42 protein-coding genes (1 of these 42 running past the window's edge) are annotated in these 57,671 nt (G+C 71.2%); 17 read left to right on the forward strand and 25 right to left on the reverse strand.

What is annotated here, in order from left to right:
• Positions 1-22: 22 nt before the first annotated feature.
• Positions 23-874, reverse strand: coding sequence for an SAM-dependent methyltransferase (locus PPSIR1_RS43565; RefSeq protein WP_086001621.1), 852 nt, complete (start codon positions 872-874; stop codon positions 23-25).
• 250 nt (positions 875-1,124) lie between these two features.
• Between PPSIR1_RS43565 and PPSIR1_RS23010 the strand changes: the two genes are divergently transcribed.
• The 5 genes from PPSIR1_RS23010 to PPSIR1_RS43575 are packed head-to-tail and all read left to right on the forward strand — an operon-like array spanning position 1,125 to position 8,361.
• The gene (locus tag PPSIR1_RS23010; protein ID WP_006973561.1) at positions 1,125-2,030 is read left to right on the forward strand and encodes an acetoacetate decarboxylase family protein; all 906 of its coding nucleotides are present in this window, start codon (positions 1,125-1,127) and stop codon (positions 2,028-2,030) included.
• 7 nt (positions 2,031-2,037) lie between these two features.
• Positions 2,038-4,143, forward strand: a complete 2,106-nt coding sequence (locus PPSIR1_RS49525; RefSeq protein ID WP_006973562.1) for an FAD-dependent oxidoreductase — start codon at positions 2,038-2,040, stop codon at positions 4,141-4,143.
• Positions 4,143-6,197, forward strand: coding sequence for an NAD(P)-binding protein (locus PPSIR1_RS23020; RefSeq protein WP_045116583.1), 2,055 nt, complete (start codon positions 4,143-4,145; stop codon positions 6,195-6,197). The genes PPSIR1_RS49525 and PPSIR1_RS23020 overlap by 1 nt, the downstream gene beginning before the upstream one ends.
• The gene (locus PPSIR1_RS43570) at positions 6,194-7,276 is read left to right on the forward strand and encodes a Rieske 2Fe-2S domain-containing protein (protein ID WP_006973564.1); all 1,083 of its coding nucleotides are present in this window, start codon (positions 6,194-6,196) and stop codon (positions 7,274-7,276) included. The genes PPSIR1_RS23020 and PPSIR1_RS43570 overlap by 4 nt, the downstream gene beginning before the upstream one ends.
• Positions 7,273-8,361, forward strand: a complete 1,089-nt coding sequence (locus PPSIR1_RS43575) for a Rieske 2Fe-2S domain-containing protein (RefSeq protein WP_086001622.1) — start codon at positions 7,273-7,275, stop codon at positions 8,359-8,361. Before PPSIR1_RS43570 ends, PPSIR1_RS43575 begins: the two co-directional genes overlap by 4 nt.
• 43 nt (positions 8,362-8,404) lie before the next feature.
• Here PPSIR1_RS43575 and PPSIR1_RS23035 read toward each other — a convergent pair whose 3' ends face one another.
• The 5 genes from PPSIR1_RS23035 to PPSIR1_RS23055 all read right to left on the reverse strand — a co-directional run bounded on the left by PPSIR1_RS23035 (position 8,405) and on the right by PPSIR1_RS23055 (position 16,050).
• Complete coding sequence (locus PPSIR1_RS23035; RefSeq protein ID WP_006973566.1) at positions 8,405-10,129, reverse strand: FG-GAP repeat domain-containing protein; 1,725 nt, start codon at positions 10,127-10,129, stop codon at positions 8,405-8,407.
• Between the two features lie 58 nt (positions 10,130-10,187).
• A complete protein-coding gene (locus tag PPSIR1_RS23040; protein WP_006973567.1) occupies positions 10,188-11,531 on the reverse strand; it encodes an SIR2 family NAD-dependent protein deacylase in 1,344 nt (447 codons plus the stop codon).
• On the reverse strand, positions 11,532-13,751 hold the full coding sequence (locus tag PPSIR1_RS23045) for an MYXO-CTERM sorting domain-containing protein (protein ID WP_006973568.1): 2,220 nt from the start codon (positions 13,749-13,751) through the stop codon (positions 11,532-11,534).
• A 296-nt stretch (positions 13,752-14,047) separates the two neighbouring features.
• Positions 14,048-15,286 (reverse strand): pectin acetylesterase-family hydrolase, encoded by a 1,239-nt coding sequence (locus tag PPSIR1_RS23050; protein WP_006973569.1) that lies wholly within the window; start codon positions 15,284-15,286, stop codon positions 14,048-14,050.
• Positions 15,287-15,516: 230 nt separating this feature from the next.
• Complete coding sequence (locus PPSIR1_RS23055) at positions 15,517-16,050, reverse strand: hypothetical protein (RefSeq protein ID WP_045116585.1); 534 nt, start codon at positions 16,048-16,050, stop codon at positions 15,517-15,519.
• Between the two features lie 248 nt (positions 16,051-16,298).
• Between PPSIR1_RS23055 and PPSIR1_RS23060 the strand changes: the two genes are divergently transcribed.
• On the forward strand, positions 16,299-17,234 hold the full coding sequence (locus PPSIR1_RS23060; protein ID WP_157595872.1) for a hypothetical protein: 936 nt from the start codon (positions 16,299-16,301) through the stop codon (positions 17,232-17,234).
• 18 nt (positions 17,235-17,252) lie between these two features.
• On the opposite strand, the gene PPSIR1_RS23065 is transcribed toward PPSIR1_RS23060, so the two are convergent.
• The 6 genes from PPSIR1_RS23065 to PPSIR1_RS23090 all read right to left on the reverse strand — a co-directional run bounded on the left by PPSIR1_RS23065 (position 17,253) and on the right by PPSIR1_RS23090 (position 22,959).
• On the reverse strand, positions 17,253-18,308 hold the full coding sequence (locus tag PPSIR1_RS23065) for a WD40 repeat domain-containing protein (protein WP_006973572.1): 1,056 nt from the start codon (positions 18,306-18,308) through the stop codon (positions 17,253-17,255).
• 196 nt (positions 18,309-18,504) lie between these two features.
• Entirely contained in the window at positions 18,505-19,311 is an 807-nt protein-coding gene (locus PPSIR1_RS23070; protein ID WP_006973573.1) for a hypothetical protein, read from the reverse strand.
• Between the two features lie 66 nt (positions 19,312-19,377).
• Positions 19,378-19,794, reverse strand: a complete 417-nt coding sequence (locus tag PPSIR1_RS23075; protein WP_045116586.1) for a hypothetical protein — start codon at positions 19,792-19,794, stop codon at positions 19,378-19,380.
• Positions 19,795-19,796: 2 nt separating this feature from the next.
• Positions 19,797-20,558, reverse strand: coding sequence for a hypothetical protein (locus PPSIR1_RS23080; protein WP_006973574.1), 762 nt, complete (start codon positions 20,556-20,558; stop codon positions 19,797-19,799).
• Between the two features lie 89 nt (positions 20,559-20,647).
• Positions 20,648-21,802: a hypothetical protein gene (locus PPSIR1_RS23085; protein WP_006973575.1), complete on the reverse strand. Its 1,155-nt coding sequence runs from the start codon at positions 21,800-21,802 to the stop codon at positions 20,648-20,650.
• Between the two features lie 59 nt (positions 21,803-21,861).
• Positions 21,862-22,959 carry a formylglycine-generating enzyme family protein gene (locus PPSIR1_RS23090; protein ID WP_198154592.1) on the reverse strand — a complete coding sequence of 366 codons (1,098 nt, stop codon included), beginning with the start codon at positions 22,957-22,959 and terminating at the stop codon, positions 21,862-21,864.
• A gap of 106 nt (positions 22,960-23,065) precedes the next feature.
• On the opposite strand from PPSIR1_RS23090, the gene PPSIR1_RS23095 reads away from it, so the two are divergent.
• Both PPSIR1_RS23095 and PPSIR1_RS23100 read left to right on the forward strand, forming a co-directional pair.
• Complete coding sequence (locus tag PPSIR1_RS23095; RefSeq protein WP_006973577.1) at positions 23,066-24,970, forward strand: UbiD family decarboxylase; 1,905 nt, start codon at positions 23,066-23,068, stop codon at positions 24,968-24,970.
• A 210-nt stretch (positions 24,971-25,180) separates the two neighbouring features.
• Positions 25,181-26,191, forward strand: a complete 1,011-nt coding sequence (locus tag PPSIR1_RS23100; RefSeq protein ID WP_006973578.1) for an ADYC domain-containing protein — start codon at positions 25,181-25,183, stop codon at positions 26,189-26,191.
• Positions 26,192-26,275: 84 nt separating this feature from the next.
• Here PPSIR1_RS23100 and PPSIR1_RS23105 read toward each other — a convergent pair whose 3' ends face one another.
• Entirely contained in the window at positions 26,276-29,179 is a 2,904-nt protein-coding gene (locus PPSIR1_RS23105) for a serine/threonine-protein kinase (RefSeq protein ID WP_198154593.1), read from the reverse strand.
• A gap of 115 nt (positions 29,180-29,294) precedes the next feature.
• Here PPSIR1_RS23105 and PPSIR1_RS23110 point away from each other — a divergent pair, with 115 nt between their 5' ends.
• Entirely contained in the window at positions 29,295-30,209 is a 915-nt protein-coding gene (locus PPSIR1_RS23110) for an FHA domain-containing protein (RefSeq protein ID WP_045116587.1), read from the forward strand.
• A 12-nt stretch (positions 30,210-30,221) separates the two neighbouring features.
• Here PPSIR1_RS23110 and PPSIR1_RS23115 read toward each other — a convergent pair whose 3' ends face one another.
• Positions 30,222-30,995, reverse strand: coding sequence for a hypothetical protein (locus tag PPSIR1_RS23115; RefSeq protein WP_006973581.1), 774 nt, complete (start codon positions 30,993-30,995; stop codon positions 30,222-30,224).
• 53 nt (positions 30,996-31,048) lie between these two features.
• On the opposite strand from PPSIR1_RS23115, the gene PPSIR1_RS23120 reads away from it, so the two are divergent.
• Positions 31,049-32,161: a zinc-binding dehydrogenase gene (locus tag PPSIR1_RS23120; RefSeq protein ID WP_045116596.1), complete on the forward strand. Its 1,113-nt coding sequence runs from the start codon at positions 31,049-31,051 to the stop codon at positions 32,159-32,161.
• A 43-nt stretch (positions 32,162-32,204) separates the two neighbouring features.
• On the opposite strand, the gene PPSIR1_RS23125 is transcribed toward PPSIR1_RS23120, so the two are convergent.
• A complete protein-coding gene (locus tag PPSIR1_RS23125) occupies positions 32,205-33,161 on the reverse strand; it encodes a serine/threonine-protein kinase (protein WP_006973583.1) in 957 nt (318 codons plus the stop codon).
• 211 nt (positions 33,162-33,372) lie between these two features.
• Between PPSIR1_RS23125 and PPSIR1_RS23130 the strand changes: the two genes are divergently transcribed.
• Positions 33,373-39,462 carry an alpha-2-macroglobulin family protein gene (locus PPSIR1_RS23130; RefSeq protein ID WP_006973584.1) on the forward strand — a complete coding sequence of 2,030 codons (6,090 nt, stop codon included), beginning with the start codon at positions 33,373-33,375 and terminating at the stop codon, positions 39,460-39,462.
• Between the two features lie 4 nt (positions 39,463-39,466).
• On the opposite strand, the gene PPSIR1_RS23135 is transcribed toward PPSIR1_RS23130, so the two are convergent.
• Positions 39,467-40,480, reverse strand: a complete 1,014-nt coding sequence (locus PPSIR1_RS23135) for a formylglycine-generating enzyme family protein (protein ID WP_006973585.1) — start codon at positions 40,478-40,480, stop codon at positions 39,467-39,469.
• 128 nt (positions 40,481-40,608) lie between these two features.
• Here PPSIR1_RS23135 and PPSIR1_RS43580 point away from each other — a divergent pair, with 128 nt between their 5' ends.
• Both PPSIR1_RS43580 and PPSIR1_RS23145 read left to right on the forward strand, forming a co-directional pair.
• The gene (locus PPSIR1_RS43580) at positions 40,609-42,300 is read left to right on the forward strand and encodes a serine/threonine-protein kinase (protein WP_157595873.1); all 1,692 of its coding nucleotides are present in this window, start codon (positions 40,609-40,611) and stop codon (positions 42,298-42,300) included.
• Positions 42,297-43,214, forward strand: a complete 918-nt coding sequence (locus PPSIR1_RS23145; RefSeq protein ID WP_006973587.1) for a hypothetical protein — start codon at positions 42,297-42,299, stop codon at positions 43,212-43,214. The genes PPSIR1_RS43580 and PPSIR1_RS23145 overlap by 4 nt, the downstream gene beginning before the upstream one ends.
• On the opposite strand, the gene PPSIR1_RS43585 is transcribed toward PPSIR1_RS23145, so the two are convergent.
• Positions 43,211-44,755, reverse strand: a complete 1,545-nt coding sequence (locus PPSIR1_RS43585) for a CapA family protein (RefSeq protein WP_006973588.1) — start codon at positions 44,753-44,755, stop codon at positions 43,211-43,213. The genes PPSIR1_RS23145 and PPSIR1_RS43585 overlap by 4 nt on opposite strands.
• Before the next feature lie 160 nt (positions 44,756-44,915).
• Between PPSIR1_RS43585 and PPSIR1_RS43590 the strand changes: the two genes are divergently transcribed.
• Complete coding sequence (locus tag PPSIR1_RS43590) at positions 44,916-46,928, forward strand: protein kinase domain-containing protein (RefSeq protein WP_269744727.1); 2,013 nt, start codon at positions 44,916-44,918, stop codon at positions 46,926-46,928.
• Positions 46,929-47,316: 388 nt separating this feature from the next.
• Positions 47,317-48,114 (forward strand): hypothetical protein, encoded by a 798-nt coding sequence (locus tag PPSIR1_RS43595; RefSeq protein ID WP_006973590.1) that lies wholly within the window; start codon positions 47,317-47,319, stop codon positions 48,112-48,114.
• 130 nt (positions 48,115-48,244) lie between these two features.
• Here the strand turns inward: PPSIR1_RS43595 and PPSIR1_RS23165 are convergent, their stop codons facing one another.
• Entirely contained in the window at positions 48,245-49,156 is a 912-nt protein-coding gene (locus PPSIR1_RS23165; RefSeq protein ID WP_006973591.1) for a LysR family transcriptional regulator, read from the reverse strand.
• A 99-nt stretch (positions 49,157-49,255) separates the two neighbouring features.
• Between PPSIR1_RS23165 and PPSIR1_RS23170 the strand changes: the two genes are divergently transcribed.
• Entirely contained in the window at positions 49,256-50,623 is a 1,368-nt protein-coding gene (locus tag PPSIR1_RS23170) for an alpha/beta hydrolase family protein (protein WP_006973592.1), read from the forward strand.
• Between the two features lie 51 nt (positions 50,624-50,674).
• Here the strand turns inward: PPSIR1_RS23170 and PPSIR1_RS23175 are convergent, their stop codons facing one another.
• Entirely contained in the window at positions 50,675-51,337 is a 663-nt protein-coding gene (locus PPSIR1_RS23175) for a ferredoxin (RefSeq protein WP_006973593.1), read from the reverse strand.
• Positions 51,338-51,429: 92 nt separating this feature from the next.
• Entirely contained in the window at positions 51,430-52,428 is a 999-nt protein-coding gene (locus PPSIR1_RS23180; protein WP_006973594.1) for an NAD-dependent epimerase/dehydratase family protein, read from the reverse strand.
• A gap of 118 nt (positions 52,429-52,546) precedes the next feature.
• Between PPSIR1_RS23180 and PPSIR1_RS43600 the strand changes: the two genes are divergently transcribed.
• Positions 52,547-54,391: a protein kinase domain-containing protein gene (locus tag PPSIR1_RS43600; RefSeq protein WP_053335413.1), complete on the forward strand. Its 1,845-nt coding sequence runs from the start codon at positions 52,547-52,549 to the stop codon at positions 54,389-54,391.
• A 166-nt stretch (positions 54,392-54,557) separates the two neighbouring features.
• Here PPSIR1_RS43600 and PPSIR1_RS23190 read toward each other — a convergent pair whose 3' ends face one another.
• The 5 genes from PPSIR1_RS23190 to PPSIR1_RS23210 form a co-directional block, all read right to left on the reverse strand.
• Complete coding sequence (locus tag PPSIR1_RS23190; RefSeq protein ID WP_045116602.1) at positions 54,558-54,836, reverse strand: DUF2277 domain-containing protein; 279 nt, start codon at positions 54,834-54,836, stop codon at positions 54,558-54,560.
• Positions 54,837-54,909: 73 nt separating this feature from the next.
• Positions 54,910-55,710 carry a helix-turn-helix domain-containing protein gene (locus PPSIR1_RS23195; protein ID WP_006973597.1) on the reverse strand — a complete coding sequence of 267 codons (801 nt, stop codon included), beginning with the start codon at positions 55,708-55,710 and terminating at the stop codon, positions 54,910-54,912.
• Positions 55,698-56,192, reverse strand: coding sequence for an SRPBCC family protein (locus tag PPSIR1_RS23200; protein ID WP_006973598.1), 495 nt, complete (start codon positions 56,190-56,192; stop codon positions 55,698-55,700). The genes PPSIR1_RS23195 and PPSIR1_RS23200 overlap by 13 nt, the downstream gene beginning before the upstream one ends.
• Positions 56,193-56,266: 74 nt before the next feature.
• Positions 56,267-57,010 (reverse strand): hypothetical protein, encoded by a 744-nt coding sequence (locus PPSIR1_RS23205; RefSeq protein WP_006973599.1) that lies wholly within the window; start codon positions 57,008-57,010, stop codon positions 56,267-56,269.
• Positions 57,011-57,083: 73 nt separating this feature from the next.
• Positions 57,084-57,671, reverse strand: the 3' portion of a protein-coding gene (locus PPSIR1_RS23210; protein ID WP_006973600.1) for a DUF2914 domain-containing protein. It continues 192 nt past the right edge of the window; only the last 588 of its 780 coding nucleotides appear in the window; the start codon falls outside the window, past its right edge; the stop codon is at positions 57,084-57,086.

Below are 57,671 nucleotides of genomic sequence, written 5' to 3' on the forward strand. Positions count from 1 at the left end.
CCCCCGCAGGACGTAGGCGAGGTCAGCCCGGCTTGACCGCGGTCAAGCGCGCGTAGCCAAATTGGCCCGCGATCAGGCCCTGGCTGAAGGCCTCGCCAGCGCCCACGTGGGCCATCTTGATCTGCAGCTCCGCGGGGTCCGTGGGCAAGGCCCCGGGCGGGACCTCGCCCCGGCGCAGGGCCGCCGCCATCTCCACGAACAAGTGCGCCGTGGGCATGATGCTCTGGGAGACGTCGTCGGTCTCGCGCCACTCGAGCCCGGCGTCCGTCGCCGCCTGCTCGATGTCCGGGATGGTCATCAGCGGGGCCATGCGCCAGCCGACCTGGCAGGCCTGGTGCCGGGCGAGGGCGACCTCGCCGTCGTCGCTGCCCCGGTGCACGCCCTCGAGCACGCGCCAGCTACCCCCAGGGGCCAGCGCGGGCACGATCTTGCGAAAGTAGGCCGGGGCGTCGGCGACGTAGCAAAAGGACTCGTGGTGGAACACGTGCTGGTAGGACTCGGGCTCGAGCGCCATGGTCGTGAAGTCGGCGTGGTGGAACTCGAGCAGCTCCGAGAGGCCGCGCTCGGCGGCCAGGCCCCGGGCGATCTCGCAGTGCTTGGCGTTCAAGGTCACGCCGTCGACGCGGACGCCGTGGCGCTCGGCGAGCAGCAGCCCCAGCCCCCCGACCCCGCAGCCCAGATCGAGCACGCGCATGCCCGGGGCGAGCTTCAGCTCCTCGACGAGGTAGGTCGTCGCGCGCTCGATGGCCTTCTCCATCGAGTCCGTGGACTCGTCCCACAGGCCGTAGTGCCAACCTCTAGCGGGGCCCCCATACTCGAGGTAGGAGCTGGTCATGACGTCGTAATAATCTGAGATTTGTTCGCGGGAAAACATGATTGGTTCGCTCTCTCGTTGTCGTGCTTGGTCTGTCTAGCTATCCACCGCTGACCAGCTCAAGCCAGTCAGCGCGACGATGGAGATGTCGATACGCGAGCGCGCGTGGACGTGTCAACACCCAAGCGGACACTTCGACACTGTTGAAAGTGTGCGCTTTTTGGGTCGCTGAAGTTTTTCATTTTTTTTCGGATCACCCGCGCGTCGAGCCGCACCTCGGCAATGCCAGCGTTGCAGGCGGCCCCCGATCATGACGACCAGACGCGCCAAGCTCCCCCCCTACATCGAACGGGGCGGTGAACAGGTCCCCCCCCACCCCTTCCGTCTCGACGACGTGACCCTGACCAGCTTCGCGTTCCGGGTCGACCGAGGCCGGGTGGCGGCGCTGTGCGAGCGCCAGCTCAACGCGGCGACCTCCAACCAGTTTCGCTACCGGCCTGCGCTGCCCATCGCGGTCGCCTACTTCGCCTCGACGCCGGCGACGGAGCCGGCCGATCGCCGGGGCAGCACCCCCGAGTCCGAGCTGGCGCTGTGGCTCCCCTTGCTCGCCGACAACCCTCGCCGGGTGGTGTGGTTCGCCCCCTACCTGTTCGTCGACAGCTGCTACCCCCTGCTCGCGGGCCGAGACGTCTACGGCTTCCCCAAGGCCCTCGCGCGCTTTGAGCTGCCGAGCATGAGCGAACAGCCGGCGCGCTTCTCCGCGACGGTCACGACCTGGTCGCCGGCGGGCTCGCGGGCCCCCGCGCGGGAGCTGGAGCTGCTCAGCGTCGAGGCCCAGGGCCCGGCGCGGCGGCGCTGGAGCGTACGAGGGCTGCGGCCCCGGGGCCTGGGTCGGGCCGCCGCGAGCACCCTCGCCGAGCTCGGCTCCCGGGCCAGGGCGGTGTCCTTCAAGCAGATCCGCGACGCCCAGTTCCCCGATCGAGCGTGCTACCAGGCCATCGTCGAGTCGGGCTTCGAGGTCCCCAAGGTCCACGACGGCGGCCACCTCCAGGGCGACTACCTCATGCGCGTGTCCCCCTCGACGGCCTACCCCATCATCGAAGACCTGGGGCTCCCCGAGGACGGCCTCGTCGACGTGCTCGCCGCTTCATGGCTGCGCTTCGACGTCCGCTCCCTCGAGGGCGAGGTCTACGGCGAGCAGCGCCCGAGCAACTGAGAAGGCAATGAGCACCAACAAGACCAAAGTAGCGATCCTCGGCGGCGGGATGGCCAGCCTGGCCTGCGCGTGGAGATTGAGCGACCCCTCCCAAGCCGGGGCCTACGACGTCACCGTCTATCAGATGGGCTGGCGGCTCGGGGGCAAGGGCGCCAGCGGGCGCAACCCCAAGGCGGCCCAGCGCGTCGAGGAGCACGGCCTGCACGTGTGGATGGGCTTTTACCACCAGGCCTTCGCGCTGATGCGCGAGGCCTACGCCGAGCTCCGGTCTAGAGGCCTGCGCTCTCCGATGGCGCCCCTGGGCCGGTTCGAGGCGGCCTTCGAGGCCCATGATCTCATCGTCGTCGCCGAGCAGCTGCGCGCGCGCTGGGGCTTTTGGCGCTTCCCCTTCCCGCGCAACGACGAGCGACCGGGGACGCCACACTCGACCCCCTGGCCGAGCCCGAGCAGCTACGCCAAGATGGCCACCGAGATGCTCGGCCGGGGCCTCCGGGCGCTGCAGCGTCGACGCGACGACGCCAGGGCGAACCCCGAGCAGCCCTCGCAAGCGCGCGAGCGCGTGGCGAGCTTCCTGCGCGCCGCCCTCCAGCCCGAGCGCCGCGCGGAGCTGCTGGCCGAGCTCTTTGACCAGGACGACGAGCTGCGCCGGTGGGCGGTGTTCCTCGAGTTCGTGGTCGTCAACCTGCGCGGCCTGGCCATCGACCTGGGCCTGGGCGGCCTGAGCCTCGACGACCTCGACGACCTCGACTACCGCGAGTGGCTGGCCGAGCACGGGGCCTCGCCCCTGCTGCTCGAGTCCGCGGGCCTGCGCGGGATGTACGACATGAGCTTCGCCTACCTCGACGGCGATCTCGACCAGCCCGACTTCGCCGCGGGGGTGTTCCTGCGCTTCTTCTCCCGCATGTTCCTGGGCTACAAGGGCGCGGTCTTTTGGAAGATGCAAGGCGGCATGGGCGACGTCGTGTTCGCGCCCATGTACCAGGTGCTGCGCGATCGAGGGGTGCGCTTCGAGTTCTTCCACCGCGTCGACGCCCTGGGCCTGAGCGAGGACCCCCGCGCCCCCCTGGCCGTCGAGCGCGTCGAGCTGACCCGCCAGGCCGCGCCCTTGGGCGAGCGCTACGAGCCCCTCGTGGACGTCGACGGGCTGCCCTGCTGGCCGAGCGAGCCCCGCTGGGAGCAGCTGCGCGATCCCGCGGCGCGCTCGGCCGACGGCAACCTGGAGTCGGCGCGCACCGACGGCCTGGGCGAGCGCCGGGTGCTGACCCGGGGCGAAGACTTCGACGAGGTCGTGCTCGGCATCAGCGTCGCCGCCCTGCCCCGAATCTGCGCCGAGCTCATCGAGCGCAACCCGGCCTTCGCGGCGATGTGCCGGGAGACCAAGACCACCGCGACCCAGGCCGCCCAGCTGTGGCTGCGGTCGAGCGCCGAGGAGCTCGGCTGGGCGGGGCCCCCCGCGATCCTCGACGCCTACGGCGGGGCCATGAACACCTGGGCGGACATGACCCACGTCGCCGAGATCGAGGACTGGCCCGAGTTCGTCGGCCACCTCGCCTACTTTTGCGGCCCCTACTCCCCGCGCCCCTACGCCGAGGCCGGGGCGCCCAGCCCCGCCGAGCTCCAGCGCGACTTCGAGGACGCGTTCGCGGGCGTCCTCGAGCTGGCCAGCTCGGGGCTGGGGGGGCTTTGGCCCCGCGCGACCCTGCCCCCCCAGCGACCCGGCGCGCCCCTGCGCTGGAGCGAGCTGGTCGCCCCCGAGGGGGTCGAGGGGAGCGCTCGCCTCGAGCACCAGTACGTCCGGGTCAACACCGAGCCCACCGAGCGCTACGTGCTCTCGGCCAAGGGCGCGACCCGCTACCGCCTGCGCCCCCACGAGACCGGCTGCATGAACCTGACCTTCGCGGGGGACTGGACCCGGACCTCGCTGAACTACGGCTGCATCGAGGGCGCCGTGCAGTCCGGGGAGGCCGCCGCCCGAGCCGTGGACCAGCGCGCCCGCGCCCGTCGAGACCGCGAGCCGGGACGAGCCCGCGCCTCGGCGCTCGAGTGGCTGCAGCGGCCTGGCCAGGGCGCTCCTGCGCCGGGCCAGCGCTCGCCCGAGCGGGAGGCGAGCTGATGGCTCCGCGCAAGATCGCGATCCTCGGGGGCGGGCTGGGGGCCGTGTCCACGGCCTACGCCCTGACGAGCATCCCGGGCTGGGCCGAGCGCTTCGAGATCGACCTCTACACGGCCGGCTGGCGCCTGGGCGGCAAGGGGGCGAGCGGACGCAACGCGGCCCACGCCGAGCGCATCGAAGAGCACGGCCTGCACGTGTGGCTGGGCTTTTACCAAAACGCCTTCGCCCTCATTCAGCACTGCTACGCCGAGCTCGGGTCCGTCGCCGCCCGCCGGGGCGAGGGCCCCGTGCTCCAGTTCGAGGACGCCTTTCGCCGCCACTCGGAGCTCGCGGTCATGGACCGCGGGGCCAGCGGGTGGCGGCGGATGAGGCTGCGCTTTCCCGAGACCAAGGCCGTGCCCGGGGGGCCCAACCCCCGGCTCCTGCCCAGCCTCAGCCACTACCTCGAGCTCGCCAAGCAGCTGGCGCGCACGGGCCTCGAGTCCGCCAGCGAGGACGCCCCAGGGGCGAGGGCGCAGCTGCGCCGGCTCGGGCGCTCGCTCCAGCGCAGCGTGCTGGGGCGGGGCGCGTGGGCGAAGGCCCGCGCCGCAACCGACCCGTGGACCGAAGCCCTGGACGAGGACCCCGCCCTGCGCGAGACCTTTCAGCTCGTCGATCTCTTCGTGACCCTGGGTCTTGGCCTGGTGGCCGAGCTCGGCCTCGAGGGCCGTCACCTCGACGATCTCGACGACGACGAGTTCCTCGACTGGCTGCGGCGCTGGGGGGCCGATCCGGCGACCCTCGACTCGCCGCTGATCCGAGGCATCTACGACATGGGCCTGGCCTTCGAGGAGGGCGACCCCGAGCGCCCCAGCTTCGCCGCCGGCGCGTTCATCCGCGCGACGCTGCGGATCTTGTTCACCTACGAGGGCGCGGTGTTCTGGAAGATGCAAGGCGGCATGGGCGACATCGTGTTCGCCCCGCTGTACCGGGTGCTCCTCGACCGGGGCGTGCGCGTGCACTTCTTTCACCGCGTCGACCGCCTCGAGCCCTCGGCCGACGGCCGCGAGGTCGCGGCGGTGCACATGAGCGTGCAGGCGCAGATCCGGCCGCCGAGCGACGAACAGGCGCGGCCGTGGGCGGACGCCGAGGGCTACGATCCGCTGCGCGTGGTCCACGGGGAGCCGTGCTGGCCGAGCGAGCCCGACTGGGGGCAGCTCGCGGACGGCGAGGCCCTGCGCGAGCACCTGCGCTGGCTCGAGGATCCGCGCTTGCCCGGGCCCGCCCCCCTGCGCCAGCTCAGCTTGACCCGCGGCCGGGACTTCGACGCGCTCGTGCTCGGGATCCCCGTCGCCGCCTTGCGGACCATCGCCGCCGAGCTCGGCCAGGTCAACCAACGCTTCGGCCGCATGCTCGCCGGGATCCAGACCGTCCAGACCCAGGCGGCTCAGCTGTGGCTCGAGCCCTCCCTCGACGAGCTCGGCTACCACGACCCGCCCACGGTCCTGGCCAGCTACGTCGACCCTCTCAACACCTGGGCCGACATGAGCCACCTGATCCCCCTCGAGCGGTGGTCGCCCGGCGAGGTCGGGAGCGTCGCCTACTACTGCGGTCCCCGGCGCGGGCCCGAGGCCAGCGAGGCCGCGTCCGCGGCCGAGGAGCAGGCCAGCGTCGAGGCCGAGCTCGACGCCCTGCTCGACGCCAAGGCCCGAGATCTGTGGCCGGGCGCCCAGGCCGAAGACGGCCGCTTCGACAGCCAGCGCCTGCTCCCGGACAGCGAGCGCGCGCGGCGGAGCTACGTCCGGGTCAACGACGCCCCCAGCGAGCGCTACGTGTTGACCTCCCCGGGGACGACGCGCCTTCGCCTCGCGCCCGACGACTCGGGCTTCGCAAACCTCTACCTGTGCGGGGACTGGACCCGCAACGACTTCAACACCGGCTGCGTCGAGGCCACGGTCATGTCGGGCCTCGAGGCCGCCCGTGCCCTGGCCGCCTACCCCTTCCACGTCGTCGGCTCCCGGCCCGGGCGGTGGTCCTCCCGCCGCTCGCTGTGGGAGCGAGGAGCCCGCTCATGAACGCAGTCCGAAACGCCTGGTACGTCGCCGCCTGGAGCAGTGAGCTCGGGCGCAAGCCCTTCGCGCGCACCCTCTTGGGTCGCCACGTCATGCTCATCCGCACCCGCGAGGGGGTCGTCGGGCTCGGGGCCCAGTGCCCCCACCGCCACGCCGATCTGTCGACGGGGGAGTTCGGCAAGGGCCGGATCCGCTGCCCCTACCACGGCTGGTCCTTCGACATGCAGGGGCGCTGCGTGGAGGTCCCCGGCACCTCCCGCGTCCCCAAGGCCGCCTGCCTGCCCCGCTACCCCGCGCGCGAGCGCCAGGGGATGATCTGGGTGTGGTTCGGCGAGGGGGAGCCCACGCCCAGCGAGCCGCCCAGCTTCGAGTTCTCCCCCAGCCAACGGATGCGTCGCCAGCGGACGCCCCCGCGGCTGTGGGAGGTCAGCTACGTCGACCTGGTCGAGAACACCCTCGACCCCACGCACATCACCGCGACCCACGCCCGCACCCTCGGCTCGCGCTGGGCCGAGCACGTCGGGCTGATGACGGAGATCGAGCAAAGGTCCGACGGCGGCGGCTTCGTCGGCCGCGCGGGCAAGGGCGGCGAGCACACGGGCTTCTCCAGCCTGGGCCGCAACCTCGGCCTGGCCCAGCTGATCACCCCGCCCATCCCGCGGTCGGCCGAGTACCGGTTCGAGTTCGGGGGGGCCGTGTACGCCCGCTACCACTACGGCGGCTCGGACTACGACTACGCCTTCGCCGCGATCACCCCCAAGCGCGAGGGCGAGACCTGGCTGTTCGCCGAGGTCGGCCGCTGCCACCGGCTCAGCGCGCTCGGGGACCTCATGCAGTACGCGGCCATGCGCGTGCTCCAGCGCGAGGACTACGGGGTCGTCAAGGGCCTGATCCACGACGACGTCCGCGGCCCCGGCGAGTACGTGGGCACGGCCAACGACCGCATGATGAACACCTTCCGCACCCTCCACGCCCGACGCGTGCGCGCCGAGGCGGCCGCGCCCGCCGAGGGCTCCCCCCCCGAGCCTCCGCGCCCTCCGACCACCCCCGACCGCAAACGCGCCCTCCCGATCTTGCCATGACCACTCCCCACGCACTGCCCATGCTCCACGACTCCTGGTACGCCGTCGCCTGGTCCCACGAGATCAAGCGCGCGCCCCTGGCCCGGACCATCCTCGGCCGCGAGCTGCTCTTTCGCCGCTCGCCCACGGGCCAGCTCCACGTGACCACCAACGTCTGCCCCCACCGCCAGGCCCGGCTGTCGGCGGGCAAGCAGCTCGCCGACGGGCGGATCCAGTGCCCCTACCACGCGTGGGAGTTCGACCTCGACGGTCGCTGCGTCAACGTCCCGACCCTGCCCGAGGACGCCCGCGTCCCGCCCCAGGCCTGCCTCACGAGCTACCCCGCCGTCGAAGAGCAGTCCCTGGTGTGGGTGTGGATGGGCCGCCCCGGGGGCGAGTCGACCCACCCCGTGCCCGGCTTCGACTACGACAGCCTCGGCGCGCAGGTCCGCCACCAACGCCTGCCCTCGACGCGCTGGCAGGCCAACTACATCGATCTCATCGAGAACGCCCTCGACCCCTCGCACATCCAGACCGTGCACCCCAACACCCTCGGGCCCAACTGGGCCGCGACCGTCGGCAACGTCAGCATCGAGGCCTTCGAGAACGGCCGGGGCTTCACGGCCGTGTCCGGGGAGCCCCTGCGCGCCGTCGCGGACCGCAACCTCGTCGACTTCCGCAAGCTCCTGCGCCTTCCCGTGGTCAAGACCGCCCACTACCGCTTCGACTTCGGCGGCGTCACCCAGGTCCGCTACGAGTACGCCGACGGCTGCTCCGACATGGCCTACGCCGCGATCACGCCCAGCGACGAGCAGCACACCTGGGTGTTCTTCGGCATCCTCCGCTCGCACATGCGCAACTTCATCGGCGACGCCCTCCAGCAAACAGCGATGTTCTTCCTCCAGCGCGAGGACCTGGCCGCCATCGCCAACCTCTCGCAGGAGCGACCCGCGGACCTGCGCCGACGCGTGAGCGTCGGCTCCGACCGCATGGGCAACCTCTACCTCAAGCAGCTCATCCGCCTGCTCGAGGCCGAGGGGCGCGGGCCGGATGCTGCGGGCCGGCGCCCCTCGCTCCCGGTTCTCGACGAAGACGCGGCGCAGTGATCCTGCCCGCGCGCTCCCCCCCGACCCCAACGTCCGCGACGCGTCAGTCGCCGATGTCGAAGGGCTGGCAGATCCGCTTGGGGATCTGGAAGGCCTGGCCAAAGGTCGAGTCCGGGAACACGCGCACGACCTCGGCCGGGGCGAAGGTCCCGTCGCCGTTGCCCGAGAGGTAGACGGTCTGGCTCGGCGCGGCCCAGGGGGTCTGGGTGTTGTAGCCGACCATGACGTCCATGTTGCCGTCGAAGTCGAAGTCGAAGGTCTTCGCCGAGGCGGTCACGCCCGTGCCCTCGCCGCCGTTGTTGGCCTCGTTGCTGGGGTTGAGGTCGAAGGACTCGAAGGCGCCGCCCACGTTCCACGAGTAGTTCCCGCCGTTGACGATGCCCGGGTAGAACCACATGCTGCCCGCGTCGCCGTCGTCGTCGAGGCCCAGCTGCAGGTCGCCGATGCCGTCGTTGTCGAAGTCGGCGAAGACCATGGAGTTGGCCGGCGACTGCCCGCTTTGGTTGTGGGTGAACAGCGCCGCGCCGGGGGCCTGCAAGGTCCCGTCGCCGTTGCCGCTGAGCAAGGTCACGGGGATCGACGAGTTGCCGCCGCTCGAGTGGCGGATGAGCACGATGTCGCGGAAGTCGTCGCCGTTGACGTCGACGGCGTCGGCCGAGTGGCGCACGATCCACTGCCCGTTGGCCCAGGCCGTGATGTCCACGGCCAGCTGGCGCACGAACAGGCAATCCTCCGGGTTGGCGGGGTCGTCCGAGTAGGCGCAGTTGGTGGTCTCGACGTTGCCCTGGTTGGTGTAGCTGTAGAGCCAGGCCTCGCTGATGTAGTTGGGCTTGTTTTGTTGCAGCGCGACCAGGTCGACCAGGTCGTCGTTGTCCATGTCCGCCGTGGTCCCGAAGATCCCGCGGTCGAGCTCCGGGTCGATCAGCCGCTGGGACACGGTGTCCGGGTTGTTGACCCGGTCGAACCACCACAGGTCGCGGAGGTTGTCGGGGTCGGCCGGGTCGGCGTCGCCGATGGCCAGGAAGTCCACGCGGCCGTCGTTGTTCCAGTCGGAGATCGCAAAGCCCAGGTAGCGGTAGGCCGGGTTGTCGGCGTTGCCGCCGAAGGGATCGCCGATCTCGATGGGGTCTTGGAAGGTCCCGTCGCCGTTGCTGAGCACCATGTCGATGGTGCCCAGGTCGTTGCGGAACAGGATGAACACCGGGAAGGGGTCGAGGGGGTACAGATCCTCCGGGTCGGGGATGCCGTCGTTGTCGCTGTCGGCCTTGTTGGGGTTGGACACGGCGCAGTCCTCCCCGTAGATCATCTCCTCGCCGTTGAGGATGCCGTCCCCGTCGGCGTCGTCGTCCCCGTCGCACAGCCCGTCGTCGTTGGTGTCGGCCCAGCCCTCGGGGTCCTCGGGGCACTCGTCGAGGACCTCGTCGCAGACCCCGTCCTCGTCGGCGTCGGTCCACTGCTCGGGGTCCTCGGGGCAGGCGTCGTCGCAGTCGTTGACCCCGTCCATGTCGGTGTCGACCTCGCACTCGCCCGTGCCCGTCGACTCCTCCTCGCTCGTCTCCTCCGTCGACTCCTCCGTGCTCTCCTCGCTGCTCGAGTCGCTCGAGCCCGTCTCCGTGTCCGCGTCCTCGCTGCTCTCGTCGTCGGTGTCCCCGATCTCGTCGCCGGCCGTGGCCACCGGCGGCTCATCGTCAGCCGCGCTGGGGCAGGCCGCGAGGGCGAGGGCGACACAGGTCAGGGCGAGGGGGGTCGAAGGTCCAAGCAAGCGCATGCCGCCATGCTACTGCGCCCATGCCGCAGAGCTCTACCCTTTCTTTGCCCGTGGCCGGTCAGACCAAGACGCGCTCGAGCTCGGCGAAGAAGGTCTCGAAGCGCGAGCAGTAGGCCATCGCGCCCAGGCCCCTGACCGTGCGGCGGCGCTGGGTCTCGTCGCGGCTGCTCGAGAACACGAGCACCGGCGCGCGCAGGTCCTCGCTCCGCATGCGCGCCAACAGCCGCGGGCCGTTGGCCAGGCGCTCCCCCTGCCAGTCCTCGGCCTCGTCCTCGCCCCAGTGGCTGATGACGAGGTCGTGGGGCTGGCCCGCGTCCCGAGCTGCGCGCAGGCGCGCGATGGCGTCCTCGACCGCGGTGACCTCCTCGAGCGCCACGGCCCCCGCCTGCAGCGGCCGCTCCTCGCTGATCGACGCGAAGAAAGCCCGGATGGTCTCGTTGTTCTCCGGGTGAGGATCGAGCCACAGCACGCGCTTGCCCGCGAGCAGGTGAGCGAAGCGGCGCCGCGGGCTCGCGGCGGCGTAGATGGCCTCGAGCCAGCGGTCGAAGCCCGAATGATCGTAGGCCCCGCTGGGGCCCCTCGCGGTCGAGTAGTCGAGCATCTGCACGCCCTCGTGCTGCAGGTAGTAGTCGCGCACGCTCGGCGGCGAGTTCGCGACCACCGCGTAGGCGACCGGGCGCGAGCCGTGGCGAAAGTCGAGCAGGTCCAGGACCTCGCTGCGCAGCTCGTTGAGGTAGGCGTCGGTGAACGAAAAGCCCAGGTAGAGCACGGTCCGCGTCGACAACAGCGAGCGCAGGAAGGTCGCGTAGCCCGGATCCTGGTACAGCCGCCGCCGGTAGTCGCGGCGCGTGAGCACCAGGGCTCGCTCGCCCTCGGGCGTGCCCAGCTGCCCGTGGAGCGCGAGCACCCGCGGGCCCGGGTGGTCCAGCCAAAAGCGGCGCTCGAACCATCGGTGCCCGTCGGGGCGCAGCGCGTGCACGTAGCTCGTGCGCGTGGCCAGCTCGCCGCCGAGCAGGGAGTCGTAGTTCGTGGTCAGGATCGCCCGGAAGGGGACGCGGCGCAGCACGTCCACCCGCCGGCGCATGGTCGGGGGCAGCTGATCGGGCTCGACGTGCAGCTGCCCGCGCAGACCGGCCATGAGCCGCTCGCGCCCGAGGCTGTCCTCGAGCAGCTGGGCCGCGAGGTGGAAGTCCTCGGCGGAGGGATCGGAGCCAAGGATGGCGTCGACCCGAACGCTCAGCTCGGGGCCGGCCTCCTGGGCGAGCCCGCTGAGCAAGCCCCGCCAGTCCGGGAGCTTGGCCGCGCCCGAGAAGCCGGCGCCGATGAAGGCCACGCAGTTGCCCGCCACGATCTCGCTGGCGAGCTCAGGCGGGCAAGTGAAGAGGCGTTGGGTGTGCGCCATCTACTCGCTGCGGCGGCGGCGAATCAGGCCCAAGAGGCCGAGCCCGAGCAGGCCCCACAGGGTGCTCGGCGGCCCCTCGTCCTCCACCGCGCAGTCGCAGCCGCGGATCAGCCCGGCGTCGTTGCCAAAGCCAAAGCCGGCCTCGTCGCCGCCGTCGCCCGTCCCGTCGCCGTCGCTGTCCCAGCCGCTGCCGTTCTCGTCCTGGCCCCAGTCCGTGGTCGCGTCGCCGTCGGTGTCCCAGCCGTCGTTCTCGCCGCCGTCGCCGTCCCAGCTGTCCCCGGAGTTCGTATCCCCCGAGTTCGTGTCGCCAGAGTTCGTGTCCCCCGAGTTCGTGTCGCCGGAGTTCGTATCCCCCGAGTTCGTATCCCCCGAGTTCGTGTCGCCAGAATTCGTATCCCCCGAGTTCGTGTCGTTCGTATCCCCCGAGTTCGTATCCCCCGAGTTCGTGTCGCCGCTGGTGAAGGTCGCGGCCCCCGGGTCGGGCTCCTCGGTGGTCGGCTCCGGGTTCTCGGAGCAGTCGTTGAAGGCGCAGCAGGGGTCGAACTCGATGTCCTCGATGATCGCCCCGAGGGCGAGCTCGAGCTCGGCCTGGGAGTCGGCGTCGAAGGGCATCTCCGTGCCCCCCGAGCCCCAGGTCGCCATGTTCATCAGCTGCAGCTGGGCCTCGGTGGTGTTGAGGCCGTCGCCGAAGCCGATCACGTAGGTCTTCGAGCCCGCGTCGAGCAGGGCCTCGAGGGCGTTTTGGACCTGAGCGTCGGTCGAGTAGGTGCTGTACTGCCCGTCGGTGATCAGGATGTTGACGTACTGCGTGTCCTCGTCGGCCGGGTAGAGCGCCGGCGGGTTGGCCTGGTAGTCGAGCAGGTTGTCGAACACCAGCTCGAGGCCGCGGTGCGTGAAGGTGCCCGAGCCCTGGCACATGCCAAAGCCCGAGGGCAGGCAGGCCGGCATGTGGCTGAGGGTCGACTGGTCGAAGAAGGGCGCGACCTGGCTGCCGTCCTTGAAGGTCCAGGCGATGGGCGGGCCGCCCCAGGGGTCCGTGCAGCCCGGCGCGTCGCAGGAGGTCTGCGGGTTGAGGGCCCAGGCGAAGTTGTCCTGCATGCACGGGCCGTACTGAACCAGGACCTTCTCCTCGGCCGGGTCCTCGCCGCCGAACACGGTCAGGCCCAGGTGGATGAGGTCCTCCACCGGGCGCCCCACGCTCTCGACCTCGACGTCGAAGAGCGAGCTGTTGCCCGAGGCCAGCGCCGAGCGAGCGCGGTCCCAGCCGGTGGTCCCGGGCGCGCCGGGCAGCATGTTGACGTTGAGCATCGACGAGGATCCGTCGAGCAGCACCATCATGCGGGGCAAGCCCGCGGTGCACTCGGGCACCACGACCTGGTCGGCGATGTCCTGGACCACGGCGCCGATCGCCTGGGTCAGCTCCGCCGGGTTCTCGGCCGCGATCGACTCGTCGGTCCCGCCGGCCTCGGCGAGCTCGTCGGCGAAGGGTAGGTTGACCGCGTCGGCCACCGCGACCACGTAGGTCGGGATGTCCTGCTGGTCGAAGAGCTGGGCGGCGGTGATGGCCGGGTTCTCGCTCGGCGGGCTCAGGGTCGGGAAGCCCTGGGCGGGCGTCCACGCGCCGTCGGTGACCACCATGATCCCGTAAAAGCGCTCGTCGCCCGGGACGGTGTCCTCGGGGTGGTCGGCCTTGCTCTGGGAGATTAGGTCCGCGCCAAGGTCCATGGCGCCCTTGGTCCAAGTCCCGATGCCCGAGCAGTTCCCCGGGCCGCCCGGGCACAGCGGCGGCGGCGTGGCGTTGATCGACTGGATGATCTCGGCCCCGTTGCAGTCGAAGTAGGTCTTGTCCGCCGCGTCCGGGTCGTACCAGCCGACGTCCAGGGACTGGCCGTCAATCAGGCCCGAAAGATCGCCGGGGATGGGCGTGCCCGGGTTGTCCGGCTCGGGGTCGTGGCCGTAGCGCATCAGCGCCACGTGCATGTTCTTTTGGAAGAAGCCGCCGTTGGTGGTCATCAGCGTGGTGACCGCGTCCACGGCGACCTCCCAGCGCGTCTGGCCCATGCCAAAGGGCTCGCTCATCGACGAGGAGTAGTCGAGGATGATCAAGAAGTTGGGCTTCTTGAAGGTGCACTCGTTCTCCGTCGGGCAGTCGTCGCCGCCAGCGGTGGCGATGGGCACGGGCGCCTCGCGGACGGCGAAGGCCAGGCCGACGCCAGCCAAGAGAGCGAATTGGAGGCCGAGCCTCCGCTGAGTTTTCGACAATTGCAGGCGCTGCATGCCTCCCCTTCCGCCCAACCATGGTCGCACGCGCGCGTGACTCGATCACGGGGCGCCTACACCGCGGCGTCTAAACGCATTGATCGAGCCGAGAACGCGAGTCGAACACACTCGAACATACAAAGAGGCGCGGCCTCCCGAAGGAAACGGCCGCGCCCATTTGCGTCCATGCTGGTGGTCTGAGCAGCGCCGGAGACAATCCGGAATTCTCGAGCGCTACGGTGTCAGCGAGGTCCAGCTCAGGGAGCCACGTCGCTGGGCACGCCGTCCATGAGATCCGTGACCCAGTCGGACATCACCACGCCGTTGACCTCGGTGCTGTAAAAGCCGTTGCCCGACAGCGAGGTGTGACCGGTGCCGTTCATGAAGTAGGTCCCGGAGTTGTCGTAGGTCAGCACGTTGTCGCGCATGTCCGCGAGGGCCTCGGGGAAGTTGTTGAAGCTCGGGAAGAAGGCGTTGCAGTCGTTCGCGCCGTAGCCGAAGAAGAGCTTGATGACGCCGTCCTCGAGGGAGGACATGATGCCCATGGGCGCGTTGGGGTACTTCTCCTGGATGTAGACCAGGTAGTTGGACAGCCCGCCGCCGTCGCCGTTGAAGCAGCCCTCGCAGTCTTGGGGCAAGGCCGCGTCGATCGCCCAGGTGTCGCGGAACTGCTGCTGCAGGCAGGGCGCGAGGTACTCGTCGCGGAACAGCGGGCCCGAGTCGTCGAGCAGGACGACGTCGACGTCGGGGAAGTAGCTGGCCACGGTGTCGTAGTTGGCCCCGGCACCGAAGCCGCCCGCGCTGACCCCCGTGTCGACCACCTCTTGCGCGTTCGGCCAGGTGTCGACGATGCGGTCGAGCATGATCTCGAGGTTGTTGTGCCCGACGAACATCTGGTCCTGGGGACCGCCCTGGGCGTCGCCGCTCTCCGTGGTCCCCATGAACACGTCGCCCGTGCAAAAGGGGATGAACACGAAGTTGTAGTCCATCATCGGGTTGTCGGGATTTTGGTCGTCGAACACGCCGCCGAAGGGGCCGGGGTCGTAGCTGCCCGGGTTGATCGACGAGGGGTTCGCGGCGCAGGTCAGGCCGTTGAAGCAGGCCCCGCCGCCCTCCATGAAGATGGCGAGCTTGGAGTCGTTGTCCGCGTAGCGGACCACCAGGCCCGCGGGCGAGCCGTCGCGGCAGTAGGTCCCGGGGATCTCGTGGTAGACCCACTCGCCGACGTTGGACTCGGGCAGCGGATCGAGGGGCTCGGGGTCGCCGGTCGTCTCCTCCTCGGAGCTCTCCTCTTCGTCAGTTGTGCCTTCTTCGGTAGTTCCGGCGTCCGTGCTCCCGTCGGTGTCCGTGGGCCCCGCGTCCGTGGTCCCGCTGTCGTCGGTCCCCGCCTCCGTACCGGTGGTCGTGTCCTCGCCCTCGTCCCCGTCCGTGTCCCCCGTGTCACCGACCTCGTCGTCGCCCGTGGGCTCGTCCCCACCGCAACCGACTAGTGCCAAAGACGCCGTTAGACCAAAGTAGAACGTGAATCGGGAGACCTTCTCAACCAGCATGCGGCGATGCTACGAGTGTGATCCCGTTCACGACAACACAAAAGGCACGGTGAGCCGTGTTCACCGCGCATTTTCTCTGGTCCAGCCGTTCCAGCCTGGCGGCCGGGTGGCGCGCACTGCCTCCAACGACTCTACTCATTGAAAATCACGTATCTTGCATCGCTCGTGATTGTGCATCAAAAGCGATAGCCAAAAGTGAGTGCAAAGCGCGGAACAAAGGCCTCGCGGACGACGATGCACTGATCGTCGAGGGTACAAATCTGGGTCGCGTCGCGGACCACCACCGTGTTGCGGATGCCCATGGAGAAGGCGAGGCCGAGGTGCTCGGTCAGGTCCCAAGCCCAGCCCGCGTCGACCCCACCGCCGAGCGCCACGGCGCTGAGGCTCGGCACCGAAAACATGAAGGCATGGCCGACGCTGAAGCTCCCCGAGAAGAAGGGGCCGATCCACGGGCGCTTGACCCAGCCGGTCAGCTCGACGGAGTGGTTGAAGCCCTGGAGCTGGCCGTAGCCTACATCGGGGTAGGTGTACTCCAGCCGGACGCCCAGGGACAGGTGACCCACGAAGCCCCGCCGGTAGACCAACCCGAAACCCGCGTAGTCCGAGAGCGTAATGGATTCGATGCCAAACTGATTGTCTGGGCGAGGGTCCAAGCTCGAGAAGCGGTCCTGGACGGGGCGACCGGCCCAGGCCTGGCCCGCGAGGCCCATCGCGGCCACACTGAGTCCAACCGCAGCGAGCCTCGAGACCCACCGCCCCCGACCTCGCACCGCCCATGCCGCGCTCCCACGCACTCCCCGCGCTCCTCCCCTGGACCCTCGCCCTGGCAGCCTCGTGCTCGGGCTGTCACGAGGTTCCAGAGGTCGCGTACGAGACCGAGCACTTCGAGATTGCTCCCGACTTCGAACATCCGGTTTGTGCGGGCACGCTGTCATACCTGGAAGATCACCTGGCATTCGTGGAGGAGTCGCTGTCCATCTCCGTCCCGCACGGAGAACGCATTCGGTTCTACTGGATTACGGGGGATCTCGATAGCTGGTGTAGCTCACGCGCGATCGGCTGCTACTACCCGGGCACGCGGGTCATCGTCGGCGGTGGCGACAGCGTGACCCACGAAATCGTCCACGCGGTACTCAACGCGCAGGCCCAGACCAACCTCTTCCTCGAGGAGGCCCTCGCCGAGCACTTCTCCGGGGTGGGCTCGCCGCGACCGGGCGGCGGCGACGAGCTGCTCGCGCCCTCGGACCTGCTGTGGATCTCGAGCAACGACTACCGCTTCGGCGACCTCGACTACGCCGTGGCCCAGCACTTCATGGCCTTCATCCTCGAGCAGCACGGGCCGGGCTCGATCCGAGGCGTCAGCGAGGTCGTCATCGACGGGGCCGGGCCCGCCGAGCTCGAGCGCGCCCTCGAGCGCTTCACCGAGCAGGACTACGACGACCTCGAGGCCGCGTACATGACCGACTCGCGGACCTACTACCCCGGCCTGCGCGAGCGCGCCCTCGAGCGCGCCGACACCGGCCAGTGGCTCGACGTGTCGCTGCGCTGCGACGAGGAGACGACCATGGGGCCGCTGTGGGAGGCCCAGCCCGGCATGTACCGGACCATGCGCATCAACCTCGGCAAGACCCAGCCCGTGTACGTGGAGTTTCTCGCCGACGAGGGCGTCGAGCTCCAGCTCATCGACACCCGGGCCGAGCGCCTCGCGGGCAAGATCGTCGACTTCCACCACCCCTCGACCACCGGCGAGGTCGAGCACCCCAGCCTGCGCGGGGGCGAGAGCGGGACCTTCCAGCTGCGCGGGGGCAGCCACGTGCTCGTGGTCTCGCGCAACGACTACCAGTACAGCGACGCCTTCGTCCGCGTCGTCCCCCACGAGTTCCCGCGCGAGTAGAGCCCCCGGCCAACGAGCTCAGGGGAACCACATGCGCGTCAGGTTCCCGTTTTGCTCGAGCACCGTGACCACGCCATCGGGGGTCCGCAGCGCGGCCTGGACGAAGTCGTGCTGGGGCCCAAACTGCGACTCGACGTCGTCCTTGGGTAGCTGCGTGGTCGGTCGAACCTCCGCCCCGGTGTCCAGGTCGAGGTAGCGCAGCATCGGCCGCTCGTCGTGCCCGACGAGGACCTCGCCGTGCACGGCGTCGACCACCAGGACGTCGACCTGGTTGCGGTGGCTCAGGTAGCGGCTGTGGTCGTCGAGCACCTCCGTGCGCCACAGCGCCTCGCCAGCGGCGTCAAAGCGGACGACGGCGCAGTGATCGCTGCCGGCGATGAAGCCCCCGTCGCGCATCGCCGCGAGGGCTGTCGCGCCCTGCTGCCCCGAGTCGATCACCGCGCCGTCGAGGTCGACCCGCTCCCAGCTCTCGTCGTGGCCGACGAGCAAGCTGCTCGAGTCGGGCGCGAAGGCCAGCGCGCGCACTCCCTGGACGTCGTCGTTCCGGGCGAGCGCCTCGACCTCGCTACCGCCCGCGCCGACGCGCCAGATCACGAACACGCCCGCCTCGGTGCCGGCCGCCAACAGCTCGCCGTTGGGGCTCCACGCGAGGGTGTCGATGTTGGCCGAGCCGACCTTCAACGCCGCGCCGACCTGCTTCCCGTCGGGGATCGACCACAGCCTCACGGCCCGCTCGGACCTCCGGTTTGGCCAGCTCGCGCCCGAGGCGAGCAGCAGCTCGGTGGGGTGGAAGGCCACCGACCAGATCGGCTCGGTGTGCCCGCTCAGATCGGCCTGGCGCTCGACGTAGCGCTCGCCCTCGAGCTCGAGCAGGACCATCCCGTGCTCGTCGCCGATGCCCAGCACGAGGTAGCGACCGTCGGGGGTGAAGTCGGCCGTGTAGAACTGCACCCGCGTCGAGGCGGGCAAGAAGCCCTGAAACAGCTGCTTGGGCTCGCCCGCTTTGGCCTCGCCCGCTTCGGGGTCGAAGGCTTCGGGGTCGAGCCACGCGGACGCCGAGCCGGCGGGCTCCATGGCGACCGACTCGACCCCCCCGCCAGGCCCTGGCGCGGGAGGCTCGACCCCGCTCGCCTCCTTCGGGCCGCACGCGCCCGAAAGGAGCCCGAGCCCGAGTGTGAAGACGCCGAGCGGAGCAGGCCAAACACGCGCGCGCATCGACGCAGCCTAGCAAGCCACCAGGCCCGCCGCGGGGTCGTCGAGCTGTAAGCGACTACTCGCGGCGCCGAGCCGGCGCGCCGAGGCCGAGCCACAGACCCAAGATGGCGAGCAGGCCCAGGGGCAACGCGGGCGAGCTCGACGAGACCACCGCGCAGCCGCCCCCGCCTCCGCCGTCTCCCTCGTCCGCCATGCCGCTCTCGCCTCCGCCCGTGTCGCCCTCGCCTCCGCCGGTCCCGCTCTCGCCGCCACCGGTCCCGCTCTCGCCGCCACCGGTCCCGCTCTCACCGCCACCGGTGCCGCTCTCGCCTCCGCCCGTCCCGCTCTCCTCCGAGCCGCCCTCGTCCTCACCGGCGACCACCGTCACGGTCAGCGGCGCGCTCTCGACCCAGTTGGTCTCGGCCTCCATCAGCACCAGCTCGTGGGTGCCCGGGGCGAGGCTCAGCTCGACCGTCGCGCCCGACACGTCGTCGAGGTAGAGCTCGCCGTCGACGAACACGTCGACCCCGCCGATGCTCTCGGAGAAGCAGCCGCAGTCGTCGCAGTAGCACCAGTAGCTCTTGCCGATGGTGATCTCGAAGGGCGACTCCACGCTCGCGCCGTCTTCCGGCGACTCGAACCACATCGACTCGGCCGGCGGCGTGCACGAGCCGCAGTCGCCGGTCTCCTCTTCCTCGCCGCCTCCGGTGTCCGTCTCGCTCGGTTCACCCCCGGTGTCCGTCTCGCCGCCGGTGTCCATCTCACCGCCGGTGCTCGTCCCACCGCCGGCCCAGGCCGTGGGCGCGACGGTCAGCAGGAAACCAGGGAGCAGGACCCAACGCGCGGTCCCGAGCAGTCCGTAGTTCTTGGGGAGAAGTGCCATCACCCATGAGGTGCCATCGAGCCTCGGGCTCGATCACGCGCACGCTCAAAACCGCCAAGAACACCGTTAGAGCCCATCGGCTACCACGGCCCCTACGTCATCCAGCCCGGCCTGCGCGTGGGTGCCTTCTTCCAGCTCCAGTCCCGCGCCGTCCAGCTGCGCCCCCGCAAGGACGGCACGCCCCGCGCCCGCACCGAGGGCCTGTTCGTCGCGCCGCACCTCGCCGTGTTCGGCCGGCCCAACAACCACTGGAGCGTGCTCGTCGACGGCGAGGTCGGCTGGCGAGGGCTCCGCCACGGCTCCAACCTCTACTCCGCCGTCGCCCTCGGGCTGGGCGACATCCTCGAGCTCCAGACCGAGACCATCGCCGTCGACCTCAGCTCCGGCGATCAGTCCCGCTCGCGCACGGGTCGGCACGACTTCCTCCCGACCCTCAACGACGAGTTCGGCCAGGAGTTCTGCGAGCCCTTCCCAGCGGCTCACGCTCAACGCTTGGCGTTGATCCTGCGCTTGGCCGCCTCCACCACCATCCGCGGCGCGTTCCCAGTCTTGGCGATCCGAGCAATCTCGGACCGAGGCAGCTTCTCCAACAGGCGCACCGCGACGCTCGACGGCGTCTTGGGATTGCGAACCAGCGCGGTCACGATCGCCGGCTTTTGCATCCACGTGCGGTTGTCCGCGATGAGCTTCAGCGCGTCGGGGTTGGCCTGGCGCATGCCGGCGAAGTAGCGAATCTCCTCGGCGGTGATGCCCTTGTTTTGAACCAAGAACACGTGGATGGTCTTGGTCGTGTCCTTCATGAGGATCGCCCGCTCGGCCCGGTCGCCGTGGCGCGCGAGGGTCATGCGCTCACGGGCCGACATCGCGCGGATGCGATCGAAGAGGGTGCCCGCGTGGCTGGGCGCTGACGTGGGCTCCGGAGCGTGCTCGGCCCCTTCCCAGCTCAGGCTCGCGGGCCCCGGACGCCCCGGATCGGCCTCGGCCGCCGCGAACAACGGAGCGAGCAGGCGCTGGGCGCCCTGAGCATCGCTGAGGCTGAGGGCGAAGCCCGTCCCGGCGAAGACCTGAAGGACGAGCCCCTCGAGCGCCACGGGGTCCCCATAGACCGTGCGCAGCTCGATGCTCAGCGAGCCCTGGGCCTCGGGCATGGGCTCGACCGCGGGCAGGAACAGGCCGCCCCGCCCGAGGTGCTGGCGCTGCTCGAGCAAGCTCGCGCCGGGGTAGGTCACGATCAGCTTCGGGGCCATCGGTCTCCGGGTCCAGGCCCGTCGAACGAGCCCATAGCCCTTCTTGACACGAGTTCGACGGAGCGCGCAACAGCGTCGAGCGCTGGGCGTCAGGGGATCGGCACCGTCGAAGGCCCGCCGCCGCCCTCGCACTCCCAGTGGAAGTTGTCGAGGAAGACCATGCTGTCGAGGTTGACGTCGTCGAGGTCGAAGACCGCGAACACCAGCTCGATCGCGTCGCCGGGGTTGACGTCCACGGTGCTCGACAACCACGGCGTGCCGGCGCCGTAGCGCAGGCAGGTCCCGGCGAACTCGGGCAGGGTCCCGTCGCTGTCCTGGAGGGCGAGGAAGGCCGAGTTGAGCGAGAGCGCGTTGCCGTTTTGGTCGAAGGAGACGTTGCCCGTCCAGTTCGGCGCCTCGAGCCAGGCGATGAACATGTCGTTGTAGGGCTGACCGGCGAACACGGGCCACTCGGTGGTCAGGTAGGCGACGTCGAAGCCCAGGGCGACGGCGTCCTCGGGCACGGTCAGGCTCACCCGCAGCTCCTGGTAGTCGTACTTGAAGCCGCTCATGGAGAACTGGTCCTCGATGGTGTTGGAGCAGTCCCCCATGCCGACCAGCTGCGGGTTGGCCAGGCAGTCCCCGCCGACGTCCTGGGCCTCGATGGGGTCGGGGAAGGTCGCGGTGTTCATGCCGTCCCCGGGCGTGAACCATTTGTTGCAGTTGAAGATTTGCTGGCCCGGGGAAGCCGGCTCGTCCCCGAGCTCGGCGACGTGGCCCGTGGACAGCACGACGAAGGCGGAGCCCTCGGTGGGGTCGAAGGTGTCGTTGCTGCCAAAGCCCTGGAGCACGCCGAGCCCGTCCGGGTGCGCGTCGATGGAGGTGGTGACGGGGAACTCCCCGGGGCAGCCCAGGCCCATGGCGGCGAAGGGGTCGTCGGTGTTGGCGTCGCAAGGGGTGTGGGGGATGCTTCGGCAGCCGCCTCCGGTGGTGTCCTCTTCGCCGCTGCCGACGTCGAAGAGGGTGCCCTCGGAGCCCTGGTCGTCCTCGCTGTCTTCGCCCTGGTCGCCCTGGTCGCCCTGGTCGCCCTGATCGCCCTGATCGCCCTGATCGCCGCCGCTCGAGCCCTCATCCCCGATCTCGTCGTTCGCCCCCGTCCCGAAGGGGCTGCCGCCGTCGTCATCGGTGTTGCAGGCGCTCCCGCCCAGACCCAGGGTCAATAAGGGGAGCAGGAGGCGGGAGAAGACCGAGAGCTTGCAATCCATCGTAGCGGCGCCTGGTCTACCACGATTGTGGCACTCGGGGGCCGCCAGCCTTTGCGACGCTAGTTCGCGTTCGCCAGCTCGTCCTCGGCGTCGCGGACCATGACGATGCGCGAGGACTGCTCCAGCGAGGCCGCGCAGCGAAAGCCGAAGTGGTGGAAGGGCTGGTTGCGGGGCACGTGGGCCCGGCGGAAGATCGTCGTCGCCCGGTCGGCGCCCCAGTACCAGCTGCCCCCCCGCACGACCTTGTGCTTGTAGCCCGGGCACTCGTCCTCGCCCTCACAGGGGCCCATGGGGTCGAGGCCCAGGCAGGGCTCGCCGCACTCGGCGTAGGAGCGGGTGTACCAGTCGGCGACCCACTCGAAGGAGTTGCCGGCCATGTCGTAGAGCCCGAACTGGTTGGGCGGGCGCGAGCCGATCTCCCAGACCCGGCCCGTGTCCGGCTTGGAGCCCTTCTTCTTGACCCCGCAGCCCCGGCCCTCCTCCTCGCCCTTGATGATCGCCAGCTCGCAGGTCGCGACCTCGTCGCCCCAGGGGTAGAGCCGGCCGTCGGTCCCGCGGGCGGCCTTCTCCCACTCGGCCTCCGTGGGCAGGCGCTTGCCCTGGGCCTCGCAGTAGGCCCGGGCGTCGAACCAGCTCACGCCGTTGACGGGCTGCTTGGGCCGGTCGAAGTCCATGTATTGCGGGCCCGAGTGCGGGCACTTGCCGGCCTTCTCGCAGGCCTTGTACTCCGCGTAGGTGACCTCGTTGGCGTCCATCCAGAAGGTCTGAACCCAGACGTCGGCGCGGGGCTGGGTGTTCTCGGGGCCCTCGTCGGAGCCGCGGATGAAGGCCCCGCCGGGGATGCAGCGCATCTCGTCGGGCCCCTCACCGCAGTCGAGCATGGGGGTGCCGTCGGGGGCCGCGGCGCGCACGGCCTTCTCTTCTTCTTGCGCGGCGGCCTCCTCCCCCTCTGCGCCAGCCTCGGCTGCGCTCGCCTCGCCCGCGTCGGGGACAGGCTCGGCCGCAGGCGCACTCTCTGCGGCCGCGTCCGGCTTGGCCTCCTCGGGCTGCTGGGTCTCGCCGTCCTCACAGCCGACCAGGCTCGGGCACAGCCAAACGGCCAGGAGCGTCGCCGGGAGGAGACGGAGGGCCGAGGCGGACAGCGAAAACCCACGCATGGCCGCGTCCATACCACGGCCAGTTGCGGCCACGAAGCCGCCGGGCGCTGGCGGGGGGCCGCCGGGCGCTGGCGAGGGCCCCTCGCCGTGCTATCCCTCGCCCGCCTTGGGTTACGCCAGCCTCCGCCACTGCGTCCGCGACCTCGAGCGCCACGGCCAGCTCGTGCGCGTGGCGCAGCCCGTCGATCCGCGCCTCGAGATCGCCGAGATCCAGCGCCGCCTGTACCTGGCGCAGGGCCCCGCCGTGTACTTCGAGCGCGTCGAGGGCTCGCCCTTCCCGGCCCTGTGCAACCTCTACGGGACCCTCGATCGCTGCCGCTTTTTGTTTCGTGACAGCCTGGCCCTGGTCGAGACGGCGATCCAGGCCAAGGCCGATCCCACCGCGGTGATGCGCGCGCCGTGGCAGCACTGGCGCCTGCCCTTCGCCGGGCTGCGCTCCCTGCCCCGGCGCGTGGGCGCGTGGCGAGCCCCGGTCCTCGCCCGCCGCACGACCCTCGACCAGCTCCCCCAGATCGTCAGCTGGCCCAAAGACGGCGGGGCCTTCGTGACCCTGCCCCAAGTCTACAGCGAAGACCCCGAGGCGCCGGGGCCGATGCGCTCGAACCTCGGCATGTACCGGGTGCAGCTGTCGGGCAACGACTACGGCCCCGACGAGGTCGGCATCCACTACCAGATCCACCGGGGCATCGGCGTGCACCACCAGGCCGCGGCGGCCCGGGGCGAGCGCCTCAAGGTCTGCGTATTCGTCGGGGGTCCGCCGGCCCACACCTTCGCCGCGGTCATGCCCCTGCCCGAGGGCCTGTCCGAGCTGATCTTCGCCGGCATGCTCGCCCGCCGCCGGGTCCGGGTGCACCGCACGAGCCTCGCCGGCGCCAGCTTCCCGGTGTTCGCCGACGCCGACTTCGCCATCGTCGGGACCATCGCCCCGAGCGGGCCCGAGGCGACCAAGCCCGAGGGACCCTTCGGCGACCACCTCGGCTACTACTCGCTGCGCCACGACTTCCCGGTGATGAAGGTCGAGGCCGTGTTCCACCGCGAGGACGCGATCTGGCCGTTCACCGTGGTCGGCCGCCCGCCCCAGGAGGACACGAGCTTCGGCAAGCTCATCCACGAGCTCACCGGACCCATGGTCCCCGTGTCCATCCCCGGCCTCGAGGCCATGCACGCCGTGGACGCGGCCGGGGTCCACCCCCTGCTGCTGGCGATCGGCTCCGAGCGCTACGTGCCCTACAAGCCCGGGCGGCCCCAGGAGCTGCTGACCATCGCCAACGCGATCCTCGGGTTTAACCAGGCCTCCCTGGCCAAGTTCCTGATGATCGTCGACGGCGGGGACGCGCCGGGCCTCGACGTCGAGGACGAGGCGGCCTTCCTCGCCCACCTCCTCGCCCGCGTGGACTGGCGCAACGACCTGCACTTCCACACGCGCACCACCATCGACACCCTCGACTACTCCGGCGAGGGGCTCAACGCCGGCTCCAAGGTGGTCATCGCCGCCCGCGGCCCGGCCCGGCGCGAGCTGGCTACCGAGCTCCCGCCCGCCCTGAGCACGGCGAGCTTGCCCAGGGTCCGGGCCCTCCGCGTCGCCCTGCCCGGCGTGCTCGCGGTCGAGCTCGAGGCGGGCTTCGAGGACGCCGCGAGCGGCTACGCCAGCGCCGAGGCCATCGCCCGCGCCCTCGAGCCCCACGTCGCCGCCTTCGGCATGGGCGCGGACGCAGACGGCGACCCTGGGCGCCCCGCCTTCCCCCTGCTGCTGCTCGTCGACGACGCCGCCTTCGCCTCGGCCACGCTCCACAACCTGCTGTGGGTCAGCTTCACCCGGGCCAACCCCAGCCACGACCTGCACGGCGTCGGGGCGTTCACGGAGCACAAGCACTGGGGCTGCACGGGGCCGCTGATCCTCGACGCGCGGATCAAGCCGTGGCACGCGCCTCCGCTCGTCGAGGACCCGGCGGTGACGGCTCGCGTCGACGATCTCGCCGCCCCGGGCGGGCCGCTGCACGGCCTGTTTTGAGCCCGCGGCTGGTAGCATTTCGGCGTGCAGCAATGCGCCCACCCAACTTGGGCGCCAGGCCTCGAAATGGGGCTTGGGAGGCCAGTCATGGCCATTTGAGCCGCTCCGAAAGCGATTACCTCGCCCGGAAACCGCTTACCCCGCAAATGCCGAATGAAAACCGGCCGGTCCGCACACAACTGCGGTGAACCCAGCAAGGGACTCGCCGCCATGACCACGCTCCGCACCGCCACCGCCGCCATCCTGTCCACCCTCGCCTGCGCCGCCGCCTTCGCGTGCGTCGACGTCGACTCCCTCGAGGGTGAGGACTTCCGCAGCACGCGTGGCGGCGGCGGCGGTCAGGACGTGTGTCCGACCTACATCTGCGGCGGCAACGCCAACCGCAGCGCGAGCTTCTCGTTCAACGTCGAGGGCGCGCTGATCAACGACAACAAGGTCGTGTCGAGCGTCACCGACCCGTGGGGCTTCCCCGCGCACATCGTCGTCAACGACAGCGAGTTCAGCATCGTCCGCTACGCCGGCAACGTCGAGCTGACCGGCGAGATGATGCTCGGCACCGAGATCGAGTTCTACAGCTACGAGTCCAACAACAACGCCAAGCTGACCCTCGTCGACTACGACCTCGAGGGCGTCGATTCCCTGCTCTTCCCCGGGGTCCGCTACCCCACCTACGAGTTCGAGTTCACCGACGAAAACGGCGTCACCAGCCAGCTGTGCACCGAGGGCGACTGGGACGAGGGCAACCCCATCCCCGCCTCCCAGGCCATCGTCGTCCAGAACGAGGCCTACGACTGGTACGGCCAGCCCATCGCCAACATCGACGAGATGCCCGGCGGCAGCGCCAACTGGGTGAGCGTGGGCTGCCTCGGTGGGGCCTTCGCCAAGAAGGCGCTCATGGGCTACGACATGAACATCGACGGCCCCAACGCCACGACCCGCGAAGAGAACCACACCATGATGAACATGCTGACGGCGCGCTACTGCGGGGGCGAGTCCTACACCTTCACGGGCATGCCGGTGACCTGGCAAAACGACAAAGAGTGGTACCAGCCCTCGAACACCGAGATCGAGGCGATGTGGACCGAAAACGGCGCCATCTGCCTCAACGAGCCCCGGCTCGTCCCGCGCGGACAGGTCCTCGCCGAGTGCGGCTTCATCCCCACCTGCGACGAGTTCAACCCCAACGACTTCGAGCTGGTCTCCTACCACGCTGCGGACTGACGGATACCCATCATCCCATCCTCGCTTCTCCGTCGTCCCCTGCGAGTCGGTCCCGAACTGGCTCGCAGTTTCTTGCGTGCCCGCTCAACCGCCGAACGAGCGCGCGTCGATGGCCTGCAGCCGGACCTCGTGGCCTGAGCCCGCGCCCATGTACCAGCGCCGGGCTTCGCCAGCGAGGGCGTCGGCCCGAGTCAGGTCACCCTGGTCAGGGTCGGCCCGCTCGCCGAGGGCCTGGGCCAGGCGCCAGCGCGCGTCGGCCAAAGAGCGCTCGAGGTCCCGATCTCGAACCCGTTCGGCGGCCTGCTGAAAGCCCGCGACCGCGGACTCGAGCAGCGCAATCGCGGCGTCGCCCATGCCGGCGTCTGCCCGACAGCGCGCTAGGCCGACCTGGGCCTGGGCGACGTAGCGCGCCCGCCACCACTGCCCTGCGTCCTCGTCAAAGCTCTCGACGATGGTCTCGAACGCGCGCGCGGCCGAGTCCCGGTCGCCCTCGTCGAGCATCTCGAGGTAAGCCTGCGCGACGGCCCCGCGATCGCCACCCGTCGTGTCGACCTCGAGGGTGCGCTGGAAGGCCGCCCGCGCCGCTTGATCGGCCCCTCGCTCGAGCTCGAGCATGGCAAGGGAGTACTGGCAGTCGACCACCAACATGTGGGTAGGGTGATAGCGAGCGAAGCGCTCGCACAGCGGCGCGCGCTCGGCGACCACGAGCTCGGCGCTGGTCAAGTGGTGCGTCGCGCCCACGCCGTTGGCGAGGGTCAAGGGGTGATTCGGACCGAGCCGGGCCTCGAATTTGGCCGTCGCTCGCTGAGCGAGGGTGAGCGCCTCCTCGGGCTCCGCGACGAGCGCGAGGTTGCTCGAGATCCACAACAGCTCGAAGGCTTCGAGCCCGCCCTCGTCGCGCAAGGCCGCCGCCTCCACGAACGCCTTTCGGGCCCCCTCGCGGTCCCCTTCGGCCATGCGGGCCACGCCCACGTTGTTGAGCAAGAGCGCGTGGGCGAAGGCGCTGCCTGGAGTGCGGCGGGCGAGGGCCTCGCCGAGTTCGAGACGCGCGAGGTGTTCGGTGGGCACCTCGGCCGTCCGGGCTGCGAAGGCGTGGCGCGCCAGGGCCTCGAGAGCGAGCTCGTCCATGCCCGCCTCGAGGGCCGTCGTCGCGGCGACCTCGAGGGGCTGGATGGCCGCGTCGCGTCGGTCCATGTGCACGAGCACCCGCCCCCGGGCGAGCTCGATCTCGGCGATCAGCGGCGCGTGGGACAGCCCCCGGGCAAAGCCCAAGAGCGTGTCGAGCTCGGCGAGCGCCGCCTCGTAGCGGCCCGCGTGCTCCCAGGCCTCGAGGGTGATCAGCTTGGTCCGCTGCTCGTCGACGAGGCGGGCGAGCTCGGGGTCCTCGGGGGGCGGGACCTCGGCCTGGAGGGCCTCGAGGTCGGCGCAGCGGGCCAGGCTCGGCAGCTGCTCGACGACGTCGACGGCCTGCACCAGGGACAGCTCGCCCTCGCCCTCGCCCTGACGCAGGACCTCGACCGCGCCCTCGAGGGCGGCGAGGCGGCGGTCGAGGCACAAGGTCCGCTTGTCGAAGATCGCGTCGGACTGCTCCCCGCGCCCGTGCACCTCGCAGGCCTCGCGGTGCATGGTCGACCAGCGCTCGGCGTAGCCCGACAGCCCCGCGTCGACCCGGGCCCAGGCCGGCTCGGCGTAGTCGAGCTCCGTGGCGGCCATGGCCGCGCGCACCCCCTCGCGCTGCTCGGCGCCCCAGACCGCCTCGACCCGCTCCCGCGCGCCGGTGCACTGCGGCGCCTTCGGGCCCGAGCCCCCACCGCTGACGCTCCAGGTCAGCGCGCCGGTCAGCGCGACGAGGGCGAGCGCGCCCGCGACGGTCAGCGCCCGACGCTGGCCGCGGTTGCGATCCCGGCCCAGCTCCGCGACCAGCTCGGCCATGGACGGAAAGCGCTCCTTGGGGTCGTTGTTCAGCCCGCGCAACAAGATCGGCAGGACCCAGCGCGGCACGTCGGCGTGGCCGCGCTCGGGCTCCTCGATGCGGCCGAGCAAGACCTTCTTGCGCAGCTCCTGCATGGTCTTGGCTGCGAACGGCCGGCGGCCAAACAGCGCCTCGAAGAGCGCGACGCAAAAGGCGAACTGATCAGCCTCGGGGCCGACGCGGTAGCCGAGGAACTGCTCTGGCGCCATGTAGGCCGGCGTGCCCATGACCGCCCCCGTGACCGTCAAGCGGGCGGCCAGGCGCGAGGACGAGCTGCTACCCAGCGAGCCCGCGCTCGGGGTGTTCGGCGTGTTCGGTGTATTCGGCGGACTCGTCCCCTCGGGCACGCCGAGCTCGGCGGATCCCGCAGCCATCGCCGGCGCGCCCGCGTCCCACTCCTCGCCCTCGCCGACGCCCCGGGCCAGGCCAAAGTCCAACACCCGGACGCGGCCGTCCTCCCCGCGCAACAGGTTGTCGGGCTTGAAGTCGCGGTGGACCACGCCCGTGGCGTGGGCCGCGATCAGGCCCTCGCCCGCCTGGAGGTAGGCCTCGAGGATCGCCTCCCAACCCGGCGCCTCGTCAGTGATCCACCGCCGCATGGTCTTGCCGACGATGAACTCCATGACGATGAAGATCTGCCCGTCGAGGACGCCGACGTCGTGGACGGGAACGATGTTGGGGTGGGACAGGCGGGCGAGGGCCTGGGCCTCGCGCAGCAGCCGGGCCTGGGCCTCGTGGGTGACCCGCCCCCCAGCCCGGAGCAGCTTGAGGGCCACGCGTCGGTCGAGCTCGGGGTCGTAGGCCGTGTACACCGTGCCCATCCCCCCGGCCCCCAGCTCGTCGAGGATCACGAAGCGCCCGAGGCGATCGCTGGGCCTCGAAGCCCGCCCATCGGGGTAGCCAGGCGGCCCTGCGCCCCCTACTGGGCCCGCCGAGGACGCGGCCAGGGTGTCCCGCTGCGCCTCGGGGCCTGCGAGCAGCGTCTCCCCGTACGCCTCCGGCGAATCTCCGTCCAAGGGCTGATCTGGCCTACTCACCGTTCGATGGGCTACGGAACGCAGATCCGCAGCGCGGGCCCGCCCTCCACGCACAGTTTGCCCCATTCGGGCTCTCGGGGGTAGCGTCACCGAGGTGGCGACCTTGCGTCAGATCGACGGTCACGAAGTTCGAACCCTCGACAGCGACACCCTCGTGGGTCGTTCGTCCGCTTGCAGCCTGCGGCTGAAGGCGTCCGATGTGTCCAAGGAGCACGCGGCGCTCAACTGGACCGGGGAGCAGTGGACGATCCGCGACCTCAACAGCCGCAACGGGACCTTCGTCGACGGGCGACGGCTCGGCTCGGGGGAGCGGGGCATCATCGCGGCCGGGACCCAGCTCGGCTTTGGAACCAGCGAGCGCTGGGTGTGCTCCGACGCCTCCCCGCCCCAGCTGTCCGCGACGACCGCCGATGACCAGGAGCCCATCATCGTGTCCGGCCAGCAGAGCCTGGCGATCTACGCGGGCGAGGAGCTGCTCGCCTCGGTGTCCCGGGACATCCAGGGCCGCTGGGTGCTCGAGCGCGAGGAGGAGGTCACCTACGTGCGCTCGGGCGAGACGCACAGCATCGGCGGCCGGCCGTGGCAGCTGCGCCTGCCCGAGGTCAGCGCGACCACGGACGTGTCCGACGGCGTGCGCACCGTGACCGCCACGCGCCTGCGCCTGCTCGTCGCCGAAGACGGCACCGTCCACGCCCAGGCCCACGTCCAGGGCGAGGTCATCGACCTGCGCCGCCGGGGCCACCACGCGCTGCTCTTGGGTCTGGCGCGGCTGCGCAAGGCCGACCAGGCCGCGGGCAAGAGCGACTTCGACGCGGGCTGGATCAACTACCGCAAGCTCCAGGACCTCCTGGACTGCACCCGCAACCTGATCAACGTCAACGTCCACCGGGCGCGCAAGCAGTTCGAGGAGCACGAGTTCATCGACGCCGGCTGCTTGATCGAGCGCAAGCAGCACACCGGCAAGCTGCGCCTGGGCGTGAGCGAGGTCGAGATCCTCAGCGAGAGCTAGCCGGGCTCCGCTTCAGTCTTCGCCGGTGACCACGACCACGGCCGCGCGCTCGGGCCCATGGACCCCGAGCGCCCAGTCGAAGGTGCTGCGGCTGACCGGGGTCGAGCCCCGCGAAGACTTCCCGAGGGGGCTGCCGTTGACCAGCCGAGCATGCGGCGCGAGCTCGACCAGTAGGGTCTCGCCCGCCGCCTCGGCCGCCCCTGCGGGAGCCCGCGCGGGGTTTCGCTGGCTTCGGTAGGCGAGGTCGCGGGTGAGCGCGAAGCTGAGGTCGGCACCGGCCTCGTCCGTGGTCACCGGCCGCCAGCCCCCGCCAATGGGGAACATGCCCACGGCGAGCAAGAGCTGGTCCGCCAACGCGACTGGGTCGCGCTCGGTGGAGACCACGACGATCGCGACCCCGTCCCCGGTGCGCGCGGCGGTCTCGACCACGGCCTGCGACGAGGCCTGCTCGTCGCGCTCGAGCTCGAGCCGGTCCAAGATCCACTGGCTCGAGTCCTTCGGCGGTCGAGGCCGGCGCGGGCGCAGCTTCAGCAGGCGCGTGCGCTGGGCGATCACCTCCTGCCAGTACGGCACGACGTGGGTATTTCCGTGCTTTCGCACGTAGCTCAGGGACCTCCGGGCCTCGTCGAGGCGCCCCGGGTCCATGACCGCCGCGGCCGCGAGCTCTTCGTCGGGACCAAAGGCCTCGTAGGCCCACGCGGCGAGGTGCGAGGGCACCGTCGCCAGCGACGCGACGCGCCGGAGGGCGTCGGCCGAGGACGCTTGGGTCAGCTCCAAGACGGGCATCACCCAACGATAGCTCGGCGAAGGCCTCGAGGTCGTGTATGCAGGTCTGGACCATGGCCATCACCGGAAAGCAGCTGTTCACCACCCTCGAAGCCGACGGCTCCCTCACCCTCGAGCTCGACGAGGTCACCGTCCCCGAGCCCCAGGACAACCAGGTCGTGGTCCAGATGGAGGCCGCGCCGATCAACCCCTCGGACCTGGCGATCCTGACCAGCAAGGCGGACTTCGAGAACGCCGAGTACGCCCCGGGGCGGGTCGTCGCCAAGCTCGACGAGCCGTGGCTCTCGGGTCTGCGCGGGCGCCACGGGCAGCGGCTGGTGGCCGGCAACGAGGGCGCGGGCGTGGTCGTGGCCACGGGCGACGCCCCCATGGCCAAGGCGCTCATGGGCCAGCGGGTCGCGTGCGTGCCGGGCCACGCCTTTAGCCAGTACGCCCTCGCCCAGGCCCACCTGTGCCTGCCGCTGGGCGAGCACTCCAGCGAGGCGGGCGCGAGCGCCTTCGTCAACCCGATGACCGCCCTGGGCTTCGTCGAGACCGCCAAGGCCGAGGGCCACGGCGCCATCCTCCACCTCGCCGCCGCCTCCAACCTCGGCCAGATGCTCAACCGCGTGTGCCAAGAGGACGGCATGAAGCTCGTCAACATCGTCCGCCGCGAGAGCCAGGTCGAGCTGCTGCGCAGCCAGGGCGCCGAGTACGTCGTGAACTCCTCGGACGAGGACTTCATGGCCCAGCTGCGGGCGGCCATCGACGCCACCGGTGCCTTCCTCGGCTTCGATCCCATCGGCGGCGGGACCATGACCGACGCCTGCCTCGCGGCCATGGAGCAGGTCGCCGCGTCGAAGATGAGCGAGTACTCGCGCTACGGCTCGACCCAGGACAAGAAGATGTACATGTACGGTCGGCTCGACCTCAACCCGACCATCCTGACCCCGCGCTACGGCCTGCAGTGGACCATCTCGGGCTGGCTGCTCACTCCCTTCCTGCAGCGCGCGGGCCTGCCCACGCTCATCGCCATGCGCCAGCGCGTGCTCGAGAACCTGGGCACGACCTTCGCCAGTTCTTACAAGGCGCGGGTCAGCCTCGAGCAGATGCTGACCAAGGAGGCGATCTTGGATTATCAGCAGATGAAGACCGGCGAGAAGTACCTCGTCACCCCCCAGGCCTGACCTTCGCTACCGTCGTGGACGAGCCGCGCCACGTCCACGACGCTCAACCCCAGGTCCGGCGCCACCACGAGGCGCCCGCGCCCAGGGCCCGGGTCAGCCCGCTCATCGACTCGTGGCGGCGCTCGGGATCCACGGCCAGGCCCTGCGCCAGGGCCTTGCGCAGCGCCCGGGGGACCCGCTCTCCCCGACCGCCCGAGGCCGACGCGCGGTGCTCGGGTGCGACCGGCGGGCCCTCGCGGATGTCTCGGGACTCGAAGGGTCGGGCGCCGTAGAGGGCCTCCCACAGCGCGACGCAGAAGCTGAATTGGTCGGAGCGCGGCGAGCTCGAGGCCAGGCGCCACAGCAGCTCGGGGGCCATGTAGATCCGGGTCCCGCCCTGGCACTCCTGGCGCTCGGCCTCGCTGGCCTCGGCGAAGCTGCGGGCCAGGCCAAAGTCGAACAGCACGACCCGCCCCGGGGTGATGCACACGTTCTCGGGCTTGACGTCGCCGTGGACCAGGCCGCGCTCGTGGGTCGCCAGCAGGCCCTCGGCGATCTGTCCGAACACGCGGCACAGCGCCTCGAGCTTGGGCGCCTCGGCGTCGATCCACTCGCGCAGGGTCGGGCCCTCGAGGCGCTCCATGACCAGGAAGCTCAGCGCCTGCCCCTCGCCCCGACCGCCGCCGTCGAGGGCGATGGAGCCGGCGTCGACCACCGTCACCACGTTGGGGTGGCCCACGGTCGCGAGCCGACGGGCCCCGAGGCTGTGCTCGCGCAGGGCCTCGGCGCTCGGGGCCAGGCTGAGCTTGAGGGCGAGCTCGCCCGCGCCCTCGCCCTCCGCGACGGCGTAGACGACCCCCTCCCCGCCGCGGCCGAGCTCCCTCGAGACGCGGTAGCGACCCACCTTCGCCCCCGGGCTGAGCTCGAGCCCGGCCTGGCCCACGACGCCGCTCAGGGGATCGCCGATCACCGAGACCCGCGAATGCTGCGTGGCATCCATGGTGTCCGCGGTCTCTTCCACCGCCGCGATGATAGCAGGGCGAGCGGGTCGGGGGCGGGTCCGCGCCTTTCCCTGGCGAGCGGGGAACATCGGCGCGCTGGCGACGTCGGAGACCACCGTGCCCCCCACCGTGCCCCCCGGCCTCGAGCCCCCCCGAGACTCCTCCTCGCCGGCAACTTCGTCGGTGTTTGCGTTGACGGGGCTTCGCTCCAGGTGTGAGCCTCGAAGGGCGATGCCCGGCGTCACTGCGCTCCCCCCTTCGCCCAGCTCGGCGGCCCCCCGCCCGGGGCTCCTGGTCGCCTGGCTGGCGACCTTCCTGCTGCTGACCCTGACCGCGGCCTGCGGCGCCAACCGAGGCCTGGGCGATCATCCCCCGCAGATCAACTCGAACACCGAGCAGCTGCCCACCTTCGAGCCCGCCACGGTCGCCGCCGGCACCCGCGAGGGCGACGCGGGCCTGCGCGAGGGTGACGCGCGCTCGGGTCCGCCGGCGCCCCCCGAGCCCCCCGAGCCCCCGCCCCTGCCCGAGCCCGAGCTCACCGCTGCCTACCCCCAGGGCGAGGCCAGCCCCTACTCCGAGATCACCCTCCGCTTCAACCGCCCCATGGTCCCCCTGGGCACCCAGGACTGGATGACCCCCGCGGAGGCCGGCCTGCGCGTCGATCCGCCGATCGCCGGCAAGGTGCACTGGATCGAGCCCACCCGCCTCGAGTTCGTGCCCGACGACCCCCTGCCCCTCGCGCGCGCCTACACGGTCCACTACGAGGCCGAGCTGACCGCCGTCGACGGCCCGAGCAAGCGCTTCGTCCGAGACTGGAGCTTCTTCACCGAGGGCCCCTCGGTCAGCATGCACGTCAACGAGAATCACTGGAAGGCCCGGGTGTTGGTCAACACCAGCCAGAGCGTGAAGCTCTCGACCCTGCGCAAGCACACCCGGGCCGAGGTCACCGACGCCCAGGGCACGACCCGGTCCGCGGACATCAAGATCCGCGCCCTGCCCCGCGACCGCGACGGCTGGCGCGAGGCGGACTACGAGATCCGCCCCGTCGGTCGCTGGCCGGCGGACAGCACCGTGGTCATCCACGTCGACAAAGACCTGGTCGGTACCAAGGGGCCGCGGCCCATGGGCTACGACGAGCACTTCTCCTTCGAGCCCACGGGCCACGTCTGGGTGAACTCCCACACCTGCCTGGGCGGCAACTACACCGACGGCTGCGAGATCGGGCCCGTCGAATTCGCGCTCTCGACCCCGATCCGCCGCGGCGAGGCCCGCAAGGTGACCATCGAGCCGGCGCTCGACGGCGGCGGCGGCCAGGCCACGGGTCGTCGCTACGACTGGCGCAGGAGCGGCCCGCCCAAGGCCCTCGACGCCTACGACACCATCCGCGTGTGGGGCGAGTTCGAGGTCGGGAAGACCTACACCGTCACGATCTCCGGGCTCAAAGACATCCACGGCCAGACCCAGGCCGACCCCTACGTCGAGACCCTGACCTTCGTCGAGCCGCCGCCCGCCCTCGACGTCAGCCCGCGCTCGGGCACCTTCCCCGCCGCCGAGCCGACCATGGCGGGGGTCGAGAGCCGCCACCTCGAGAGCCTCGTGACCCGCGCGGTGGTGCTGACCGGCGAGACGGCCGTGGACGCCTACCTCGCCTACACGCAGTTCGGCGGCAACGACCCGGCCCGCGAGGCGCCGCTGGTCCGCGCCCTCGCCAAGATCCCCACCCGCGACCACGCCCTCAGCCACAAGGGCGGCTTCGCGTGGTCCTCGGCGACCATCGACCTCCAGGCCGAGAGCGGCCACCAGACCGGCCTCGTCGCCTTCGAGATCGCCCCCGGTCCGCTCCTCGCCCGCGCCCAGGGTCGGCGCGTGCCCAAGTCCAAGCGCGGGCTGATCCAGCTCAGCGACCTCGGCGTGAGCGTGGCCGACACGGCCCCCCGCGGGGTGATCCGCGTGGCCAAGCTGAGCACCGACGCCCCGGCAGCGGGGGCGATCGTCGAGCTCGTCGACGGCAAGGGCGACGTCGTGCCCGTGGGCCGAGCCGACGGCGACGGCCTCGTGGAGCTCGGGCCCGAGCTCGACGTCGCCCCCGGCCAGCTCCTGCGCGTGCGCCACGACGGCGACAGCCTGCTGATGAGCGCGCGCGAGCTCGCGTCGCTCCACCACCACCCGAGCTGGCACGACACCGAGCTGCGCCCCGGCGAGAAGGTGCGCGCGGCCCTGATGACCGAGCGCTCGCTCTACAAGCCCGGCGAGGTCGTGCGCGCCATGGGCTGGGCCAGCGTCGCCAGCCCCTACGAGCTGAGCTCGCTCACCCCCCTGCCCAAGAACACCAAGGTCGCCCTCGAGCTCCGCGACTTCCGCGATGAGCTCATCGACACGGCCACGGTCCAGGCCAAGGCCCACGGCAAGTTCTGGGCGACCCTCGAGGTCCCGGACACCGCCAGCTTGGGCGACTACACCGTCACGGCCAAGCTGCTCAACGACTCGGTCCAGGCCTCCCTGCGCGTCAAGGACTACGCCGTGCCCGAGTTCGAGGTCTCGGCGACCCTCGCCGACGGCGACCTCCACCACGGCGAGCGGACCAGCGCGAAGGTCCGCGCCAGCTACTACTTCGGCGGCCCCGTCCCGATGACCCGCTTCCGCGACGTGACCCAGTGCACGGTCACCGACTTCCGCCCGCCGGGCTTCGAGCCGAACTGGCGCGTGGGGCCGCGGCGCGAGTGGAGGCGCCACTACGCCAGCACCGGCGGCTACAGCGTGGTCCGCCCGATCACCCCGGCCCAAGAGCAAGGGCGCATGGACTACGAGCTGACCCCCAGCTCCTCCGACACCGGCCTGCCCGCGACCTGCAAGCACAGCGTGGCCGTGGCCGACGCGAGCGAGCGTGAAATTGGTGCTGAGGCTACGGTCTGGCTGCACCCCCAGTTCTACCTGGGCATGGCCCACACCCGCAGCATCGAGGCCGGCGAGACCCTCGAGGTCGACGCCCGCACCGTCGACTACGACGGCTCCGCTCGCCCCGTCGACAGCGTCGTCATCGAGCTGACCCGCAGCTACTCCCGCGAGCAGTACGAGCGCGTCGACGGCGAGCGCGAGTTCGTCGGCTTCGTCCACGAGCGCGAGGTGCTGCCCGCGTGCACCACCCAGACCGACGGCGAGGGCCGGGCCCAGTGCAGCTTCGCCAAGCTCGAGTACGGCAGCTACGAGGTCCGGGTGGTCGCCACGGACACCGCCGTGGAGGGCTACGCCCCCAGCGTCAGCGGCTACCTCTACGTCCACCGCCCCAGCAATTACACCTACCTGCCGCGGACCCCCGTCAAAGAGCTGACCATCGATCTGAGCGCCCCCGAGGCCGAGGTCGGCGACCCGCTGACCGTCCAGGTGCGCGCGCCCTGGCAGCAGGGCCACGTCGTGCTGCTCATGGTCAAGGGCGGCCTCCACCAGGTCATCCCCCTGACCCTCGACCAGGGCCGCGCGAGCGTCGAGCTCGAGGTCAACGAGGCGTGGGCCCCCGGGGTCCACTTCACCGTCCTGGCCGTGTCCCCCGGCGATCCCCAGGCTCGGGTCCTCCCGCGCCTGCGCACCCACAGCACCCGCGTCGACGTGGGCACCGACAGCCGCAAGCTCTCGGTCCAGGTCGAGGTGCCCAAGACCGCTCAGCCCGGCCAGACCCTGCCCATCGAGGTCCACGCCCGGGACTACCGCGACCGCCCCGTCCAGGGCCACGTCAGCGTGTGGGCCGTGGACGAGGCCGTCATCGCCCTGTCCCCGCCGATCATCCCCAGCTTCGTCGAGACCTTCAGCGCCGGCTTCGGCAACGACCTGCGCTTGGGCTCGAGCTACAACGCCCTGCTCCTGCCCTACCTGCTGCGCGACGATCCTTACTCGCCGTGGCTGTTCGACCCGCGCTGGCGCGAAGGCCTGGGCCTGCGCGGCTACGGCTCGGGCGGCGGCGGGATGGGGTCCGGCTACGGCCGGGGCTCGGGGGCGGGCTTCGGCGGCCGAGGCTCCCGCTCCCCGGCCATGCCCAAGGCCCGCAGCCAGTTCTCGAGCGCGCCGATCTTCATCGGCGACGCGGAGCTCGGGCCCGACGGCGTCGCCCACCTCGAGGGCACCCTGCCCGACAACCTGACCACCTTCCGCGTGACCGCGGTGGTGTCCTCGCCGCTGACCGAGGGCGGCGACGCCCTCGTCGAGCCCCGCTTTGGCCTGGCCGACGGGCGCACCCGGGTCACCAAGCCCCTGGTCGCCCGCGCGGCCCTGCCCCGGGTGATGCGCCCGGGCGACACCGCCGAGCTCGGCGTGCTCGTCGACAACCTGCGCGGCGGCGCCGGGCAGCTCGAGGTCGAGGTCGCCCTCGTCGACGAAAAGGGCGAGCCCGCGGCCGACGGCGCCCTCGAGCTGCTGAGCTCGCCCCAGGCCAGCGTGGCCCTGGACGCCGGCGAGCAGGTCCGCCTGCCCTTCAGCGTCCGCGCCCACGGCACCGGCACGGCCCAGTTCGAGGTCCGCGCCCGGCTCGAGCCCAGCGCCGCGGGCAACCGCCCCGTCGCCGACGCGCTCCGCCTGCCCATCCCCGTCGAGGCCGAGCGCACCCTGTCCGACCGGGTCGCCGTCTACGGCGAGCTCGGCAGCCCGGTCGCGGCCGAGGCCGACGAGCGCCGGGGCAAGGCCGGCGCGAAGTCCCTCGCGGCCGTCATGCCCTTCGTGCTGCCCACGGAGATCGATCCCAACTACGGCGGGCTCAGCATCTCCGTGGCCTCGTCGATCCTCGGCGGGGTCGAGGACGCCGTCGCCTACCTGGTGACCTACCCCCACGGCTGCGTCGAGCAGACCTCGAGCTCGCTGCTGCCGCTCATCCCGCTGGGCGCCCTCGCCCGCCAGGGCTACCCCATGGGCATCGACGACACCGATCACTACGTCGCCGTCGGCGTCCAGCGCCTGCGCACCATGCAGCTCGGCGACGGCTCGTTCAGCTACTGGCCCGGGGGCGACGAGTCCATGCCCCACGCCAGCGCCTACGCCACCTGGGTCCTCGTCCAGGCCGATCAGGCCGGCTACCACGTGCCCAGGGACCTGCTCGACGGCGCCGTCGCCTTCCTCCGGACCCGCGTAGTCGCGTGGCAAGGCAAGCCCGGGCCGACCCTCGAGGAGGACATCGACGCCACCTTGGCGCTGTGGGCCCTGACCGCCGCTGGCGGGGGCACGAGCGACGAACACCAGCAGATCGACGAGGCCCTCACCCGCCTCTACGACCAGCGCCTGCGCCTGCCGGTGTTCGCCCAAGCCTACCTCGCCCTGGCCATCGCCACCCAAGAGAGCGCCGACGCCGACACCCAAAGCCAGCGCCTCGACACCCTCTTGCTCGAGCTCGGCTCCCGCGTGGACGAGCGCCAGGGCTACGCCAAGGTCGAGGGCGGCGGCTACTGGACCTGGTACTGGGACTCCAACGTGCGCAGCAGCGCCCTCGTGCTCATGGCCTTCCTCGCCCACGAGCCCGAGAACCCCATGGTCCCCAAGCTGACCCGCGGGCTGCTCGAGTCGCGCCGCGGCGGGCGGTGGGCCAACACCCAGGAGAACGCCTTCGCCCTCCTCGCCCTGGCCCGCTACGCCGCGATCTACGAGGCCGAGGAGCCCGACTTCGAGGGCCGGGTGTGGCTCGCCAACGAGCCCGTCGTGTCCATCCAGATGCAGGGCCGGGGCTTCGGCTTCGAGGACGGCTTCGCGCCCATGGCCGAGCTCCTCGCGGCCATGGCCCAGCCCGCCGACTCTGAGGCGGGGAGCGGGAAGACGGACCAGCTGGCGGACCAGCTGATCCTCGAGCGCGCCGGCACCGGGCGGATGTACTACCGCGTCGGCCTCGAGTGGGCGTCCACCGCCACCGACCTCCCGGCCAAGGCCGAGGGCGTGGCGATCCGCCGGAGCATCCGCGACGCCGAGGGGATCCTCGGCGAGAACCCCAGCATCGAGTCCGGGACCTTGCTGGCCATGGACCTCGAGCTCGAGCTCCACTCCCCCCTCGACTTCCTCGCCGCCGAGCTCCCGCTCCCGGCGGGCCTCGAGGCCATCGACATGGACATCGGCAAGGGCAAGGACGCCATGCGCATCTCCGGCCAGCGCGGCCACTGGGTCAGCCACCAGGAGCTGCGCCGCGACCGGGCCGTGGTGTTCGCCAACCACATGGGCGTGGGCACCTACCGGACGACCATCTTCCTGCGCGCCACGACCCCCGGCGACTACGTCATGCCCGCGGCCACGGCCGAGCTGATGTACTACCCGGAGATCTACGCGCGCACGACCGGCCAGCGCGTCAGCGTGCGCTGACCGTTCATTCCGGGTCTGCGCAGCAGCGCAGGCCCGTGTTCTTCCACTGGTAGTCCCGCGTCCGCAGCGAGGAGATGTCGCAGGCCGCGAGCGACGGCTCCGTGGAGTAGCCGCCGCCGCGGCGCAGGCAGGTCCCCTCCTGGTCGTCGCAGCTGTTGGTCCACTCCCAGACGTTGCCGCTCATGTCGAACAACCCCGCGAGGCCCCCCTCGCAGCCCGGCGCTGCGCCGACCGGGAGGGGCCCGTCCATCTCCCTGTCCCCGTTTTCGTTGCACAGCCCGGGGATGTGCCCGGGCCCGTAGGGGTAGGCGTTGGTCAGCGACTCGCCCACGCAGGCCCGGTACCACTCGCTGGTCAGGTCGTCGAGCAAGGCCGGGCTGCCCGCTCCGCCGCCGACGGCCCCGCACAGGTGCTTGCCCTGCCACTCGCAAAAGGCGTAGGCGTCGCACCAGTCGACCCAGACCACGGGCTCGTCCTGGTCGCCGTTGAACTGCGCGTCCCAGTCGTTGGGCACGTAGGTCTGGTTGGCGTCGCAGTCCGCGGGCAGATCGAGGATCGGGCCGGCGTCGAGGAAGGCGGCGTAGTCGGCCACGCGGACCTCGGTGGCGTCGATGCGCATCTCGTTGGCCGCGTCGGCGACCATGCCCTCGAAGCTGCCGCCGGTCCCCGAGCCGTCCGTCTCGGTCTCGGTGGTCTCCGTATCCGTCGACTCCGTCGTGTCTGAGGACTCCGTCGTGTCCGTCGACTCCGTCGTGTCCATCGTGTCCGTGTCCGTGTCCGTGTCCGTCGATTCCGTCGACTCCGTGGAAGACTCCGCCTCCGTCGTGTCCTCTGTGGACGACGCCTCGCTCGTCGACTCCGTGCCCTCCAGGCTCCCGCCCGTGGTCGAGTCGGCGCCGGTGTCCGTGGCGACCTCGTCCCCGCCCGCGTCGACGAAGTCCGGGTTGACCTCGAAGAAACGACACCCACCCGCGAGACCGAGCGCGGCGAGCAGCAGAGCGACCGAGGAGCGGTGCATGCTCGCATCCTACACCTGGCTCGCACCCCACGAGGTGCGCTCGAGCGCGCATTCGGCCCGTGCTCGGGTCCGCGCCCAAGGCCCCTCGCCCTCTTTTCGACCGGCTAGCTGCGTTACACTGCTCCCTCGTGGCCAGCGGCGAGCACACGCCCCCAACCACACGGCCGGTGGGGCAGGCGGACACCATCGACTCGTCCCAAGACGCGGGCAAGCGCGCGCAGGACGAGGACGAGGACGTCGACCTGAGCGGGATGACCTTCGCCAACCGCTACAAGCTCGTGCACATCCTCGGGCGCGGCGGCATGGGCGAGGTCTACCTCGCGGACCACACCGTCATCCCCAAGCAGTACGCGGTCAAGGTGCTCAGCGCCCGCCGGCTCACCGGCGGCGACGCCCTCGAGCGCTTCATGCAAGAGGCGCGCACGGCCTCCTCGATCCGCCACCCCAACGTCGTCGAGATCACCGACTTTGGCTTCTCCACCGAGGGCCTGCCCTACCTGGTCATGGAGTACCTCGACGGCGAGGAGCTCGCGACCTTGATGAAGCGCGACGGCCCCCTGCCCTGGCCGCGGGTCCGCGCGTTCATGCTGCAGCTGCTCGAGGCCCTCCACGCGGCCCACCAACGAGGCGTCATCCACCGCGACGTGAAGCCGCAAAACTGCATCCGGCTGTACGCTGCGGAGCCTGGCAAGGATCTCAAGGTCCTCGACTTCGGCCTCGCCAAGGTCATCGACGAGGAGCTCAAGACCGAGTCGCTGACCGAGACCGGCGTGCTCATGGGCACGGTCCACTACATGTCCCCAGAGCAGGCGCGCAGCGAGGCCATCGACGCGCGCACCGACATCTACTCCGCCGGCGTCGTCGCCTACCAGATGCTCACGGGGCAGCTGCCCTTCCAGGCCCCGCGCATGACCGGCGTGCTGTCCAAGCTGCTCATCGATCCGGTCCCGGCCATGGCCGACGCCGCGCCCGGGGTCAACGTGCCGGCGGTCGTCGAGGACGTCGTGGTCCGGGCGATGGCCAAGAACCCCGACCACCGCTACGCCAGCGCGGCCGCCTTCGCCGAGGCGATTCGATCGCTGCCCGAGGACCCCCGCGAGCTCGCGCGCATGGGCGCCTTCCCGTGGCGCAAGGTCGCCCTCGCGGTCGGGCTCGTCGTGGTCTTGCTGATCACCCTGCGCGCGATCGCCAACGGGATGGCTGGGGACGGCCCGGACACCCCCGGCGAAGCGGCCGGCTTCGCGGACGTCCCCGAAGGCGTGCCCGTTCGCCTGCCCCCCAAACCCGAGGATGGGGGCGAGGAGGAGGCCAAGGTCGGCACGGTGTCCGGCAAGGGGCGGCCGAGCGAGGTGTTCGCGCCAACCTCCCAGCCCGGAGCGAAGGCCGGTTCTGAGGCCGGCGGCGCGGGAGGAGCTGCCGGGACGCCGAGCGTGGCCGCTCCCCCAGTCGAGACGCCGAGCAAGGCCAAGGGCTCGGGCAAGAGCAAGGGTTCGGGCAAGGGCGAGGGCACCAAGGCCCCGGCCCCCAGCGACCCGCCCGCGGACACCCCGTCCACGCCCGGGGCCACGACCACCTACACCTTCGTCCTCGACGCGGCCGGTCGCAGCTGCGACCTGAAGGTCGACGACCGCCGCCAAGACTGCGGCGACGGGCGCAAGCTCTACCTCACCGAGGGCGGCCACGAGCTGCGCTGGCGCTTCTCCGGGGGCGCGTGGCAATCCGAGACGCTCACGGTTCAGCCTGGACCCCGGCGCTGCTTGCTGCTGTACTCGGACGCCGCGCAGGTGATGGGCGGAGGCTGCCCCGGAGGATCGCAATGAACGCGCTGCTGCTCACCAGCATCCTTGCCGGCTCCGTCCCCAGCCCGAGCCTCGGACACGCCCTCGCCCCCGGCGAGCCGCGCGAGTGCGTGGCCATCGACGTCCGCCCGCGCGCCCCGGGGGGCCAGGAGGCCCCGCCCCTCGAGACGACCATCGCAACCGCCGACTTGCCGGCCCTCGAGGCCCTGCTCGACCGCGTCGTCGATCGCCTCGAGCGGCGCGGGTGCACCGAGACCGCGGGCGAGGTGCTGCGCCTGGCCCTCGAGCGCACCCTGACCCTCGCCGAAGACCGCTCGACGACCGCGACCGCCGAACAGCTCGACGACCTCCGGGTCCACATCGAGCTCGTGCTGATCCGCTTGAACTACCGCCGAGGCTGCGACGCGCTCGTGTGCGGCGAGTCGGACATGAGCCAGTGCGCCGCCGTCGACGAGCTCGCCGCGCTGTTCGAGGCCAACCCCGGCACCTCCCCCGAGCGCCTGCGCGAGTGGCTGCTCGACGCCCCCGGCGATCCCGAGCCCCTCGAGTGCGCCTTCGAGGCCGCGACCACGACCTGCCCCCTGCCCGTGGTCGAGACCCGCACGCGCCCCGACATGCGCCGCGAGATCTTGATCGGCGCGAGCTCGGCCGGCCTCGCCGTGGGCGTGACGGCGGTGATCCTCGGCAGCGTGCTCGTGGCGATCCACCAGCGCTGCCCCGGTGGCATCCCGGCCACGGAGTGCTCGCACCGCTTCTCGACGGTCCAAGAGGGCGCGGCGACCCTGGCCCTGGGCGGCGTCGCGCTGATCGGCTCGGGCGTCGCCCTGGGCGTCGGCCTGCCCCGGCTGAGCGCAGACGTGAGCGCTCCGCCTGCGTCCGCGCCCACGACCCAGCGCGGCTGGGGCGTGAACCTCAGCTGGGGCATGCGCTTTTAGCCGGCCGATTTGGCCCCGGCCGCCGCCGCTTCGGCCGCTGCGGCTTCGGCCGCCGCTGCTGCCTCGGCCTCCGGCGAGCCGGGGATCAAGATCGGCTCGTCGAGCTCCGCCCACGCGGGCGTGGCCGCGGGTCGCCAGCTCGGATCGCAGTGCGGATCGCCGCGCTTGTCTCCCTCGGGCGCGACCAGGTTCGCCCCGCCCAACAGCGCGACCAAAAGCCCGCGGGCGTCGGCCGGACCCTCGACCCGATCGATGGCCTCGACGAAGAAGCGCTTGCCGTCCTGGCGGACGTGGAGCGGCAGGTAGCGCGCCCCGGCGATGCGCAGGCGCGGACCCGGGGCGGCGACCGCTTCGGCCGTCTCGCCGACTTCAGCGGCTTCGTCGACGACGAAGGTCAGGTAGAGCAGCACCGAGCTGCGCCGCGAGAGCTCGGGCTGGTGGCTGGCGAAATTGCCCAGGGAGTGGAAGATCAGCCCCTCGCGCCCGTCGCTGGCCTCGACCTTCTCCCACGGCTGGATCACGTGGGGGTGGCTGGCGATGACCGCCGTCGCGCCGGCCTCGATCCACCCGCGCGCGATCCTCTGCTCGCGCTCCCGGGGGAAGTGGCTGTACTCCTTGCCCCAGTGCGGCGTGACGATGACCGCGTCGACCTTGGGCTTGCGCTTGGCGTAGCGCCCCCGGCCGAGCAGGCGCTCGATGGTCTTGCCCACCGCCGCCCCGTCGCCGCAGCGCAGCACCTGCCCGTTGGGATCCTCGATCTGGTTGGTGTGCTTGGTGCACGCGATCCAGGCCAGGGACAGGTCCCCGACCCGGGTGATCGCGTGCCAGCGCTCCGGGCCCTCGGCGGCGCGCGTGCCCGTAAAGCGCAGGCGCGCGCGCTCGAGGGCCTCGACGGTGCGATCGACCCCCAGCGGCCCACGATCGAGGGCGTGGTTGTTGGCCGTCGAGACCACGTCGATCCCCGCCCGGACCAGGTCCTTGGCCACGGAGCGGTGGTAGTTGAAGCGCGGGTAGCCGCTGTAGACCACGCCGTCGTAGCTGCGCCCGGGGTCCTCGACCTCGACGAAGTCCCGGTCCAGACCCGCGGCCAGGGGACCCTCGAGGTTGAGGTAGGTCAGCTCCGGCTCGGCGAGCAAGTCGGCGATGTTGGCCCACAGCACCTCCGCGCCTTCTTTGTCCTTGGCGTCGTAGGCCTGGCGCTGGAGCTCGCGGTGGAGCAGGAGGTCGCCGCCAAAGGCGACGGTGAAGCGCGGGCCCTCGGCGCACGCGGCCGAAAATTGCAGGTAGTCCTCGGGCAGGGGCTCGGGCTGTGCCGGTTCGGGCTCGGGCTGTGTCGGTTCGGGCTCGGGCTCCGCGTCCGCCTCGGCTTTTGCTTGGGCGAAGCCCGAGCTCGGCGCGAGCGGCTGCTCCGTGGCCCCCGAAGCGACGCCGCCCTGGCTGTCGACGGGCGGGCGCGCGGGGCAGGCCGACGCGAGCCCGAGCACGGCGAGCACGACCCAGCTCCGGGGCTCGACGGCCCGGCTCCTCGCCCCGCGGATCATCGGCGGAGTGTAACGAAGGTCCCGATCCCCGAGTGGGCGAGCCGCCCGCGCCCCACGCGCAGGTTTCGGCGAGGCGGCGCGGACCGAGCTCACCGGCACCAGCGCTCTGGCCGCGCTTGCCGGTGGGCCCCCGCCCGCGGGCCTGATACTCTCGCGCCCGGTGACCGATCTGCGGCCCAAATATCGCTACGGCCTACGCGCAAGGCTTGGTGAGGGTGGCATGGGCGACGTGTACGTCGCCGAGCAAAAGGGCACGGGCCGCAAGGTGGCCATGAAGATCCTCAAGGAGGAGCTCTCGACGGACCCGAGCGTCGTCGAGCGCTTCCTCCGCGAGGCCCAGGCCACGGGCCAGCTCACCCACCCCAACATCGTCGAGATCCTCGACGTCGGCCGCAGCCGCTCGGGCACGGTGTTCTTTGTCATGGAGCTGCTGCGCGGGCGGGAGCTCGGCGAGCTGCTGGCCAAGGTCGGGCGGCTGTCGTGGTACCGCGCCCGCCACATCCTCACGCAGATCGCCGAGGGCCTCGCCGAGGCCCACCGTCACGGCGTCGTGCACCGCGACATGAAGCCGGACAACGTCTACCTGGTGCGCCGCGGGGAGGACCGCGACCACGTCAAGATCCTCGACTTCGGCATCGCCAAGATCGAGGGCGCCGCCGCCCTCACCCAGGCCGGCATGGTGTTCGGAACCGCCGGCTACATGGCCCCCGAGCAGGTCCTGGCCGGGACCATCGACGGGCGCACCGACGTCTACGCCCTCGCGTGCATGGCCTTCGAGATGCTCACCGGGCGGCTGCCCTTCGACGAGAGCAGCCCCATGCGCATGCTCAACATGCACGTGCGCCAGCCGGCCCCCAGCCCGCTCCAGCTCATCCGCCAGTCCGACCCGACCGCCGACTTCCCCGAGGCCCTCGACGCCGCCCTGCTCCGCGCTCTGGCCAAAAAACCCGACGAGCGCTTCCCCGACATGGCCAGCTTCGGCCGCGCCCTCGGGGCCATCCCCGCGCGCGAGCCCCAGGGCGACGAGGAGGACGACATCGAGAACCGCACCACCTTGGTGCCGGGGCAGAGCACGAGCCAGGGCGCCGCCAAGCGGGGCAAGACCCAGATCCACACCGGGCCGCCGCCCGCGGTCTCGCCGACGAGCGCCAGCGCCTCGAGCAGCGGGGCCTCGGCGAGCGCCTCGACCTCGACCCGGCGGACGCTGATTCACACCGCCCCGCCCATCCCTGGCGCCCCGCCGCCGACCACCGGCTCTCACGCGCCCAAGCGCAAGGCTCAGGCGACCATGCTGATGGACAAGCCGCCGGTGATCCCCAGCGCCGACCGAGCGGTCGAGCCGGCCGCGCCCCAGGCCCACGCCGAAAAGCGCCGCCGGCCCCAGGCCACGGCGCTCATGGAGAAGCCGCCGATCATCCCGCCGGCGCCGGGCCAAGAGGGCGCCAACGAGATCCACCTCCCCTCCCTGGGCTTTTTGTTCCTCGGCCTCGCCAACACCCTCGCGGGCACGGCCTCGGCCCTGCCCATGGACACCCTCGTCCGCCACCTGAGGACCTGGGCCCCCGACCTCGACGGCCCCGCCGTCCGCTCCCTGGCGACCCAGGCTTGGTCCAAGCTCATGGTCCTGCCCACGGCCGAGGCCCGGCGCGAGCGCGTGCTCGAGGAGGTCTACCACCTCGCCGTCATGCCCCCGGACCGGGCCGTCGACCTCGTCAACGAGCTCTACGAGATCGCCGGGCGGCAGAGCCCGGTCAACGCCAAAGCCCTGAGCTTCATCGTCGACGTGTCCGAGCGCATCGGCCTCGGCCTCGACCCGCGCATGGTCGCCGTCGCGTACATGCACATCTGCATCGCGCACAGCGGCGAGCGCCTCGACACCCGGGAGCTCACCGGCTTGCGCGAGCTCCTGCACCGCTGGGGGCCCAACCTCGAGTCCCCCAAGGTCGACCTCATCGTCCGCTGGGCCGTCGCCGAATTCGAGCAGCGCGCGACCATGCACGAGCGCTGGCTCCACGCCTACCAGATCGCCTCGGACTTCGGCTCGGCCTACACCGTGCCGGAGCGCAAGGCCGTGATGGCGGATCTGCGCGCCATCGCCGAGGCCGACGGCTTCATCGACGCCCGCGAGAAGCGGCTGCTCGCCGAGCTCGGGCAGCGCCTCAAGGTCAAGTGACCGGCGCGCCCGAATCGACGCGCGCTATCGCTATTCACATTCGCCAGCCACCATTCGCACTCGGGCACAAGCGACACTCCCGGCATGAATCCGGACGGAGCAGTTTTTCGCGCGAGTCCTCGCGCCATCACCATTGATGATTTCGTCCCGGGCCAAGGACCAGTGATCCTCGTTTGCAACGAGCTACAGTCCACGAAATCGCGCCTTATCCATGAATTTCGCCACTGAGCGCGCTCTCGTGTTCCCACCTCGTTTCTCCACGCCGCCCTCCCCCCTGGCTTAGAAATCGTGTTTGTCAATTGCTCTACTACCAGTGACTAAAACCCCACACACCGCTAGCGCCATTAGACATACTGATTAACACATAATTTACTCTCATCATCCCGACATGAATGACAACGAGTGTCGCAGCATTGAAGAGGCGCCCCCCAGCCACCCCGAGGACGGTGTCGACCGCCGCGGGTTCATGCGCATGCTCGGCGCCGCCAGCGTCCCCCTGCTCGCCCAGGCCTGCGTCGACGAGGCCGCAGACGAGGCGCCCGCCGGGCTCGAGCGCATGCGCGGGACCAACCCGCCGACGACCACCTCAGTCCAGGTTTGGCGTAGCCGCAAGAACCAGCCGATCGTCAGCCGCGAGGAGCACCTGTCCATCGATCCTGCGCTCACGGCCTACCTGAGCCTCGGCGACCAGTGTCGCGTCATCCGCGATACCGGCGAGTACGCCCTCTACACCGTCGGCCAGATCCGCAACGAGAACCCCGACAGCCGCGTCCGCATGGGCATGGGCGCCCGCTGCCGCCTGGGGACGACGAACACCTTCAACGCGACCTTGTCGACCACCGTGGTCGCCCAGGGCTTGAGCGACCAGGAGGCCAGCGCCCAGAACGAGTTCGTCGAGCGCCTCGTCGACGACGGCCACAGCCAGAGCTTCATCGCCATCGCCCCCCACGGCGGCTTCATCGAGCGCTACACCGACGACCAGGCCGAGCTGATGCAGAGCTCGCTCGCCGGCAAGGGCGCGAGCTCGTGGCTGTGCAAGGGCTACCGCTCGGGCCGCAGTGGCTGCGCGAGGGCGTCCGCGACGTCATCGCTGGTGTGCTCGCGGGCTCGGGCATCGAGGTCTCCCTGTCCGCCGAGGTCGACCTCTACCCCGGCGACAGCCCCGACAACGTGGTCAACTGGCTGACGGCTGACGGCTGACGGCTGGGGGCGCGGGCGGGGTCCAGATCGAGCAGAGCTACCGGGCGCGGGAGGTCTACGGCATGGACATCGCCGCGGCGCTGGCCGAGTACTATGACGGACTGATTTGATTGGCCTCAGCCTCGCAGTCTTGGATCCTCGCGCAGCCGAGGCGCGGCGAGCTCGACGAAGGCGCGGACCTTCGCGGGCGCGTGGCGGCCCCCGGGGTAGACGATGTGCACGGGGATCGGGGCGGGCTCGCAGTCTTCGAGTACGGCGACGAGCCGCCCTTGCTCGAGGGCCTCGCCGACCTGATAGGACAGCACCCGAGTCAAACCCCACCCGCTCGTGGCCGCGGCGATCGCCGCGTGGTTGGTGCTGCAGGCCAGGCGTGGGCGCACCCGCACGATCCGCTCCTCGCCCGCGCCCTCCTCCGTGCCGAGGTGCCACTCGACCCGCTCGCCCTCGCCCCCGCCGACGACGACCCGGTGCTCGGCGAGGTCCTCGGGTCGTCTCGGCGTACCGTGGCGCTCGAGGTAGGCCGGCGAGGCGCAGATCAAGCGACGCACCCGGCCCACACGGGTCGCCATGAGCGAAGAGTCGGGCAGCTGGCCCAGGCGCACGGCGACGTCGATGCCCTCGGCGACCATGTTGGTCACGCGGTCGACGAACAGCGCCTGGGCGCGGACCTCGGGGTAGGCGTCGAGGTAGTCGGTGAGGATCGGCAGGACGTAGAGCTGGCCAAAGAGCACCGAGCTGGTGATCCGCAGCGTCCCCGTGGGCCGGGCGTGGGCGCCGGCCGCCGCGGCGTGGGACTCGTCGACGTCGGCGAGGATGCGGCGGCAGTCGACGAGGTAGCTGGCGCCGACCTCCGTCGGGCTGACCGCCCGGCTCGTCCGCGAGAGCAGCTCGACCCCGAGGCTGCGCTCGAGGGTCGACACGGCCCGGGTCACCGCGGCCCGGCTGATGCCCAGCTGGCGCGCCGCCTTGGCGAAGCCTCGACACTCGGCGACCGCCACGAACACGCGCATGGTGTGGAGCTGATCCATGATGGGGCTCGCGCGGGTCCCGGTGGTTTCGCCTCGCGCGACGCAGAGTTTCGGTCTGCAGATCTGTCGCCGCAAGGGCGCCGCTCCCATGGTGTGTCCATGGACAACGCCCCCACCCACTCCCTCGCCCGAACCCTCGCCCGAACCCTCGCAATCGTTGCGCTGTCGACCGCAGCGCTGACCGGCTGCGACCCCGAGGCTTGCGAGCCGCCCGTCGAGGTCATCGAGGGTCAAGACCCGCAGCCAGGCTCCGGCCTCCCCGCGGACACCTGGGCCGAGCGCGGCCGACTGCTCGCCTTTCACCACCAGCGCAGCCTGTCCCGCGACGAGATCCGCGAGGCCCAGTTCGAGCTGCCCTTCGCGGACAGCTACGCGGACTTCGGCATCGACGACCTCACCAGCTTCTACACCGAGGCCGAGATCGACGAGGTCGTGCGCCACGAGGTCGACGTCTACCGCGTGGTCTACGAGACCATCGATCCCTGGGGCGCGCCCACGGTCGCGTCGGGGGCGGTGCTCGTGCCGCGAATCGAGGCCCCGCCGGCCGAAGGCTTTGCGCTGTGGGGCCTGCTGCGCGGGACCATCTTCTACGACGCCGACGCGCCCTCGCACGGCGACATGCCGGACTTTGGCATCTGGCGCGGGCTGCTGCCTGCGTCCGCTGGCTACGTCACGGCCATGCCCGACTACCTCGGCTTTGGCGCGGCCCGCTCGCAGCTCCACACCTACCTCATCAGCGAGCCCACGGCCACGGCGGCCGTCGACATGCTCCGCGCGAGCCGACACCTGAGCGTCGAGCTGGGCCTGCCCCTGCGCGACGAGATCCTGCTCAGCGGCCAGTCTCAAGGCGGCCACGCGACCCTCGCGACCATGCGCACCCTCGAGGCCGAGCACGCCGACGAGTTCGAGCTCGCCGGGGTCTCGGCGGCCGCGGGGGCCTACGCCGTCTCCCCCCTGGTCACCGCCTTGCTCAACAGCGACGCGCTCATCGCCCCGCAGGTGACCTCGCTCTACACCCTGGCGCTGGTCGGGGTCTACGGCTTCGACCAGCCCCTGTCCCACTACTTCGCCGCCCCCTATGACGAGCTCGTCCTCGAGCTCCACGACAAGACCAAGACCAACGCGGAGGTCATCGCCGGGTTGCCCTCGGGCAACACCGAGGAGCTGTTCGCCGAGGACTTCCTGACCGCCTTCCGCGGCGAGGGCGAGCAGGCCTTCAAGCAGGCCCTGGCGGACAGCGACGTGCACATCGGCTGGAACCCCGAGGCGCCCCTGCGCCTCTACCACGGCGAGCTCGACGCGACCGTGCCCGTAGCCCAGAGCCAGGCGGTGCTCGCCGGGCTCGCGGGCGAGCACACCTCGATCGCGCTCGAGGTCATCGACGGGGCCGGCCACCTGCAGACCATCATCCCCTCGACCCTGCGGACCATCCACTGGTTCGACAGCCTCGCCCCCGCGACCGACTGAACCGCGGACGTGGGGCAGGGAGGGCGTGGCGTCGACGCGGCCTCGCGCGCTCTACCACGGGCGCGCGGCGCCGTGGCTGCCGCTGCGCGTTGTCCATTCGATGGAGAGACCTCCGCGCGCGCGCAGGTAGTCGTCGATGAGGTCCGACAGCCCGACGGGTCCCTCGTGGAGCACTTCGAGCTTCCCCTCGGCGTCTCCGAGCGCGCGGACCTCGACGAGGTGAAAGACGGCCTCGAACCAGGACACGCGAAAGCTCGCGCCTGACGGCCCCAGCTCGATCCCGGTCCCTCGCCCCCGCTCGTCCAGGAGCCGGAGCAACCCGCTCCTGAGGGCTCGAGCTTCGCCTTCGACGGTCAGCCCCGCGCCCCCCTGCGCGCCCACGACGACCCGGACGCGCTCGACCAGGGTCGCGGGTGGGATCGGCCGCGCATCGCACAGCCCCGACTCTCCCGCTTCGCTCAGGCGCTTCAAGAGCTCCGGCTCTCTCCCCGCATAACGGACACAGTCGAGCTCCTGCGTGCGCAACACCCGGAGCATGCCGTCGACCTGCGTCGGAGTCGACGGCTGCCGACTCACGAAGCAGTGGCCGTCCGCGCCCGAGTCGAACAGGCTCGGGCAAACGGACTCTGGGACCCCACAGGCCGTGCAGCAGCCCTGCGTGACGTAGAAGTCGCCGGCTGCGTTGCGCGGGTGTCGGCTGCGTCGCGTCGTCACGTCGGGCTCACCCCGAGAGTACGCGAGGGCTCCCCGTCGAGTCGAGACTGGGGCCGCGCGCACGCCCGGAGCGCGGCGTGTCGGGATGGAGCTCAAGCCTCGAGGGCCGTCGCCGTGCGCTCGATGCCCTCGGCGATGCTCACCTTCGGCGCCCAGTCCAGCAACCGCTTGGCCTTGGCGATGGAGAAGTAGTGGTGCGTGCACAGGTAGCGGATCGCAAAGCGCGACATCCCGTCCTCGGCGTGCAGCGTGCCGCCCTTGACCCACGTGTCCCAGGTCTCCGCCACGGTCGCCGCGCCGTAGGCCACGGCGAAGGGCACCCGCCGCTTGGGCCCGGGCAGGCCGACGCGGTCGAGCACGCGACCGACGAAGTCGAAGAAGGCCATGGGCTCGCCGTTGGTCACGAACAGGGCCTCGCCCGCGAGCGGGGCCCCGGGCTCGAGGCGGTCGCTCGCGGCCAGGATCGCGTCGCTGAGGTTGTCGATGTAGGTGAAGTCCGAAAGGTGCGTGCCGGGGCCGACGGAGTAGTGCATCTTGCCCGCCCGCGCGCGGTCGAGGATGGCCGGGAGCAGCCGGGTGTCGCCGGGACCAAACACCACGTGGGGGCGGATGGCGCAGGTCGCCACCTCGGCGTCGCTGGCCGCGAGCACGCGCTTTTCGGCGGCGATCTTCGAGTCGGCGTAGGGCGCCTGCGACTCCCGGGCGTAGGGCAGGGTCTCGTCGCCGGCGCGGATGTCCCGGCCCTCGTAGACGACGCTCGCCGAGCTGACGTAGACGAGCTTGCGGACCCCGTGGGTCTGGCAGGCCGCGAGGATGTGCTCGGTCCCGCCCAGGTTCACGGCCCACACGTCCTCGGCCCGGTTTTGCTTGGTGTGCACCAAGCTCGCGTTGTGGACCACGAGGTCGTGACCGGCCACGGCCGCGGCGGTCGCCTCGGCGTCACGCAGGTCCACGCTCGCAAAGCGCACCTCGTCGCGCCAGCTGGACCCGCGCAGGTCCAGGGCCGTGACCGCGTCGCCGCGATCGGCGAAGGCGTCGACCAGGTGTCGACCGACAAATCCGTTGCCTCCGGTAACCAGGACGCGGGCCATGGCGGCGATGGTAGGGAGGCCCACACTTTCGGCCAAGGGACGCAGCTCACCCTGCCGCCCCCTGGCGGCCCCGTGCGCGGAACGCCCATCTCGAGGCCCAGACTGCTACCCTGACCCCGTGTCCGACGAACCGCCCATGCTCGACGGCCCTCCCCTGCTGGGCTCGGCGCCCGCCGGCACCCCGGCCCACCCGGGCGACCCCCTGATCGGCACCACCGTGGGGGGACGCTACGCGATCCAGGCGCGCCTGGGCGAGGGGGGCATGGGCGCGGTCTACCGCGGCGAGCTCCTGACCCTCGGCCGGGTCGTGGCCATCAAGGTGCTCAAGCCCGAGCTCGGCCGCAACCCGGTCATGGCCGAGCGCTTCCTGCGAGAGGCCCGGGCGACCGCGGCGATCGGCCACGAGAACATCGTCGACATCGAGGACGTCGACACCCTCGCCGACGGCACCGCCTTCTTCGCCATGGAGTACCTCGACGGCCACGACCTCGAGTCCCTCCTGCGCCACCGCGGCCGCCTGCCCTGGGCCCGAGCCCGGGGCATCGTCGTGCAGGTCGCCAGCGCCCTCGCGGCCGCCCACGACACCGGCATCGTCCACCGCGACATGAAGCCGGCCAACGTGTTCCTGGTCGACCGCTACGGCAACGCCGACTACGTCAAGGTGCTCGACTTCGGCATCGCCAAGTTCAACGACCCCACCAACCCCGACGGCCCCGCGCTGACCAAGGTCGGCGACGTGTTCGGGACCGCCGCTTACATGGCGCCCGAGCAGGCCATGAGCCACACCATCGACGGCCGCGCCGACGTCTACGCCCTCGGCTGCATGCTCTTCGAGCTGCTCGTGGGCCGCCAGCCCTTCGTCGGCGAGAACTACCTCCAGGTCCTCACCCAGCACGTCCGCGAGCCCCCGCCCCGGGCCAGCGAGCTCGCCCCCGAGGCCGGCATCACCGCGGAGCTCGACGCCCTGCTCCAGCGCGCCATGGCCAAGCTGCCCGAGCACCGCTTCCCGTCCATGGCGAGCTTCCGGGACGCGGTCCTGGCCATCCCCGAGCACGCCGCCGCGGGCGGCTACGACCCCCTCTACGGCGGCGGGCCGAGCCACTCCCCCCAGCCCAGCCAGCACTACCCGAGCACCCCGCCGCCCGCTCGCTCGACCGTGGCGCTCCAGGGCGTCCGGGCCGACCCGCCCCAGCAGCCCGCCCACCTCGCGCCGACCCTGCCCCCCGAGCCCAGCCTCGACGTGCCCGGGGCCCTCGCCGCCTGCTTCGTGACCTTCGCCCACGGCAGCGACGGCCACCTCGACGCCTCCGAGATGCGCACCCTGGCCACGCGCCTGCGCCAGTGGATCCCCGACACGCCCCTCGACCAGCTCGGCGAGCTGCTGCGTCGGACCGTCGCCCACTACAAGGGTCGGACGCCCGCCGAGCGCACCGAGCACGTGGGGCGCTGCGTCGAGATCCTGCGCAGCGCATTGAGCCCGGACCAGTGCCGGCGCATGCTCGACGACCTGCGCACCATCGCCGCCGCCGACGGCCACGTCCACGCCCACGAGCAGAGCGCGATCAAGGCCTTCGGCGAGGCCCTCGGCCTCGGCCTCGACCCGCGCATCGCCGCCGCGGCCGTGCTCTACCTGAGCCTGTGTCAGAGCGACGGCCACGTCGACCCCGAGGAGATGCAGGTCATCGCCGACGTCCTCGGCCGCTGGCTGCCCAGCGCGGGTCAGGCCGAGATCGGCGAGGTCCTCCGCGACAGCGTCAACGTGGTCAAGGCCCTGTCCACGGACCAGGCCCGCCTCGACAACGCCCGCGCCTGCGCCGACCAGCTCGCGGCCTCGACCAACCCCGACACGCGCAAGCAGATCCTCGGTGACCTGTGGCGCGTCGCCGGAGCGGACGGTCAGATCGCGCCGGAGGAGCAGCGCTTCATCATGGAGATCGTCGACCGCTTTGGGACGCTGGCTTGAGGCCTAGAGCACCAATCGGTTTGAGCGCGACGCCGACGAGCGCGCCCCGAGCAGCACCGCACCGACCGATCAGGCTCAGCCCCGAGAGCGGAAGGATCACCAGGATCTGAGCGGCCGGCGTCGCCCCCAAGGCGACCGCGACGGTCCAGCGCCCGACAGTCGTCGTTCAACCCTCGCGGGCGGCCCGCTGCCGCCCGCGAGCCCGGGCTTGCTCGGCCTCGACCTCCCGATCTCTCGGCGGGCTGTTGGTCTCGAGCTGGTCGAGCACGAGCTCTTTGGTGATCGCGTAGATGGCCTCGACGGCCTGCTCGAAGGCCTCGGCGTTGGCCTTCGAGGGCTTGCGCATGCCGCTGACCTTGCGGACGTACTGCAGCGCCGAGGCGCGGATTTCCTCCTCAGTCGCGGGCGGCTCGAAGTTGTGCAATCGCTTGATGTTTCGACACATGATCTTCGGGTCCGAGTCGCCGGGCGTGCAGCTCATGTGTAGCAGCTCGAGCGTGCCTGCGCGGGCGCCCCACTCAGCTGGCCGCGCTCCCGAGCGAGCGGAAGAAGGCGTCGGCCTCGTCGTCGGCGGGGAAGATCAGCTCGACGCGCAGCTCCGCGACGGTCACGTCCAGCGGCTTGTCAAAGCGCAGCACCGTGGCGATCGTAGGGACCTCGCGGCCCGGGGCGAGGCGGACGGTCCCGCCCATCACGACCTCGTCCCGCTCCAACACGTCGAGGGCCGGCGGCGCAGGTCCCAGAGCCTTCGCCAGCGACTCCGCCTGCTCGAGCAGCGCGGGGATGTCGGGGTGCGGGTGGGCGAACAGCTCGCGCCGGAGCACGGCCACCACCTGGTAGGCGGCCGCGCGCACCTCGGCCTCCGGGACCCCGGGCTGCGGGGAGCACCACAGCGCGATCAGCTGCGCCGGCTCGAGCTGCGTCATCCCAGGGAACAGGCGCTCGCCAGTGCGGTTGGTCCGGAGCACGCGCAGCCCCGGCGCGAACACGAAGGCGGGGTAGGGCTCGTGGTTCTCGAGCACCCGCTCGACGATCTCGCGGACGGGTCGCATGGCCTCGGCGTCGAGGTCGTGCTCGGTGTAGACGGGGCGCAGGCCCGCGGCCATCAGCAGCGCGTTGCCGTCGCGGAGCGAGAGCTGCAGCGCCTCGACCAGGCGCAGCACGAGCTCCCGGCCCGGGCGCGAGCGGCCGGTCTCGATGAACGAGATGTAGCGAGGCGTGCTGTCGGCCTCGATCGCCAGGTCCATCTGCGACAGCCCTCGGCGCTTGCGCCACGCCCGGAGGCGCTCGCCGAAGGGGCTGAGGGTCACGTCGGGCACGCCGCGACCCTCTCCACCCCAGCGCTCGCCTCGCGCTCGACCGCCCCTCGTAGCTCGCGCTCGAACTCCTGCATCGGCTTGCGCATCATGACACGCACGAGCGGGGCCATCGGGGCCGCCCACCACGCCATGCGCAGCTCGGCGCGGGAGGTCAGCCGACAGCGGGACGGCCCGAGCGACTCGATCCGCCACAGGTTGGTCGCCCTGGTGAACATCGCCGGGATGCCCTCGACCGCGGTGTAGCGAAAGCGCATCTGCGCCGGGTCATACTCCTCGAGGGTCTCGGTCACGATCGAGGCCGGGAAGGGGCCGAAGGACTGCGAGCTGCGACAGACCCGCTGCGCGCCGACCCCCAGCTCCCCGATCAGCCGCGACGTCTCGATGCTCCCCGTCCACTCTGCGATCTGCCCAAAGCGCTCGCCGAGGACCGTCCAGGCCGCGCGGGCAGGGGTGTTCAGCTCCAACTGCGTGATGAACTCCATGCCCGAAACCTAGCCGCGGCGGTCAACTGGGCCCATTCCCGGCCAGGGAAGCGCCGCCGCCAGCTCGAGCCGGGCTAGCTGCGTGCGGCCGCCAGGGCGGCGTCGAAGCGGCGATCGAAGTCCTCCAAAAAGCCCTGCACCTTCTCGTCCTCGAGCGCGGCCTGAACCTGCGCTTGCCCCTCGCTCACCGCCCCTTGCTGCTTCTCCGGCAGCGCCGACGCCCCTTCCTCCACGGCGTTGTCCCGGCGCACCACCGAGCGCACCGCCGCGGTCCCGACGGCCGCGAGGCTCTTGGCCCCGCGCAGGCTCTGGCTCAGGGCGTGACGCAGCACGCCCAGGTCGCTGCCTTTGTAGCTCTCCTCGAAGGCCGCCCGGATCGCCTGGACCTCTCGCGTCCGCTCCTTTTTGCTCAGCGCGTCGCCGAGCTCCCCCTTGCCGAGCTGGCGATCGAGGCAGCGCCCGAGCATCAGCGCGTGGCCCATGCGCAGGGCCATGTCGCGGATCGCCAAGAAGAAGAACACGGTCTTGAGCAATTTCTTGAGCGGGACCAGCAGCAGCTTGATGGGGAAGGTCAGGATCGACCACAAGAGCCCCAGGCAACCACCGCCGTCGCTGTAGAGCGGGCCGAACTCGCCGGTCTTGGTCGTGCGGCCGTGGCGATGGAGGATCGCCGCGACCATCTGCCGCCGGACCTGGCCCTCGACGATGTCGTCGAGGAAGGGCACGGGGATCAGCCGGCTCAAGCCGACCAACAGGCTCGAGTAGGACAGGACCACCGGCACGCCCTTGGCCGTCGAGGGAGCCTCTGGCTGCTGCATGGACACCACATACAAACGAAGACCGACACCGCACAAGCGCGGCGTCGGTTTTGTGTCCGAGTTGTCGAGGTCCTCAGCGGACGATTTCGAAGTTCGCGCTCCCGAGCACGCTGCCGTCCTCGCTCTTGACCGTCGCGGTCCAGTCGCCCGCTCGGCCCTCGGTGACCGGCATCCAGGCGCGGGTGCGGTAGCTGTGCGTCGGGCGGACGCCGACCTCGATGCTGTGGCGCATGACCCCGTCCCGGGCCCACTCCACGGTGACGGTCTCGGCCTCGCGGGGGTGGATGACCCGAAAGCACACGCTCACGCGCTCGTCGGCGCCGGCGTCGAAGACCCGCGTCGAGCCCTCGCACTGGCCCTTCGCGTAGCCCGTCCCGAGGTCGAGGCTGTCGAGGTGGATGCCCGTCGCGCCCACGCCTCCGACGGGCGCCCCGTCGCGCTTGCCCACGGGCAGGGCCGCGAAGGCGGCGAGGTGCGCCTCGGGGGTGTTCGCGGGGAGCAGGCTCGGGTCGCGGAGGGCCCCGCGATCGCCCGTCGCGGGGGCGGACTTGGGCTGGGCGATCTCGAGGGTGGTCGGGGTCGCGCTGGCCAGCACGGCGTCGGTCTCGGCGGGCGCTTCGAAGCTCGGAGCGGGCTCGGCCGGAGCCGCCTGTTCGAGGAC

The organism is Plesiocystis pacifica SIR-1 (assembly GCF_000170895.1).
GTDB classification, from domain to species: domain Bacteria; phylum Myxococcota_A; class Polyangia; order Nannocystales; family Nannocystaceae; genus Plesiocystis; species Plesiocystis pacifica.

What these genes read in the sequence shown, in the direction of transcription:
- PPSIR1_RS43565 (WP_086001621.1), bottom strand. Translation starts at nt 874, where the DNA reads ATGTTTTCCCGCGAACAAATCTCAGATTATTACGACGTCATGACCAGC.
- PPSIR1_RS23010 (WP_006973561.1), top strand. Translation starts at nt 1,125, where the DNA reads ATGACGACCAGACGCGCCAAGCTCCCCCCCTACATCGAACGGGGCGGT.
- PPSIR1_RS49525 (WP_006973562.1), top strand. Translation starts at nt 2,038, where the DNA reads ATGAGCACCAACAAGACCAAAGTAGCGATCCTCGGCGGCGGGATGGCC.
- PPSIR1_RS23020 (WP_045116583.1), top strand. Translation starts at nt 4,143, where the DNA reads ATGGCTCCGCGCAAGATCGCGATCCTCGGGGGCGGGCTGGGGGCCGTG.
- PPSIR1_RS43570 (WP_006973564.1), top strand. Translation starts at nt 6,194, where the DNA reads ATGAACGCAGTCCGAAACGCCTGGTACGTCGCCGCCTGGAGCAGTGAG.
- PPSIR1_RS43575 (WP_086001622.1), top strand. Translation starts at nt 7,273, where the DNA reads ATGACCACTCCCCACGCACTGCCCATGCTCCACGACTCCTGGTACGCC.
- PPSIR1_RS23035 (WP_006973566.1), bottom strand. Translation starts at nt 10,129, where the DNA reads ATGCGCTTGCTTGGACCTTCGACCCCCCTCGCCCTGACCTGTGTCGCC.
- PPSIR1_RS23040 (WP_006973567.1), bottom strand. Translation starts at nt 11,531, where the DNA reads ATGGCGCACACCCAACGCCTCTTCACTTGCCCGCCTGAGCTCGCCAGC.
- PPSIR1_RS23055 (WP_045116585.1), bottom strand. Translation starts at nt 16,050, where the DNA reads ATGGGCCTCGCGGGCCAGGCCTGGGCCGGTCGCCCCGTCCAGGACCGC.
- PPSIR1_RS23065 (WP_006973572.1), bottom strand. Translation starts at nt 18,308, where the DNA reads ATGGAGCCCGCCGGCTCGGCGTCCGCGTGGCTCGACCCCGAAGCCTTC.
- PPSIR1_RS23070 (WP_006973573.1), bottom strand. Translation starts at nt 19,311, where the DNA reads ATGGCACTTCTCCCCAAGAACTACGGACTGCTCGGGACCGCGCGTTGG.
- PPSIR1_RS23080 (WP_006973574.1), bottom strand. Translation starts at nt 20,558, where the DNA reads ATGGCCCCGAAGCTGATCGTGACCTACCCCGGCGCGAGCTTGCTCGAG.
- PPSIR1_RS23085 (WP_006973575.1), bottom strand. Translation starts at nt 21,802, where the DNA reads ATGGATTGCAAGCTCTCGGTCTTCTCCCGCCTCCTGCTCCCCTTATTG.
- PPSIR1_RS23090 (WP_198154592.1), bottom strand. Translation starts at nt 22,959, where the DNA reads ATGCGTGGGTTTTCGCTGTCCGCCTCGGCCCTCCGTCTCCTCCCGGCG.
- PPSIR1_RS23100 (WP_006973578.1), top strand. Translation starts at nt 25,181, where the DNA reads ATGACCACGCTCCGCACCGCCACCGCCGCCATCCTGTCCACCCTCGCC.
- PPSIR1_RS23115 (WP_006973581.1), bottom strand. Translation starts at nt 30,995, where the DNA reads ATGCCCGTCTTGGAGCTGACCCAAGCGTCCTCGGCCGACGCCCTCCGG.
- PPSIR1_RS23120 (WP_045116596.1), top strand. Translation starts at nt 31,049, where the DNA reads ATGGCCATCACCGGAAAGCAGCTGTTCACCACCCTCGAAGCCGACGGC.
- PPSIR1_RS23130 (WP_006973584.1), top strand. Translation starts at nt 33,373, where the DNA reads ATGCCCGGCGTCACTGCGCTCCCCCCTTCGCCCAGCTCGGCGGCCCCC.
- PPSIR1_RS23135 (WP_006973585.1), bottom strand. Translation starts at nt 40,480, where the DNA reads ATGCACCGCTCCTCGGTCGCTCTGCTGCTCGCCGCGCTCGGTCTCGCG.
- PPSIR1_RS23145 (WP_006973587.1), top strand. Translation starts at nt 42,297, where the DNA reads ATGAACGCGCTGCTGCTCACCAGCATCCTTGCCGGCTCCGTCCCCAGC.
- PPSIR1_RS43585 (WP_006973588.1), bottom strand. Translation starts at nt 44,755, where the DNA reads ATGATCCGCGGGGCGAGGAGCCGGGCCGTCGAGCCCCGGAGCTGGGTC.
- PPSIR1_RS43595 (WP_006973590.1), top strand. Translation starts at nt 47,317, where the DNA reads ATGAATGACAACGAGTGTCGCAGCATTGAAGAGGCGCCCCCCAGCCAC.
- PPSIR1_RS23165 (WP_006973591.1), bottom strand. Translation starts at nt 49,156, where the DNA reads ATGGATCAGCTCCACACCATGCGCGTGTTCGTGGCGGTCGCCGAGTGT.
- PPSIR1_RS23170 (WP_006973592.1), top strand. Translation starts at nt 49,256, where the DNA reads ATGGACAACGCCCCCACCCACTCCCTCGCCCGAACCCTCGCCCGAACC.
- PPSIR1_RS23180 (WP_006973594.1), bottom strand. Translation starts at nt 52,428, where the DNA reads ATGGCCCGCGTCCTGGTTACCGGAGGCAACGGATTTGTCGGTCGACAC.
- PPSIR1_RS23190 (WP_045116602.1), bottom strand. Translation starts at nt 54,836, where the DNA reads ATGTGTCGAAACATCAAGCGATTGCACAACTTCGAGCCGCCCGCGACT.
- PPSIR1_RS23200 (WP_006973598.1), bottom strand. Translation starts at nt 56,192, where the DNA reads ATGGAGTTCATCACGCAGTTGGAGCTGAACACCCCTGCCCGCGCGGCC.
- PPSIR1_RS23205 (WP_006973599.1), bottom strand. Translation starts at nt 57,010, where the DNA reads ATGCAGCAGCCAGAGGCTCCCTCGACGGCCAAGGGCGTGCCGGTGGTC.